We start from the raw sequence: 49,416 nt of genomic DNA, 5'->3' as shown, positions 1-49,416 counted from the left end.
TGGACGCGCGTTCGGGCGAAAGGAGATAAAGACAACAGGGAACTGATGGCGGCGAAACACCGTGACCAACTTCGAGGCGTTCTCGATCACACCGCCGATTGGATGAATGAAGGGATTCTTTGCCGTGCCCTGCTGTAGGTCGATGATAATAAGGGCTGTGTCGATCCCGATCGCGCGGAGGGTCATTTCAAACTCCCAATTGGGATAGCTTCGAGAATTATGAATTCAGGGCAAGCCGCGACTTGGCTACCATTGGAGGCTAACCGGTTTACCCAATTTGAGCGAGGGGTTTCTGTGGAAAACGGAGTTGGTACGCCGATCGTTATACGGGCGTAATTCAGTCTTTGATGACGTTTGTCATTTTGTCTCCTGCAGCGGACGAATTTCTGGCGTGCAAGGACTTTCCGAGGAAAATGCCGGATATTCGAGTGCCCTGTTGTTCTATAATACGGCGTTATCCAAGCGCCGCTTAACGCATGTCGACGGTTCTAATTCCGTCAAGGCGATGGGTTGATTTGGCCCATTCCAAGAATAAATCAGGCAAGATTCGCGACAGATCTCCTAGATCATGCGATTAGAGCACGCTGACGTTCTCTGCCTTCGAGTTTCCGGTTTTCCGATCTTGGCTCAACTCGAAGCTGACCTTCTCACCACAGATCACGCACTCTGACTGATACACTGTCAATGTCACGGTGCCCATATGAGCAATGCACGGATGGCAGAATTTACCCAATGTGCCTGAACGCGCCGACGCTGAGATTGATACGATCGGATCGAAAGAGGACGTTCCTGATCGCGGACAAGCCGGCGGGGCGGGCAGAGGAGAGCACCCGTAGCTGCACAGCCCAAATGACCATTGAAAACAACCAGGGGCGTCTTGGGGACGCAGCCCCGATTAAAGAGGAGGATTGAAATATGATGTCAGACGCTACTATTGGGATCGACCCGAAGATCAAGTTTACTCTGTACCGGCTTTCCGTATGGTCCGGTTTGCTTGTGGTTATCGGGAGTGTTCTCGCTTACACCGTTGTTTCGCCCTTGACGCCGCCGCCGCCGCCGAGCTGGGGCGCGAAACAAGTCTCAGAATTCCTCTTCGCGCACCGTACGAATATTCTCTGGAGCGTCGTGATCATGGGGTTCTTTGCCCCATTTTTCTACTTCTTTGCCGTAATTACAAGCCAGCAGATGGCCCGCATTGAAGGCGGCTGGGGGGTTTTATCGTTTCTTCAGCTCACCACGGCAGTCGTCGCGCCTACGGGCTGGATCTACCCCTTGGCAATGATTGCCACAGCAGTGTACCGACCGGATCGCGATCCCAATCTCGTGCTGATGTTTAACGATCTATACTGGCTGACTTATGTCGGCGTGGCCTTTATCTTCTCGATTAATATCGCGTCGATCGGCTTGGCCGCACTCTGGGATCGTCGGCAGAATCCGGTATTCACGAGGTGGTTCGGCTGGGCGAACATTGCCTTTGCCATCATCTTTGCACCCGGCATCTTCGTCTATCCATTCATGGACGGGCCATTTGCGTGGGATGGACTGTTTGCCAATATCATTCCATCGATCGCGTTCCTTTTTTGGAAGGCTATGATGATTACGATGTTGCTACGCGCGGTTAAGTCCGAGGAAAAGGAGGAGGCTGCTGCTCTAAAAGCAGCCACCCTGAAAGCAACCGCCTGAAAGGCACTGTAGCGTTAACCGGGCGCCGATGAAAATGTCGGATCTGGGGGCGATGACTAGATTGGCCAGTCATCGCCTTTATCGTCGCTGTTGATTTGCATTGAGAGCTGACCCGGCACTACATCACTTTAAAAACGGAACGTAAAATGGCACAAAAAAAGCCGGGCTAGGCCCGACTTTCGGTCACATCTCGGCTGGTGGATTGGGAATTAAAACTCGCTCCGAAACGAAGGAAATTCGCTCACCGCAAGCTCTTCCAGCATGTGGATCAGGTCAAGGTAACCGGGACAGGAAGTGCGAGCTAAGAACTCGACGGCGAGGCGTCCGAAGAGGATCGGCAACGTGCACTTTTGGGCCACCAATTCTTTTCTAGCAATTGTCCGAAGCACCTGTTTGACCGCTTGTTGACCTTTGGTAACGACCGCAAATCCTTCTTCCGCTGCAACAGCCCAATCATTTTCCTGGAATGTCTCCAGGCCGGGTTCGCAACCGTGTTTGATGGAGGCACCGAGCAATTCGGTAAAATGGATTGCCGCTTGAAGCGGCATCGTATCCAACCATGACTGCTCTTCCATTCGACCATGAAGGCGACGGATCAAATAGCGTTGCAAATTTGAGTTCGGGATGGATCGCACGTTGGCGGCCATGCCTTCGATCTCATTGGCTCGTAATCGCAACTGAGCTGAAAAGTCTACAGCCATCTGCCACCGTGCAGGGATACGATGCAAGGAAACCTCATGCACGGGGCAGCAACGAACCTGGTTATGGCCCTGGGCCGTGGCAACGCAGATGCAGGCAACAAGGTCCAAAGTGGGAAAATACGGTCATCGTCGGGACCTCAGCGATTGAATTGTGAGGCGATGAGCGACGTACCAGTATCCACCTTCGCGGCTGGCGTTTCAGCGGCTGCCTGGTGATCGGCCTTTTTCGGGGAGAGACCTGAATCCATTTCCTGGAGCAGGGCGATGAGGTTGACCTCGTGATTAAAGGAAGATGCGGCCCCTTCCGCGTCATCGACGAGATCGACGCGGTGAGGCAGCTTTCGTTCAAAGCGCTGGAAGTCTTCGTGCGTCACAATTGCACTCCCAAGCTCTGCCTCAGCACGGGCGAGGTCCGCTTGCTTAAAGACACATCGAAATTCAAGCCGCAGATCGTCGCGATGATAAACAAGATAAGCCGCGAACGAACAGGTTGTTCAAAACTCGATCCGGGTTCCGTAACACTATCTCCGTCGAAGAGTAAGCTGCGTGATCCAGTGTTCTTCGTAACCTGCGACCCTGTGGGGACTGCATTCAATGTCTGGCTCCGGCCAACAGATATCGGGAAGACTGTTGCTAATGTTGCACCGATAGGTAAGGGCGACACCACGCTGGCATGTGAAACTGAAGCAAAGGCTCAAGCCACCCATCCATCCACCGTCGATTTTTCTCATTTCCTGGACGTCGCCTATTCCGCACGGCCAGACGGCAGGGTGGCGCTGGACTCCTCATTCACCGCTAAAAATAGCTTTAACCTCGAACTGAAATATCGCATTCGGTGCCTTTTCGACGGAATGAAATTGATTGAAGCTACAGTGATCGAAGACAGAGGTTGAAAAAAGAAGACCGATATATCGAGGTTCGGGATATCAGAAATTAGAGGGGCGCAAGCCGGGCGGCATAGCAGCGACTGACAACGTGCAGCCCATTTTTTGTTGATCACGAATGACGGGATTAATCCGCCGTTCGCAGAGAACACAGGTGTCAGGAAGTAAACACTGTGATTGTCAATGTGAGCCATGCTCTACTGCGGTCGATGGGGATGCTTCTGCAGCAAATTAGCGGCAAGCGCGATGCTGTTGTATAAATTGGCCACGGATGGAAACAGGAGCCCCCAATGCGGCAAGCACCGGATGCCCAACTTGCCGCCGCAATCGCATCAATGACCATTGGCTGCGCCCCGGTCGCCGTTCGACGGTTCACGACCGGCTCAAGGCACTACGTTTTCGATCTTCAGTTTACTGACCGGCCCTCAGCCGTGGTCCGCATCGGCGATCCGTCCGCCCGAGCGGAGATGGCCGGAGCGGTTTATCTTTCGGAACTGTTGCGCCCTCGGGGTATGCCTCTTCCAGCAATTCTAGCCCAAGATCTAGACGGGGAGTTTCCTTGGCTTCTGCTGGAGCGCTTTCCCGGCACCGATCTGGGTACAGTCATCTCAATTCTCACGGACGCGCAGCTGGAAAAAATTGCTTCAAGAGTGGCTCATGCTCAGGCCATCGCAGGAGGGACCGCTTCCGTAGGACGATATGGTGTTGATTTCCACCGAGATCTGACCCTGGATTGATGGATATTTCCATCGAGAATTGACCCATGTTTGAATCTTGCCCTGCGTGTTTTCAGCGAGGGCTATGGAGTGATCGACATGGCGTTATTGAGCGTGATCCGACGCTGGTATTTTCGCGAACATTTATCGATTCGGGAGATTTGCCGCAGAACCGGCCTCTCCCGGAACACCATCCGCAAATATCTTCGATCCAACGGCGCGGAGCCGAAGTTCAAGATTCCGGCGAGGTCGAGCAAACTTGATCCGTTCGCTGACCGGTTGTCAGCCTGGCTGAAGACGGAAGCCAGCAAGTCCCGCAAGCAGAAGCGGACCTTGAAGCAGTTGCACGCCGACCTGTTGAGCCTCGGCTACGAAGGTTCTTATAATCGTGTGGCGGCATTTGCTCGGGAATGGCGGGCCGACCGGCAACGGGAACTGCAGACGTCGGGTCGCGGGACATTCGTACCGCTGACGTTCGAGCCCGGCGAGGCGTTCCAGTTCGACTGGTCGGAAGACTGGGCCATCATTGGCAACGAGCGCACCAAGCTGCAGGTGGCTCATACGAAGCTCAGCTATTCCAGAGCGTTCGTCGTCCGGGCCTATCTCCTGCAGACACACGAGATGCTGTTCGATGCGCATAACCACGCGTTCCGTGTCTTTGGCGGGGTGCCGCAGCGCGGCATCTACGACAACATGCGTACGGCGATTGATAAGGTCGGCCGTGGCAAGGAGCGTGATGTCAATGTCCGCTTCATGGCCATGGCCATGGCCAGCCACTACCTCTATGAACCCGAGTTCTGCAATCCGGCGTCGGGTTGGGAGAAGGGCCAGGTCGAGAAGAATGTTCAGGATGCGCGTCATCGGTTCTTTCAACCCATCCCACGCTTTCCGTCACTGGAAGCCCTGAACGAATGGCTGGAGCTTCGATGCAAGGAGTTTTGGCAGCAGACCTCGCATGGAAAGATGCGTGGCACCATCGCCGACCTATGGGCCGAGGAAACACAGGCTCTGATGCCAACATCCCGTCTCTTCGACGGCTTTGTCGAACATAGCAAGCGGGTTTCCCCGACCTGCCTGGTGCACTTGGATCGTAATCGCTACAGCGTTCCTGCATCTTTCGCCAATCGGCCTGTCAGCCTTCGGGTCTATCCGGATCGCATCGTTGTCGCTGTAGAAGGCCTGATCATCTGCGAACACCACCGCATTATCAGCCGCTCACATGACGGCCCGGGGCAAACGGTCTATGACTGGCGGCACTATCTGGCGGTCGTGCAGCGCAAGCCCGGTGCTCTTCGCAATGGCGCACCATTCGTCGAGCTTCCCGAAGCCTTCAGGACTCTGCAACAGCACCTGCTCAAGAAGCCGGGCGGGGATCGCGAGATGGTCGACATCCTTGCCCTTGTCCTTCAGCATGAAGAACAGGCCGTGCTCTCGGCCGTCGACATGGCTTTGAAGGCCGGGGTTCCGACGAAGACGCATGTGCTGAACCTGCTCCATCGCCTCGTCGACGGCAAATCCTTCACGCCGCCAACCGTCGATACGCCTCAGGCTTTGACGCTCACCAGCGAGCCGAAGGCCAATGTCGAACGTTACGACGCCTTGAGGAAGAGTACGGAGGTCCGCCATGCGTCATAACCCTGCCAACGGCGCCATCGTCATCATGCTTCGAAGCCTGAAGATGCACGGTATGGCACAGGCTGTCGGCGAACTCACCGAACAGGGATCGCCGGCATTCGAGGCCGCCATTCCGATCCTATCGCAACTCCTCAAGGCAGAGACGGCGGAGCGAGAGGTCAGATCAATGACCAATCAGCTTAAAGCTGCTCGCTTTCCGGCCTATCGTGATCTGAACGGCTTCGACTTCTCAAGCAGCGAGATCAACGAGGCACTCGTGCGCCAGCTCCATCGTTGCAACTTCCTCGATGAGGCGAACAACATCGTGCTCGTCGGCGGCCCCGGTACAGGCAAGACGCACATTGCCAGTGCCTTGGGTATCCAGGCCATCGAGCATCATCACAAGCGGGTCCGCTTCTTCTCGACGGTCGAGCTGGTCAATGCACTTGAGCAGGAGAAAACCCAAGGCCGCTCCGGTCAGATTGCCAACCGTCTCACGCGCGCTGATTTGGTGATCCTCGATGAGCTCGGATACTTGCCGTTCAGTGCATCAGGAGGAGCGCTCCTCTTCCATCTGCTGAGCAAACTCTATGAGCGCACCAGTGTCGTCATCACCACCAACCTCAGCTTCAGCGAATGGGCCAGCGTCTTCGGGGACGCCAAAATGACAACCGCGCTACTCGACCGCCTGACCCATCACTGTCACATCCTGGAAACCGGAAACGACAGCTTCCGCTTTAAGAACAGCTCGGCGCACGACGCCAAAACAACCAAGGGGAAAAATAGGAACTTGACCACAACACCAGACCCGAAACATACATAAGAGGCGGGTCAATTCTCCGCGGAAATCCAGGGTCAGATCTCGGTGGAAATCAACAGATATGGCTATGCCGCACGACCGGAGCAAGCGGCATATAGCGCGTGGTCGCAGGTGTTATTTGCCAATCTTGCCCGTTCGCGAGAGCGGATCGCATCTGCCGGACTGTTTGACGTTGGATTGGTTGATGCCGTGCAACACGAGGTCACCGCCCGACGCGGCGAAATTGACAGCATTGACGCCACACCCTTCCTGCATGATACGACGACAAAGAACGTGATTGTGACGGGCGAGGGCGCGTTCAGCGGTATTGTAGACGTGGATGATCTTTGCTTTGGCGACCCACGTTATCCAGCGGCTTTAACCCTGGCCGCGTTAATGGCATATGGTGGCCCTGCGAGCTACGTCTCTGCATGGCTTCGACACGCTGGACATGCCGACGACTGGCTTTTCCGGCTTTACACAAGTGTCCTCTTGTTGGACCTTATGGCGGAGCACGGCAACATTTTCAACGGCAACGAGACGCCATCGGACCCGGCTGTTCGGGCAACCATGCAGCTCGCGCTTGAATACAATCTCGATTTGGCTTGCAGAGTTCAGTCGTGAGCGATCCTCGCAATCTCACTGACGTCGGGTCAAACCTCGACGTTTTTACTGATGGCTCGTTCGATCCCATGTCTAAAACTGGTGGCTGGGCGTTTGCGGTTTTTCGCGGATCCGCTCAGGTCTTTGCGGCTTTTGGAGCTGAGACGCAAACGGCAAACAATGCAATGGAGCTTCTGGCGATCTTGAATGCATGCGAATGGCTCGCCGATAATTCGGCCGGGGAGGAGGCAGTCGTCCACACCGACTCCGCATATGCCGTTAACGGCTGCACCCGATGGCGGCACATCTGGCGCTCAAACAAATGGCGAAAGCGCATGCCGAACGGGCAGGGTCGCAGTCGATCTGTCCCGGATGCCGCGTATTGGCAAGCGCTTGACCTGCTGCTCAATCAGAACCCGAATATCAACATTGAGTGGTGCAAGGCGCATGTCGGTGTTGAGGGCAACGAAGTGGCGGATGGATTGGCACAGCGCGGGCGGTTGATCGGCGGTGGCTGATGCATTGCGGCTCCGTTATGCGGATAACGCCGACAGGAGGCTTGGCGGAACGCACGATGCAATGCCAATACTTTCACGGAGGTAGTTCATCGACCAGTCTCTGCTGATGACTGTGCACGATGGCGGTGAGGGTGCTCGTCAGGAATCTTCTTCCAATGGGGTGAGAAATGAATATTCCAAGCTATAGCAGGCGATATTTTGGTCAGCTGGGGATTTGGCGTTTTGGGGATTGGGCTATCAAGGCGTACGGAATTTCAGTTCCTGCTCCGGAAACAGACGGCCCCTTTCTCGACGGGTCTTTGATAGAGGAGGCGCGGGCCTATATCTCGCAAAACCTTGGAAGAATGGATGAAACGCCGCATTACTCTCTTGGTTTCGCCATTCTTCATCACGGTAGCGGTGCGAAGTCTCTTTTGACACAGTGGTGGGCCAACGAATGCGTTTGTCTGCAACACGTTGCTCAGTCCGAATATACCGGGCCGGTAAAGTTTAAGCCTGCGAATCGAGACCTCATGGCTTGTGCCTATGAACTTGTCGCCATTGATTTTGAGCGCCGCGCCTGGGTTTCGACGGTGATGTCCGGAAGATCCAAGGAAGATTACCTTGGTGACATGCTTCCAGATGGCCTTTACTAGCTGCTGAACTATTTGTTTTTCTGATTGTTGATGGACTGCTGCATATCCGCAGTGCCTGCTAAGGCCAGTCATGTTTGTTTGAATCGAAAATGGTGTCCTTGTAGCTGTGGGATTGACTGCACTTTCTGTCGAGACTGAGGTGGGACGGGCAGGTTCCCTACTGCGTTGGTGTCGACGCGATATCGAACTCCGACCGTCGCGCACGCCCGCCAGCGGCGGCCCCCGGGGCAATAGAGCGTTATGGATACAGTGATTATTTGGGCGGAGGCCTGGCTCAGGGCTCATAATTATCGTGTGTTTAACGGGCCGGAACTTGTAGGTGCCGTACCATGGTCAAAGATATACCGTTTCGCCACCAGTCGGGGAAACATCTACCTGAAATGGAGTGCGCCCGCTTACGCTCGCGAGGCGGCGTTGATGGCGCATCTAGCCGAACGCTTCCCAACCGCCATTCTCCCGGTCCTTGCCTGGAACGAGGCCATCGACGCATTCCTTATGCCCGATGGGGGTGTGCCACTGCGTGGCAAGCTCAAAGAATCCTATGATCAGCAGCTTGTCGGCATAATCCTCGGCCAATATGCCCGCATTCAGAGCGTCATATCTTCTGATGTAGATGTGCTTCTCGCCTTGGGCATTGACGACTGGCGCGTTGCGGTCTTTCCCAATCTTTATGATGAGCTGGTTTATGACGAAGGGCTGCTGGGGCGCGAAGGTCTGGAAGCAGCTGAGATCAAGCAGTTACAACGGAGCGGAGGCGACGTTCGCCGCCTATGCCGCGCCTTGGCAGAATTCAAAGTTCCGGAAACGCTTGAGCATTGCGATTTTCACGACAACAACGTTCTAGTGGCTGCAGAGGGCTTCCTTATCAACGACTGGGGCGATGCGGTCATCACCCATCCGTTCTTCTCGTTGGTCGGCTTTTTGGACAGTGCCGTTCGAAACCATGGAATGGATGTTGGTTCGCCGGTCTATACTGCTCTCAAGAACGCCTATTTCGAGGCCTGGCTTGACCTTGAAAGCGTGGAGCGACAAGAGCACGTTTTGGAAATCACGCGGGTTCTCCGTCCCATAGAATTTGCCTTCAATTTCAGGCGCGTCGCTAGAATGACAACCGCGCAGGAGTTCGAGCCTTACCGTGGTTATATTGGCGAAGCTCTGCGCCGGTTCCTTCTAAAAGATCGGTAGACCTGGCCACTGCCCAACGTGCCATTGGCTATCGCTAGCAGGATCTCTGAATGCTTTCATGAATACGTGTGATGGAATTGGGGGTAGTAGGCTACGCATCCTTGGCAGATCACATTGGTACTATCTACGATCTTCCAATGGATCGGCATCAGGGGCGGCTTCTGATCGAGACAACAGCTTTTGGACAAGCAGGAACATAGCTGCGGCCGCCAAGCTCGATAAAAATGCCCAGATTGGGAGAAGAAGATAATACTTCAACCCAAGCGCTGGCAAAGGCATTGAGTTAAAAGTAGCATGCCAGATTGTGCAGTAAATTAAGGCAACAAACGAATTTCTCGCCTTAAAATACACGTAGCTCGAAGCTACATGGAGAAACTTAACGAGAACTAGAAAATATGTTGCTAAAATATATGACCAGAATACGGACCCAATACCTAGATCGCCAAGATGCTGTCTGACCGCAGTAAAATATAAGCCAAATTCTAGTAGCGCGACCGGAAACAGCCCTAAAACAGGATAAGGTGAGCGCTTGAAAAACCAAACGATTAGAAACTTTATTATTTCTTCAAAGAAGGCGAGCAGCGTTGTCTGAAAGATGATTGCAAAGCCCAAAGACAAAGCTGCCCCTCCCGCTTCAACAAGCTTTGTTCGAGGGACTATCTGCCCCCGGAACTATCTCGACCGGTGTTGCCACTCGAACTGCCGCCACCGCCATAGTCACCCATAGCGTTATATTCGCTGTAGTCTGGAGCCCCACCGCCACCGACGGTTTTCCCAAGAAAGGAACCGCTCCATCCCGGATTGTTGCTGGGGTCTTTCGATGCGGCAATTTGGCCATCGAAACTGTATCCGTCCTTTACACCCACGCCCACACCTTGTGAGTACGAGTTCGATCCGGATGAACTTGAGGAACCACCCATAAAACTTCTCCTACTGTTGCGCATTAGGTTGAAATTTCATTATGTGATGCATCACTTATAATAATATCTGCGAAGGATGTTGTTTTAATCAACCCCAAAAGTGGCTTCCAATAGGAAAAACAATCATTGGATGAAACCCCAGCATCATTTTCATGGTTTACAAAAACCACCGGGAAATACACTGGACATATAATTGAGCTTTCAATCATCTCCATTGTGCTGCGCCTTCTAGGGCTTGTTCAACCTTTTGTATTTCAGGCGCTTATCGACAGAATTCTTCCGTTCCAACGGGAGGACAGCCTTTATATTGTTGTTGCTCTGCTCGTTGGCGTCGCGCTTTTTCAGAGTGCATTTAAATCCGTGTCGACATATCTCGGCGGTGATCTGGTTAATCAACTGACACGCGAGTTCAGCAGGCGCATTTACGAGCACGTGCTCCACCTGCCGCTGCGCACGTTGCAGAGATGGCAAGTGGGCGAGCTATTCGCACGCATGGGGGAAATCGAGACCATTCGCCGGTTTCTCACTGGAACCATTTCCGGTGTCGTCATCGATATCGTGTTTTCGTTTATCTATCTGGGCGCTCTTTTTTCGATCAGCCCATCCCTTACGCTGATCATAATTGTGATCCTGCCGACACAGATGGCAGCAATTGCCATGGTCGGTCCATTCTTGCGCTTCGTCTTGCCTGCCATTGGGATGTCCGTGTTCATATTCGCGCCAATAGAATACGTCGCCGCCCGGTTCGGCATCAGATGGGTAACCTGGATCGTTACCCCCTTGGTCGGCGCGGGCGTTCCCTGGCTATTCCAATTCATTGCTCCGAACCGGACTAATTTCCTCGCTGGCATCTCGCAACTGTGCTTTCTGTCCGGCGTGATGGGCGTTCTCTGGACAATATCATCTCTGACAGCTGCGTTCTTGCAACAGCCGCCTTTGCCAGACAAACGGCTATTCGATTAAATCCGAGCTAGTTATTTTGCGAAACTGGAATCGGCGCGGAGACGGGGGGTGACCCCGACCTTGACCAGATACGCCAAAAACAGACAGACTACCTTTCGTATCGATAGGCTCAGGATATGTCCCAGGCTCCCCTTTTGACCACAGAACGACTTAAGCTCCGCGCCCTTGTGCAGGACGACAAGCACTTTATCGTGGCACTGATATCAGATGAAAAGGTTCGCCAATTTTTGGGTGGGGTATCGCCGTTTGAACAACGGAAGGCCGCCGCTTCACATTACTTTGCCCATGACGTCGAGAAAACTGTCTGGATGGTGGAGACGGTCGTTGCTTCTCTGCAGGTCGGATTGATCTCGATCTCACGACATCAAGACGGCGAAGGAACCGAGCTTTCATATCAGTTTCATCCCGATACCTGGGGAAGTGGCTACGCCATTGAGGCTACAGCGGCAGTTAGGAATTACGTCATCAACTACCTTGGCCGTCGAGAATTGGTTGCTGAAACGCAGGAAGCCAATCATGCGTCGCGGCGACTGCTGGAAAAGCTGGGGATGAGGGAGCTACGAAGGTTAGAGCGCTTCGGAGCTGAACAAGTGATTTACATCCTATAATATCCTGTTCATGCTGGCCCGATGGATCGCTAAGACCTGGCTAGAAGACCAACTGCTGTCGTCCAAACGGCGGCGGTATGAAAAGGCAGTTGTTTATCCAAACCTCGCAAACGGGGCAGGCGGCCATCGCCTCTTTTGGAAAGCGCTAACGAGAGACATCGGTCCGCTCTTCATTGCGCTCGCCATGTTTGTACGGTAATTTTGTTCACTATGAAGACTATTGTTCTCAACATCGCCACGGCCTTCTTCGACGCCTAAAGGCCTTCCCTTTGCCTGAGGGAACCGAAGCAGGTGCATTGCACCTGGGTACGTTTTGCCAGCCCCGCCTTTGCGGGTTTTCTGCTGGCTGCGATTGAGGGAAAATTCCATGCCACTCGTAATTCTCACTGGCGCATCCGGAGCCGGGAAAACAACCATCGCCCACGCAATTGAACGCGTGCACAGCCAAGAGATTGACGTTTTTTATAAGGACCGCATTGGCGTTCCCTCTGTTCAGGAGATGGCTGACAAATTTGGCTCCGTCGAAGAATGGCAGAGAGCTGCCACTTTCGAATGGATGGCTCGATTATCGCCGCTCCTGACGGAAGGGCGACGCGTGCTCTTTGAGGGCCCAGTCTCGGCTTTCGTTTCTGGCAGAGGCTACCGAACGTGCGGGGATTATGTCCTACACCTGCATCCTCATCGATTGTGACGACGAGACACGGACCAAACGGCTTTCGATTGATCGCGGCCAACCTGAATTGGCAAGCGCGGATATGATGAATTGGGCCAGCTTCCTCAGGAATGAGGCATCGGCATATGGCTATGAAATTCTCGATACATCAAATCTGACGCTGGAACAGGGAGTTGAACGGATCGTTCGCGAATTGAGGCGGCAGCATGTTTGATCTCGAATCCTGCACCCAAAGCGCTCAAAACGGAAACCTTCAAGAATGGGTGCTTGACTATCTTGCTGCCGGTTATTGGGCGAACCTTGGCCTTCGCGACGGTTTATTGCTGCAAAAGAGATACTGGATAGGGCCTGTCTCGATAGAGCTTTCAAGGCTGGAGCGGTGTTGCGGACCTGAAGACGGGATGATCTACCACGTCCCCAATGAAGTCTGGAAAGAGCGGATCGATAGCATCGCTCTGGGTCTCGTTGATGCGAAAAGCTTGCCGCCCTTAATTGTCGAATGGCGAGATGGGCATTGGTGGGTTCTATTTCCAAAGACGCCGATCAACGAAACTGGCTTTGTCGCCGAAATTTATGATTGCGAGGGAAATCGCATCGCAGTTCAATCTACCTGAGCAAGATCGAGTCGCCGTGTTTTCAGATAGTCTGCAAGAGTTGAATTAACACGCTTTCATTTCGGCTCGGTTTCGGACCACAGCCGAGAGCCATCTGGGTGGTTCCCATGTCGGAAATAGAGCGAAAAAGGATAGCAAATCACGGCTGAGCGCCACGACCATTTTGCGGCGCGCGCTTCTTTGATGCTAAGATCTACGTTGTTTTCATCTCATAAGGCTGGCGCCTCCCGGGGGAACAACCATGACTCGCTGAGATGTCGGTCAATAGACAAATGAGTGCGCTCGCCAAAGGCACGATGGATATCGGCATGGTTTGCCCTCCACTCAGATGAGCGGCGGAAGGGTTCAGCGTCCGGTACAGAAATACTTGCGGCCGTCATATCCGACGAAAGTGCCTGTTCGAGAGTTAAACGAGCGGTAGCGGTTCTCGCAGTAATTGTACCAACGACCCGACCAGGGTTCGGGCGCGTTATAGGTCTGCATGGCGACCGGCCGTGGGCGGCGATATACGGGGTGCGGCGCATAATATTCGGGTGCCGGAGCGACGTATACTCGCTCCCTGTAGTATGACTGCGAAGCAACGGCCCCACCTACAATCATCCCGGTTGCAAGACCGATAGCGCCTAGAGCAACGGCGTCGCCGCGGTCGTAACCGTAGTCGTGACTGCCGCGATAATAGCGGTGTTGGCGCCAGTCATCGGCCTGGGCGGCTGTGGGCAGCATGGGGATGATTGTAGCAATGGTCACAAGGCTGAAGACGGTTACTTTGATGAGGTTTTTCATCGCTTTGATCCTGTGATGATCCGAAAAGGTGGCAGTTGCAAAATCATAACCTGCAGACTGAAGGAGTTGTGTTCCAATATATTCAGTATTGTTGCAGGATGAGGACGTGCCACAAAGATGGGGTCATCAGTCCGCCGGATGAGAAGCAATCTTTGCACGCCCCGCTCGTCGTGATGCCTCATTTGTGGAACCGGCAGCTGTTTCCAGCTGCCGGGATGATGTTGTTAAGGTGGGCCGAGCGGCGCACGTCACACCGGCGGCCCCGCACCCAATCCTCGTCGTTCCACGTCAGAAGCGGTCCGTCGTCATTCGCCGCGTCTCAAGGATTTCGCCCCGACGAGACACGATGACGAGGAGCCTTTCACCACGGCGGGAGGCTCTTACAAAGTATTGGCCGCGTTCCAATCTGACTTCCCGGACGCGATATCCGTGACGCTCAAGCATGCGGGTCACATCCCGCGTGCCAAACTGCTCTTGGCGTTCCTGGCGCCTCTCGAGCCGATCGCGAGCGTGTCGGTCCCGCTCTTGAAGTCGATGACCGCCCCCCTCATTATCTTCCAGATAGCGCGTGGGAGAGTTATCTCCGCGAGGGCGGTCTTGAGCCAGAGCGGGATAGATGGCACCAATCATCACCAGTGCCATGGATGCCAGCACAATCAAGTTTCTCTTCATTCTTGCCTCCTATCGAGCGGAACTTCCGCGAACCCGGATAGTCTCAAGCAACCACAACCCAAAGATGTCGTGCTGTGTTGAAACCCGAGAGTACTTTTCATCGAGACCAATGCCGCTGCTTGCCCTGCCTTGCGTACCGCCAGCTAGTTTGGCGATCGATTGCGTGAAAAACAGTGAACCGGTCAGGCAAAACTAGCCGCGCTGACATTGCTGTGTATTTCGTTTTATTACAAAAGTTTCAGAACCTTGGTCGCTTAGAGGCAAGCTATCTTGTGGCTCGTTGTCGATCAGGACGGTTATGTTCGCAGCGAGATCGTCCAGGTTCATTACGGCGCCAAGGCTGCCAAACGGTTGTTGATCAATCGGCTGAAGAAGCAAGGTTACGGCTGAAGCACATCATTCCCGACGAGCCGCGCTCACCCGCTAGGGCAAAGCGCGAAGCCGTAACCGGCGGAAGGTTCCGATTTCACAGATGCACATCTCACTCGATCGTTGATGAAACAAAGCGACATCGCCCAGGTGGGCAATGTGCCGACCCGGGCAATACTTCACAATTGCCTCTGCGACTGCCGGTACGGGCAGCGGATATTGGGCCGCCGCACGACCAAAGCAGGGCGAAAAGAACCAGAGCAATGTAGGAGGAACTTGATGCGACACGAGGGAGGGAAGTTAATGGCGCAGAATGTTGCCGATCGAATTTCGGAAGTCGGCCCTGAATTGGCGGAATTGGCCTGGGAGAACGAGCGTCTGGGAAAATTAAGCGACAGATCGGTAAAGATCATTCATTCGGCAGGTGTGATGCGAATTTTGCAACCATCCGAGCATGGCGGATTGGGCGGAACCCCCGCCGACTTCGTGGAGGCCGTGATGGCCATGGCCCGCTACGACGGTTCTGCGGGTTGGGTCTGCGGTGTGGTCGGTGTTCACCCGTGGGAAGTTGCGCTGTTCGACGCGACGCTGGGCCAAGACATCTGGGGAGAAAACCAGGACACCTGGATCGCCTCACCCTACACTCCGACCGGAATTGCCGAGCCTGTCGAGGGCGGCTACAAGTTGACGGGACGGTGGCAATTCTCTTCAGGTACGGACCATTCCGACTGGGTTTTCCTCGGTGCGCTGCTTGGCAATGGTAAAGGCGGGCCAGCCATGCCACCCCGGGCGATGCACCTCATTTTGCCGAGGGCGGATTATGACATCGTTGACGATTCCTGGGACGTAATCGGCCTTTTGGGAACGGGGAGCAAAGATGTCATCGTGAACGGCGCCTTCGTACCCACCTATCGCAGCATCTTCCATGAGGACGTCGCCTCCGGCGCGGCCGCCGAAAAGTCCGCGCTGAGCAATCCAATCTACAAACTTCCTTTTTCGGTCATTTTCCCCGTCGGCATCACTGGGGCGATCATCGGTATGGCGGAGGGTGCACTGGCCGCTCACGGCGCTTATCAACGGGATCGTGTCTCGGCAGCAGGCGTGAAGCTCCGCGACGATCCCTATTCGGCCTATTTCACCGGTGAGGCCGCTTCTGAAATTCACGCCTCCCGGGTGCAGCTTCTGAGCGGCATCAACTGGGCCTATGATCAGGTCATGGCCGGCAAGGAGATAACATTCGAAGATCGGTCCCGGATCCGGCGCAACCAAATCCGATGCGCGTGGCGGGCAGTCGCGGCAATCGACGCGATCTATGCACGCTCCGGCGGAAACGCCAGCCGGCGGACAAATCCGATCCAGCGCTTCTGGCGCGATGCCCATGTCGGACTGAACCACTTCATCCATGTGCCGGGACCGACCTATCACGCCAATGCGCTGACCCAGTATGGGCTGGAGCCACCCGAACCGTTACGTATGGGCATCTGAGATGGGGTCGTTCTCGTTGACGCAGCAGAGCGACGGAAAGAACGAAGTGGTCGCTCCCGATGAGCCTCCGGCCATCGACGGGCGACATTTCCGAACCGTTCTGGGCAGCTTCCCGACCGGGGTGGTGGCCGTCACCTCCCTGGAAGCGGAAGTCGAGCCGGTGGGAATGATCGTGGGGTCATTCACGTCCGTTTCGTTGGACCCACCGCTCGTCTCCTTTCTGGCGGACCGCTCTTCGGCGACGCAGGCGAGGATCCGAGCGACCGGACGGTTTTGCGCCAACGTGCTGGCCGCCGACCAGGAGCGGCTTTGCAGGAAGCTCGCGACCAAGGGGCCGGATAAATTCGACGGCATCGCCTGGGAAGCGTCGCCCCTGGGCAATCCCATTCTTACCGGCATCGTGTCGTGGATAGATTGCATGATAGGTGACGTGCTGGAGCTTGGCGACCACTATCTCATAGTCGGCCGGGTACACGAGTTACATACCGTGACGGACAAGACACCGCTTCTATTCCTGCGCGGCGCTTACGGCGATTATTTCTCAAACGCCGCACTTGTCCTTGAGCGGCTCATGGATTGGCCGTGAGCCCATTGCTCGCGGAATGACAAAAGCCGACCCGAGCTTGTCGGGTCGGTATTTTTCACCCAATGAACAAAGACCGACCTGCCCTACGTATTCTCTTTCTCGATTTGAAGCAGCTTGAGAAGTTCGACCTGCGAATGCGTCCCGGTCTTGGCATAGATAGCCTTGAGATGAGCCCGCACCGAGTTGATCTGAACGCCGAGTTGCGTGGCTATGTGGCGGGAGGTCTTTCCGTCCAGCAGCTTACCGGCGACGCCGGTCTCCGCCTGAGTCAAGCCATAGGCTTTGCGCAACCTTTCCGTCAGCAAACCTTTCGGCCGTGAGCTATCGGTTACCAGCAGCACGACTTTGTTTTCATGCGGACCTTCCCAGTCGAAGGCCATCGGGACGGGGTATGCTATGATGCTGCCGCACCGGTCGCTTGATTTATCACCATAGAATAACCGCCCGCCAACGCCGCTTTTCTTTGTGCGATTGACCATGCCCGGCAGCTCGGGCAGCCGGATCGCAGAGCCAGGAGCGAGCCTACCCTGTTCCATACGAAGTACGCCTCCGGCGTGCAGCATCTCATTCATGCTGCCATTGACATGTTCAACACGTCCGTCTTCTGTCAGAAGCGCGACACCGATCCCCTTCTGGTCAAAGCTGCGAATGATGTTTTCCGCTACGTTGGTGGCAAGCATCAAAGTGCCGGCAATTTCGAAACACAGAAGGAGATCATCACGAAGACAGGCCAGCAGTTCATGCTCGATCGGCCCAAGCTCGGGCTTCCTCGGCTGACTTGCGTGCACCAGAACTTTAGCCGTGCGGATGCTCAGCAGCATGCAGATACCCCCGCCCAAATCTAGATTCTGGCAGTAGCGCGAATAGAACTCTGAGCTACGAAACTTGTCATCAATCAAATTGCTGTCAATCCGGAACACCTCTCCCGATGGTGCCGACTGCCAAAATGGCCGCAGAGGATTGATATGCTGATACTTCTCCAGATATTCCCTTCCTGCCTCGAGGTCGGATCCGACACTACCCATTTGAACGGCCAAGCCGGACGGCGCTAAGACCGTAAGGCCGGCGATCTCGGTATCGAGCAAATTGGAGATCGATCGCGACCAGCTTTCCAATGGTTCCGGCTGCAGGGCCGCGCGATACAGTTCAAGTGTAATATCCCGCAGACGCGGTCTAGGCTCCAGATACCCCACTGATTCCTCCTCCTATCAGTAAACTCCCCCAAAAGCAGTATGGTTGACCACAAGACCGTCAAGTTGCAATAGTGTCAACACATGCTGACGGTATGATTCATTGTTTAAATTCGACTGATGAAAACGGCCGCTCCAAGATGAGCGGCCAGATGGTCATACCAATACTTTCATATGGGATCGTGAACGCCGCTCAGGCGGCACTTCGCAGTGCCGCCGCCTCTTTCCCTTCGAGACTTGACAACACACTGCAGGAAACAAAAGTTCCCTTTGCCATTTTCATTCTCCTCAGTGGTGGCCGCTCCTTCATTTTCAGAACGCGCCTGTTTTTGTTGTGCAATGCTTTCAAACCGCGACCATCGCACCCTTTTAGCCACCTGCATCGAGGCCCCGACACCTTGCGCCACGGTCTATAATTTTACGCTTAGTCGGATGAACACACCCGTGGACTTGGCCACGTTGCGGCCATAGACGCTCTGGATGCCCTTGATGGTGAGGTTGGCAGGATGATCGTTCATCATGAAATCGCGAGAAATGATCGGTCCAAATCCGATGACTTCCGAACGATTGCCGTTGTTGGGATGGACCACTCCGCCGATCGTGTCGTCCTCAAGCTGGGTATACGCCATCCCCGCCAGACCGTATTTCCATTGACCTTTCATCATGACCACCGCCCAGTCGAGGCTCAGCACGGAACCGGTTTGGTACTGCGTGTCCTTGTTCTCGGTATACATGTGATAGAAAAGCCGGCCGTTGAGCTGCACGGCGTCCCCGAATATATCCGGCAGAGGGCTTGGAGCCGTGTAGGTGAGCGCGATGTTCGGAGAGAAACCCCAGAAGTTGGCGCTGTTGTTGATAGGACTTACCTTGTCGTAGTTTCCGGTCGGAATCGTCAAACCCAAGCCGACGAGGACGGCTGTACCGAATGGCCTCTGAACATCATCCTGGGACTGTCTGAGGGCGGCATCGCTTGGAAAATACCGGCTCCACATCAGCACGTCAGAATAGATGTCCTTGACGCCGCTGGAGCAATTCTTAGCGTATTGGGCCACGCCGAAGCAGAGCCGTTCGTAGCCCGTGAAAAGCGTGGATGCTAGCTGGCCACCGTAGAATTTGCCTGGATAGGAGTAGAGTATTCCGACACCACCAAGGGTATCATTTCCTCTCGATCTTAATTGAGTGCCACCGTCATCATAGTAGTCGGAGAAGCCGACCGTGGCCCCGATGCCGGACACCCATAGCCCTTCGGGGGGGAGAAATGCCGCATTGATATCGGTACCCCCGATAGGTCCTGCTGCCGCGATCGATTCCGCGGCAATTGCCGCTGCGGATTGCAGCCCCATTGCAATGACGAACGCGCCGCACAGCGCTCCAGGCGAAAGTTTTGCCCCAGACATTCTGTATTTCCTCCCCTTTTCAACGAGTAGGGCGCCCCCTCTGGCGACCCCGTCATGGCATTTGTCAGCTACGTTCCGGCAAGCGTCTCCTCCCGCATGCCGGAACGGAAATGGTGTCAGCGTGTGTGGAATTCGGTCGATACGCGCTCAAACTCCGTTTTGCGCTCGATCTGCACCCAGTGGCCGCAATGCGAGAAGCTATGCAACTCGACCTCGGGCAGCAGCCGGTTCGCCAGATGGGCGTGATCGTAAGGCAGCATTCGGTCGTCACGCCCCCACAGCAGCAATGTCGGCGTTTTGATGGTCCCCGACCGGGTCCAAAGCGGCGGAACGCCCTGGCGCAGCGCGGGGTTGAACATCGCTCCGAATATTGCCTTCATCCGGGGGATGACACCCTCGGACAGCGCGTTTTTCATCCGCTCGTCGATCAGTTCGTCAGTAATCAGGCGATGGTCATAAACCATGGTCTTGACCCAGCCGATCATGCGCTCGCGCGTCGGATCGTCGAGGAACTCGAACAACCGCAGGAATCCCTCGCTCGGATCCGTGCCAAAGATCCCGACCGACAGCCCGCCGGAGCCGATCAGCGCCATCCGCCGCACCCGTTGGGGATGCAGCGCCGCCAGTTCGGCCACGACCGCTCCGCCCATCGAATTCCCGGTGAACAAAGCGGACTCTATCCCCAGATGGTCCATTAGATGGGCGATGCGGCGCGCGGCCAGCGTTGCGTAGAATTCATCGAGTTTCGGGAGTTCAGTTGCTCCAAAGCCCGGCATATCCGGCATAATGGTGCGGAAGCGTCTGGCAAAAACCGGCAGGTTGTACCGAAAGTTCGACCAGGCACTCACTCCCGGCCCCGAACCGTGCAGCAGGACGAGCGGCTCGCCCTCACCCGCCTCATGCCATGAAAAGGTAATTCCCCCGATCTCGGCCGTCCTGCGTGTTTCGTCATAGGTGTATTCGGTCGTCATTTGTATCCCTCCTTCCCGCAGTCCGGATCGCGGCGACCGCGATCCGGAAAGGCACTCCATTCCCGAAACAGATGACGGTATCAGGCGGCCGCGGCGCGGCGCCGCGGCAAGTCAAGTCCGGCCGATGACGTTGTTGTGACATAGGCGCTGGTCTGGGGATCCACATTGGGCAGATCGCCATACCAGGTCATGCCGTAAGGGCTATCGATCTTCCATTCCAGCGCTTGCCAGTCAGGCTCAAAGAACTCGCGACCACCCGAGTAGAGCTCGATCCGGTGGTTCGAGCCCGGGTCTCGGACGTAGAGATACATTGCCTGACCGATGCCGTGTTTGCCTGGACCTGCATCGATCTGGATGTCGAGGTCTCGCAACTGGTCCGCCGCCGTCAAGATGTCGTGGAAATTTTCGATCGAGAAGGCGACGTGATGGAATTGCGCGTCCTGTCCGTTGGGTGAGGCACCGATCGCGATATCATGCAGTTTCGAGTTCACCGACATCCATGAGGCGACGATGAAATCCGGGTTCTGCGGCAAGGTCAGGAATTCGCGCCGCCTGAAGCCCAGCCTTTCGCGCAGCCAGCCCTCGGCCTGAACGATGGTCGCAGGACCAGTCATAATGTTAAGATGGTCGAGACGCCGTACGCCGAACCCGCGACGACGCGAGCTGTTGCCCAAAAGATGAGAGCTTAGCCCCTCGACCGCCCTCGGCTTGTCGATGTCGTAATAAAGTTCGATCGGGTGGCCGCCGCCGGGCAGCAAAAAGCGGATCGCCTCGCCACGTCCGGTCTCGGTGCCGGCGGGGACCACCTTCACCTCGACGCCTTCGGCGGTGAACTGTTCATGGAACAGCTCCACATCCTGCGGCCGGGCGACGCGGAAGCTGTAAGTGTTGATTACCGCCTGATCCTGCTGGGTCAGCACCAGCGAGTGGTGGTCGAATTCCTGATAGCCGCGCAGATAGGCGACACCATCACTTTCGGCGGTTACTTCCATGCCAAACAGGTCGCGGAAGAACCACAGCGAGCGTTCGAGGTTCGGTGTCCCTATATTGATGCCGCCGGCATGGGCGATGCGGGGACCGGGGTCGTAGGTGTGAGTCATATTTGTCTCCTCCTGGTATGGTTCGATGTGGATGCGGCGCGGCGCACCCATGAAAAGGGCTCGGAGCTCAGTTGGATTGACCAATGAGGTTCAAGGCGATGTCCGTCAGCATGTCTTCCTGCCCTCCGACCAGCTTGCGCTTGCCGGCTTCGATCAGGATATCGCGGGCATCCACGCCATAGGTAGCCGCGGCGTTTTCCGCATGACGCAGGAAACTGCCGTACACACCGGCATAGCCAATAGTCAGGGTCTGGCGATCCACACGGACAGGGCGGTCCTGCAGTGGCCGGACCAGATCGTCCGCTGCGTCCTCCAGCGCGAAAAGATCGCAGCCGGTTTCCCAGCCCAGCAGATTAGCCACCGCAACAAACGGCTCGATAGGAGTGTTGCCGGCCGCGGCGCCATGACCGGCGAGCGATGCGTCGATCCTCCAAGCGCCTTCCTCAATGGCCGCAACCGAATTCGCGACCGCCAGCGAGAGGTTCTCGTGGCAATGGATGCCGATCTGGGTTTCGGGCTTCAGCACGTCCTTGTAGGCACGCACGCGGTCGCGCACCCCCTCGGTCGTCAGCCGTCCTGCAGAATCGGTGATATAGACGCAATGCGCACCGTAGGATTCCATGAGCCGCGCTTGGCTGGCCAGTTGAGCAGGCTCGCTCATGTGTGCCATCATCAGGAAGCCCGATACGTCCATGCCGAGGTTGCGGGCCTCTGCGATGTGCTGAGCGGCGACATCAGCCTCGGTGCAATGGGTGGCGACGCGGACTGAACGAACCCCCAGCTCATAGGCGCGGCGCAACTCGACAATGGTGCCGACGCCGGGCAGCAGCAGCGTGGTGATAACCGCCCGTTCCGCAGCCTCGACGGCGGCCTCGATCCACTCCCAATCCGTGTTCGAACCGGCACCATAGTTCAGGCTATTGCCGGCCAGGCCATCGCCATGACTGACCTCGATCGCGGCGACACCGGCCTTGTCGAGCGCCCGGACGATCTCCCCCAGTTTTTTCGGATCCAGACGATGGCGCAGCGCATGCATGCCATCGCGCAGGGTAACGTCCTGGACATAAAGTTTCTTGGTCATCACGCCACCTCTTTCGCGCGCACGGCTATCTGTTCAGCCACGCGCATTGCAGCCGAGGTCATGATGTCGAGATTGCCGGCATAGGCGGGCAGGTAATGCGCCGCACCTTCGACCTCCAGGAAAATAGTCACCTTGGTATCGACCGACCCCGAGCCCTCGGGCAGCAGGGTGGCGATCTCAGCCGGATCGACCGGAGTGAACTGCACTTCCTGCACAAGCCGGTAGCCCGGCACATAGATCGCAACCTCGGCCACCATGTCTTTGATGGACTTGCGGATCTTGTCCTGATCCGCGCCACCGACCAGGCAGTAGACTGTATCGCGCATGATGAGCGGAGGCTCCGCCGGGTTTAGGATGATGATCGCCTTTCCCCGTTTCGCTCCGCCGACTTGTTCGATGGCATGGGCGGTGGTTTCGGTGAACTCATCGATATTGGCCCGCGTTCCCGGTCCGGCCGATTTCGAGGACACGGAGGCCACGATCTCGGCATAGGGCACATCGGTCACGCGCGACACGGCCGCCACCATCGGAATAGTTGCCTGACCGCCGCAAGTAACCATATTGATGTTGGGTGCGCCGAGATGCTCGCCGAGATTCACCGGCGGAATGACGAACGGGCCGATGGCCGCAGGCGTCAGGTCTATCAGCCGCAGCCCGTAGGGCTCCAGACGTTTGGCATTGACGACGTGAGCCGAGGCGCTGGTCGCGTCCATCACAATGCCCACCTGCTTGAATTCGGGCATGGCGATAAGTCCTTCGACACCACCAGCGGTCGTCGCGACCCCCAACCGCGCCGCCCGCGCCAATCCGTCCGAGGCAGGATCGATCCCCACCATCGCCACCATGCCTAGATTCTCGGAGTGACGCAGGATCTTGATCATCAGATCCGTGCCGATGTTCCCCGAACCCACAATCGCGACACCAATGCGATCTGTCATTGTTCTCCCCCTTCTTCTTTTGAAAACCGCGCGATGATCGTTCCCAGGGGCTCAATCTTCGCTTCAAAGACATCACCGGGACGGACCGGCACCATCGGTCCGAGCGCGCCCGACAGCACGATATCGCCCGCGCGCAGCGGTGCACCGATCTCGATCGCGGTGCGGGCAAGCCAGGCAAGTGCATTCAGCGGATCATCCAGACAATCTCGCCCGGTCCCTTGTGAAACCACCTCACCATTTCGCAGCATGGTCATCACCACGTCTGCAGGCTGCACCGCGTCGAGCGCGACGCCTTGTGCTCCGATTACGAAGACACCCGACGAGGCATTGTCGGCCACTGTGTCAGTGATGCCGATGCGCCAGTCAGCAATCCGGCTATCGACGACTTCCAGGGAGGGAAACGCCTGCGCGACGGCGTCGCGCACGACAACCAGATCCGAAGCGTCCAAAATGTCCTTGGCGAGCAGAAAGGCGATCTCCGCTTCTGCCTTGGGCTGCAGCAAACGCGAAAACGGAATCTCCGCACCGTCCGCGAACTGCATGTCGTCAAAGAGCACGCCGAAGTCGGGACGATTCACCCCAATCTGCGCCTGGACTGCGCGCGAGGTCAGACCAATCTTGCGGCCGACAAGTCGTGCGCCCCCGGAGATCCGTCGTTCCGTGATGCGCCTCTGCACCTCATAGGCAGCATCGATGTCATCGGGACCAAGCAAATCGGCGACAGGTTCACACGGGGCGCTACGGGCGCTTGCCCGCTCCAGTCGCTCGACGGCCGCCGTCAGATTTTCAGGGGCGACCGTCAATTGCCGGCTCCCTTTGCGCCCGCTGGCGGTGCGGAGCGGGCGTTCAGCAACGCGTGTTCGACTGAATTCAAATCGCACATCATCAGTTTTCCTCCCTGCAAATGCCGGACCTTCCGATCCGGTTACAAAAAACTTCAACGGGCCTTCCTGGCACTGCAAAATTTCCGGGACGCGATTTCCTCTCATCGTGTCACGCGCAGCTGCCGGCCTAAATCGCGAACGGCATCTTGCGATCCGGACACTCATCAGTCCTCAGCGTCGGACCGTTTTTGCACCTTGGGTGATCACAGCAATGTGTGCATTACCCACCTGGATAATATCGGCGGCTCGTTTTGGGCCTCTGCGTGCTGCGAGGGCCAAGTTGGGCACGCCAAGTGCCAATCGCTGGAGTCCAATCGACGGAAAAATCATAGAAATGCGTAAAGCCCGGTGAGCGTACCCAGGAGCACGACGCAATAGGCCTCGAATGCTGCGCGCATCGCCAAGGGTGCGTGGCACAATTCCATGAAGTCCAGTCCGACAAACCGGACCTTGATCACCGCAAAAGCCAGAACGATGACGGCGATCAGCGTACTGTCTTCGCCCTCGATGCCCAGGATCGAACCAAGGATCGACAGTGCGACCAGGATTGCCCAGGTGAGTGCGACGCGGAAGGGAACAAGTTCTTTCAGCGCCATGGCTTACCCCAACAGATAGAGAAGCGGAAAAATGACGATCCAGAGAAGGTCGACGAGATGCCAGTAACAAACACAAGACTGGATTGTGGACAGGTTCTGGCCTGTTAATTCCCGCGGTTGCCTCGCCTTGGCGATCATGATTCCAAGGGTGACGAAGCCGATCAGCACATGGATCAGGTGCACGCCGGTGAGAATGAAGAAATAGGTGAAGTAAAGGTTCGAACCAGGACCGTTTCCTGCGGAAACCAAATGCGTGTACTCGACACATTTGAGTATCACGAAGGTTCCGCCGCAGAATAATGCTCCCCAAAGTGCCCGCACAGCGATCGGATTTGCGCGCCCGCGAACCGCACTCACCGCTATCACCACCAGAAGGGAGCTGATCAGAAGGATGATCGTGTTGATGACGCCGATCGTCACACCAAAAGATTGTCGCGAGGCCTGGAACAGCAAACGGTGATCGGCGCGTTCGACCAGATAAGAGGCGAAGAAGACAACGAAGATCGCCATATCACCAAACAGGAAAACCCAGAGGCCGGGCTCGCCGGGAATTTCTCTCTGCTGGAGCATATCTGACGATGGGCCTGCAACCGTATCAGACATCGGAATCACCCCTTTCAGGATAATCCTGCAAGGATGCCGCCATGTGCTGCGCGATCATTCCTTTACCCCCCCTCAGGTTCGCCCGCTGTCGTTTACCGGAGAACGACAAGCGGAACTCCCTCCGCTCCCAAAGTCGCGCCATTGTCGGCAATCGCTAGCCTGCGTTATGGAACGCCGGCTACGCATTGCCCATATGGTCAACGCTTCGATATTTTTTGAGGATGGTAAGACGCCGCATTTCCACCCACCACGCCACTAAAAGCGCGGTGCTGGCACAAAGTTATATGCGTTGAACAACGAAAGCGATGATCGAGGCGTGAGTTCAGCCCCGGCTTTAAAGCCGGCTTGTGCGGCCATGCACGCCCATCGCGCGCTCGGCATTTATCCTGATCTTATCCAGACCAGACAATAAGGCGCGTTCTTCTTGCTCGGAAATCCCGTCGAGAAGCGTTTCGAACAATGTCGGACCGCCGGAAACGATTGCATCGAAGACCGGACTTACGCCCTCAAGCAGGAAGACGCATAGGACCCTCTGATCGTCTTTGTCAGGCCTGCGTTCGATCCACCCCTTTGCCTCGAGGCGGTCGAACAACTTTCCAGCGGCCGATCTGCCCATCTGCATGACGCGCGCAAGATCAGACTGGCTTTGACCTTCGTTCAGCATGATGTGCATGATCGCCCACCATTGCGCCCGAGTGAGATTATGAGGCTCCATTACCTTGTCGAAATGCGTGCTGATCAGTCTCGAAAGCTCATGGATCGTGTAAAGCAGATCACCGTGCCGGAGCTGCGTTGCGTCGGGATTGAGACGGGTGACTAAATTCGAGTTGATGATTCTGCGTTCTGTCATGTCTTTGGCATTTATCAATCTTCGCTCTGTGGTCTGCCCTCTAATCTCCCATAAACACCTCGCCCTGACCACCCCTCGTGTCGGGCGACCACACGTTGCCGTGCACCGACACGGCTAGACCGGGAGCAATGCGCATCAACTCCGTGGCTGTGACGCCATCGTCTTCGGATAACAGCACGGTCAGCCCATTTACGTCGCCGATTTGCATGGGCATTCGGGAAAAATTGCGAGGGAATGAGGCGTTCATGGCCACTACGTGGCCGATCATGTCAGGACGCAGCAAGGCCAGCAACAAAGCGACCGTGCCGCCCTCGCCTTGCCCGAGAAGGTTCAGGCGCGAATGCCCATCAATGTCCCTCATATCATTGAGCAACCGGTCGAGTTGATAGAGTGCGTCGCCAAGCGTGGACAATTCCGGCTGGTGCAGAGGGCCGATGAACCAGAAGTTGCCCTTGGGCGGAGCAAGGCTGCCGCGCGTCTGGGTCCGGGCGCTTCGCACGGCAATGCGACGCGTGTCCGGTGCAAGCTGGGTTTCACCCAACATACGCGCGGCGGCAAGACTGCCATGGCGATCGTGAAGGATCAGCCACGGCTCTCCGGTCTCGGGTCCGTCGAAGGCTAGGTGGAGAAGACTATGGCGTTTCGCTGTCATGACCTCAGATCCCAGATGTCACAGAACGGTCCCGATATCTCTCCGACGGATCAACTGCGCCGCGCAGCATGCTCTCCCGCAATAAAGCCGAAGGTGATGGCAAGACCCAGCGTTCCTCCCGCCCCCCAGTAGGACTGCCCCGAGGGCGAGGCGCCCGCGTTGCCGGCGACATAAAGTCCGTCGATCGGCTGATCGTGGGTATCGAGCACCCGGGAATGCTCGTCATAGACCGCACCACCTTTGGTATCGAGCGTGCCGGCGGCAAGCGCGATGGCATAATACGGACCTTTGTCGGAAATCGGATGAAGCCAAGGGTTCGGCCCCTTCACCTCGAAGCCCTTCGGCGGCGCGAAGTACTGGTCAATCGGCGCTTCCCCGCGCAGGTAATCCGTGTCCTTGCCGGTCTCGGCAAAGCCTTTGAAACGGACGAGCGTTTCTTTCAGGCCGTCGAGGAAGTTGCCGTCCAGTCGAAAATGCCCGATCTGGTGTTCGTAGGAAGCGAGCTTTTCATCGATCTTTTTAGCCAGGTCTTCCAGTGTGTCCGCTGTAATGATGTAGGGCGGAACGAACTCGCCGGGTGGCGGTATCATTACGCCGCCGAAGCTGCGTGCATGATCGTCGAAGATCATAAATTGGAGGCGATTGACGTACTCGCCGCGCGCGGGATCCCAGACCAAGTGGGAGCGGGTGCGCTCATTGTAAGTGGTCTTCTCGTTGCAGGTGCGGCGGCCGAATTTGTTGACCATCACCATGCTGTCTCCGCCCAGGAAGAACACGCCGAAGGGAACGCTGTTGAACTCGAGCACTTCATCCAGCACTTCCTGCTGCAGCCAGGCTTCGTTCATATTGCCAAGCTGCGCGCCGAGATCGATGGCGATCTTGACGAAATCGCCCTGATTGGTCGGCACCGCGCAGCCGCCGAGAACCGGGATGCGCAGGTAAGTCTCGCGCATATCCGGATTCTGCGTAAAACCGCCGGAGCCGAAGATCACGCCCTTGCGCGCGCGTATGTTCAATTCGGTGCCGTCGAAGGTTCTCGCCACCACGCCGAGCACCTTGCGATTTTCGTCCACCACGGCCCTGACGACCGCGGTTTCCAGTGCGATCTGGGCGCCGCGGCCTTCGATGAAGGCCTGCAACTGGCCCACGAGGTCCGATCCAGCACCGGGCTCGCCCTTGCCATCAGCCGGATGCACCGAACGGCCGCGCGGCGCTTTGTTCTCGGGAAGGTTCGCGTAATAGTCGGGGATCGGCATATAGCCATAAGTGGGATAACGCACGGACTTCAGCGCCCCAATGTCCGAAAATTCCTGAAGCACCTTGCCGCCACGGTCGTACAGCACTTCCATCAGGCGGTAATTGTGGTCTGTCATGCCGAAGGTTGGGCTGTCAGGACGGTAGAGGTGCGGAAAGGCGCAGCGCGACATGTAACGGAGGGCATCCTCCTTGCGGTCTGCTATTCCGTCTGCAACCATGAAAGGGTTGTTGGGAATCCAATAGACGCCGCCGGATTTTATCGTGGTGCCCCCGACCAGTTCGGCCTTCTCAAGCACCTTGACACGGGCGCCATTGTGAACCGCCGCTGCCGCCGCTGCCAGCGCCGCTCCTCCAGAACCGACAACGACCACGTCGTATTCCTCGTTCCACGCCTGTGCGTTCGCGTCCGTGACCACAGTCGTGCCGATCGCGGCGCCTGCCGTCGCAATCGTCGCCGCCTTCATGAAATTGCGCCGCGATACCTGAGCCTTCAGCTCCGGCTGCTCGGATAAATCTGATTTCATAGAACGATCCTCCCTGAATCCTCTCCCCCCATCAACGCCGGGGATGCGTCGAACGGTAGGGGCATCTCCTCCGCCTGTCAATATTGTATCCTAAGATACATACTTGTTTCATAGGATACGTTCTGCTACTCACCGAGCATCGATGTCGAACATCGACAGGAGGATCAGGAAGGGGGAGTGCATGAGAGTTTTTCAAACGTTGACTTTCGCGGCGACATTGCTTGCCAGCGTAAGCACCGCGTGGGCCGAGACGCATGAGGTTCGCATGCTGAACCGGGGTGAGACCGGTGCCATGGTCTTCGAACCGGCGTTTCTACAGATCGCGCCGGGCGACAGCGTTCGTTTCGTCGCGGCCGAGCCAGGGCACAATGCGGAAAGCATCAAGGATCTGATCCCCGAGGGCGCGAAGCCTTTCAAGGGACGCGTCAACGAGGAGATCGAGGTCACTTTCGAGATCGAGGGTGCCTACGCTTACAAATGCGCTCCTCACTATTCGATGGGAATGGTCGGGCTGATCGTCGTGGGGAGGAATCCGGCTAACCTTGATGCATTCGCCAAGGCCAGGCTGCCTCCACTTGCGCTGGCACGGTACACCGACTGGCTTGCAAAGTTGCGACAATAGGTGCCGTCAAATCGGCAGGGGCGTCTCAAGCCATGTGTGTTCATGATCGGTATAAACTGTAGTCGGCAATGCTCTACAGGTTCGCTTGCGCGATCGATACCAAATCCCAAGGAGGAGGCATCGATCCGATTTCCGACCCTCTGAGGTGCTGTTCGTTTTCGGGCACTCGGACGAGACCTTTTAGTCCGCCTGCTCAATCTCAATCAAGGTTCCGAACAGATCTTTGGGGTGGGCAAAGAGCACAGGCGTACCGTGAGCACCGATTGATGGTTCGCCGCTTCCAAGGATGCGAATACCACCGGCCGTCATTGTTTTGCGCGCCTCCAATATATCCGGCACATCAAAAGAAAGATGATGGATTCCACCGGCCGGATTCTTCGCAAGAAACGGGGCGATCGGCGAATTTTCTCCGAGGGGGTAGAGCAGCTCGAGCTTGGTGTTCGGAAGTTGGATGAAAACGACCGTAACACCATGCTCCGGCAGATCCTGCGGCGGGGAAATGTCCGCGCCGAGCTTCTCGTAAACAGAAACTGCGGCTTTCAGATTCGGCACTGCGATGGCAACGTGATTTAGTGGTCCGAGCATTTTTTCAGCCTCACTGATTTCGCAATTTGCCTTGCATGAGATCGATCACGGCGCGCGCCGCTTCGAGGACGTTCGTACCCGGGCCGAAGACTGCAGACACGCCGTGTTGCAGCAGAAATTCGTAGTCTTGGCGGGGTATGACGCCGCCAACGATCACGACGACATTGTCAGCGCCGCGGGCCTTCAGGGCCTGGACCAACTGGGGCGCCAAGGTTTTATGGCCAGCGGCCAGAGAAGACATGCCGACAACGTGAACCTTGTTTTTCACGGCGATGTCGGCCGCTTCATCCGGCGTCTGAAACAATGGCCCGGCAAGGACCTCGAAGCCGATATCGCCGAAGGCGGATGCAATTATTTTTGCACCGCGATCGTGACCGTCTTGCCCGAGCTTGGCGACCATGATTTTCGGCGTCGCCGACAAAGCTTTCGCATACTCACCGAGGCGACCGACCAATGTCGTGTATTCCGGATCGTTCTCATAGGCGGCTCCGTAGACATCGGAAACCACTTCGGGGGTGGCGGAATGGTCGCCGAAGATGACGCGCAAGGCGTCCGAGATTTCACCAACGGTCGCGCGCGCGCGCGCGGCTTCGACCGCTGCCGCCAATAGATTTCCGTTACCGGTGCGGGCAACGTCGCTCAGCTCCGCCAGCGCCGCCTCAACCATCAATGGATTGCGGTGACGCCTCGTCTGCTCAATCCTATTGATCTGGGCGCGGCGAACGGCAGCATTGTCAATATCCAGAATATCCAGCTGATCTTCGCTATCGAGACGGTATTTGTTGACGCCGACGATGACCTCTTGACCGCGATCTATCGCTGCTTGCCGCCGCGTTGCCGCTTCCTCGATCATGCGCTTGGGCATGCCCGCGGCAACCGCTTTTGTCATGCCGCCAAGCGCCTCGACCTCTTCAATCAAGGCCCACGCCTTTTCGGCGAGATCGGCGGTGAGGCTCTCGACATAATAAGAGCCGGCAAGGGGATCGACCACATTGGTCACGCCGGTTTCATGTTGAAGGATGAGCTGCGTGTTGCGCGCGATCCGCGCGGAGAACTCGGTGGGAAGCGCGATGGCCTCATCGAGAGCGTTCGTATGCAGCGACTGCGTGCCGCCGAGCGCGGCGGACATTGCCTCGTAGGCCGTGCGAACGATGTTGTTATATGGGTCCTGTTCCTGCAGCGAAACGCCTGACGTCTGGCAATGCGTGCGCAACATCAAAGAGGACTGCTTTTTCGGATCGAATTCCGCCATGATCTTCGACCAGAGCAGGCGTGCTGCGCGCAGCTTGGCCGCTTCCATGAAAAAATTCATGCCGATGGCAAAGAAGAAGGACAGGCGGCCGGCAAAGTCGTCAACGTTCAGACCTTTGGCAAGCGCTGCCCGGACGTATTCGCGGCCATCCGCCAGCGTGAAGGCAAGCTCCTGAACAAGCGTTGAGCCGGCTTCCTGCATGTGGTAGCCGGAAATCGAGATCGAATTGAAACGTGGCATTTCCTTTGCCGTATATTCAATAATGTCGGCAATAATCCTCATCGATGGCTCTGGCGGATAGATATAGGTATTGCGGACCATGAACTCCTTCAGAATGTCGTTCTGAATGGTCCCGGAAAGCATAGCCCTCTCGACGCCCTGCTCCTCGCCCGCAACAATGAAATTTGCGAGGATGGGAACGACGGCGCCGTTCATCGTCATCGATACCGACATCTCGGCAAGCGGAATGCCGTCAAACAGGATCTTCATGTCCTCGACACTGTCGATCGCCACGCCTGCTTTACCGACATCGCCCTCAACCCGTGGGTGGTCGCTGTCGTAGCCACGGTGCGTTGCAAGATCGAAAGCGACGGACAGACCTTTCTGCCCGGCGGCGAGGTTACGCTTGTAAAAGGCATTCGATGCCTCAGCTGTCGAGAAGCCGGCATATTGCCGGATCGTCCAAGGGCGACCTGCGTACATCGTGGCGCGTGGGCCGCGCGTAAACGGCGCGAAGCCCGGCAGGGAATCCAGATGGCCGACGCTACGCAAATCCGCTTGCGTATAGAGCGGCTTGACGTCAATGCCCTCCGGCGTATGCCAGACAAGCCTGTCTGGAGATGCCTTCAATTCTCGTTCGGCCAGTGCTTCCCAATCCGCAAGGGTCTTATTAGTGGCCATCACTCGAACTCCATAATGATGTCGTCAACCGCGAGACTCTGTCCCGCGACAGCACTGACGCGCTTTACCGTCGCGCGCTTTTCGGCGCGCAAGGTGTTCTCCATCTTCATAGCCTCGACAGTCGCCAATGCTTGCCCGGCTTCCACCTGGTCACCCTCCTGGACCGCGACCGACGTGATGATGCCCGGCATCGGGCAAAGCAGCATCCTCGACGCGTCCACAGGCAATTTCACAGGCATTAAAGCCGCAAGCTTCGCAACCCTCGGCTCCCGAACGTGGGCAACCTCGTCGATTCCGCGCCAACGCAGGCGAATACCATTGCCTGATTTGGAGACTTTCACTCCCATTTCCTCACCATCCACGATGAAATGTGCGTGGCTCTGTCCCGGCTGCCAATTTCCATTGATCTCAAATACGGTGCCGTCGGAAAACCTCACAATGGATCCCGATGCCACGAGGTCAAATGTCACATCGAATGTATGGCTAGCCAGTACCGCCACCCAATCTCGGCCAATGATCCTTCGATGATTGCCGATCGTGCCCGAAATCCGGATGGCGCGACTTTGTGTGGCGTGATTGACCCAGGTTGCAACAACTGCAAGTTTTCGGGCGGCCACCAAGTCCGGTTCGACCCCGATGAAGCCTTCCGGGAATTCCTCTGTGATAAAAGCCGTGGTGATTTTGCCGGATCTGAATCGAGGATGTTGCATCACGGCCGAAAGGAAGGGGAGATTATGACCTATTCCTTCAACCTCGAAATCATCCAATGCGGCGCTCATGGCGTCGATCGCCGTCAGGCGGTCCTTTGCCCATGAGCAAAGCTTTGCGACCATTGGGTCGTAATATATCGAAATCTCGCCGCCCTCGAGGACACCGGTGTCATTGCGAACGACGACACCATCTGCCTTCGCGCCTTCCGCCGGTGGACGATAGCGTGACAGGCGACCAATGGAGGGCAGGAAATTCCGATAGGGATCTTCGGCATAAAGCCGGCTTTCAATCGCCCAGCCGGTCAGTTTGACGTCGGCCTGTCCAAAAGAAAGCTTCTCATCGTCAGCAACACGGATCATTTGCTCCACGAGATCAATGCCGGTGATCAGCTCTGTCACGGGATGTTCGACCTGCAGGCGGGTGTTCATCTCAAGAAAATAGAAATTGCGGTCGCCATCGACGATGAATTCGACAGTTCCGGCCGAGTGATATCCAACGGCCTTCGACAGCGCTACGGCTTGCTCGCCCATGGCCCGACGTGTCTCCTCGTCGAGAAATGGTGACGGGGCCTCCTCAATGACCTTCTGGTTCCGGCGCTGAATAGAGCATTCACGTTCGCCGAGATAAAGCACCGTTCCGTGCTTGTCGCCGAGCACCTGGATCTCGATGTGGCGCGGCTGCAGGACGAACTTCTCGATGAAAATCCGATCATCGCCGAAAGAGGAGCGCGCTTCGTTTTTCGACGCCTGAAAACCTTCGCGTGCTTCATCCTCGTTCCAGGCAATACGCATGCCCTTGCCGCCGCCTCCGGCGGACGCCTTGATCATCACGGGGTAGCCAATGGAGGAGGATATTCTCACGGCCTCGTCGGCGTCGGCAATCAGACCCATGTGACCAGGTACCGTCGAAACACCGGTTTCGGCCGCCAGCTTCTTCGAGGTGATCTTGTCGCCCATCGCCTGGATGGCGCCAACCGGCGGGCCGATAAAGGTGATGCCCTCCTTTTCGAGAGCTTCCGCAAAGGAGGGATTTTCAGACAGAAAGCCATAGCCGGGATGCACAGCGTCGGCGCCAGTTTTGCGGATGGCATCGATGATGCGCTCAATGACGATATAGGACTGACTGGATGGGGCGGCACCGATGTGAACAGCCTCATCCGCCATTTTTACATGCAGGGCGTTCGCGTCCGCGTCCGAATAAACGGCAACGGTCTTAATGCCGAGCTTTTTCGCCGACTTGATGATGCGGCAAGCTATTTCACCACGGTTTGCGATCAGAATTTTTTTAAACATTGGCTGTCCCGCGAGTGATGTGCTCTTGAATGGATGCGGACCATTCCATCGAAATGGCCTTTGGCGTCTCTGAAATCAGGTGAAAACCCAAGCTATGAAAGAACTTCGATGCGTCGGAACTCGGCAAGAACGTGGTCCGCAAACGCTGCTGTTGGATAGCGGCTTGCGACATGATGTTCGTCAGAACTCGACAACCGATCCCGCGATTCCGGAATTCCGGAACCAGGTAAAACTGGTCGATGTGGATGATGTTTTCCTTGGCCGACGTCGTAAGACAACCCACATCGGCATTATCAAACTGAATGATCTGGCAGTTGGATGGGAATTCGTCTCCCATTCCGGGTCTCGGCACGAAACGGCCCAAGGACGCCTCCGCAGACTTTCGGAGTGCTAGCTCCTCAAGCCACAAGATAAACCCTTCGTCGCCTGAAACGGCATCTCGCAATTGAACGGCGTTTTGCATGAAAACTCACAAGGGAATCGTATCGTGCTTGCGCCAACGCACTTCACTGCGTTTGTTGCGAAGCGAGGCGAAAGCGCGCGCGATGCGGCGACGTGACGAATGCGGCATGATCACTTCATCGATAAAGCCGCGCTCGGCAGCGACAAAGGGATTGGCGAAACGCTCTTCATATTCACGGGTCCGTTCAGCGATTTTTTCAGGATCGCCGAGTTCCGACCGATAAAGAATTTCGGTCGCGCCCTTCGCTCCCATGACAGCGATTTCGGCAGTTGGCCAGGCGTAGTTGACATCGGCGCCTATATGCTTAGAGGCCATCACATCATAGGCGCCGCCATAGGCCTTGCGAGTGATCAGGGTCACCATCGGAACGGTTGCCTGGCTATATGCGAAGAGCAGCTTGGCCCCATGCTTGATGACGCCGTCATACTCCTGCGATGTGCCAGGAAGAAAGCCCGGCACGTCCACCAGGGTCAAGATCGGGATGTTGAATGCGTCGCAGAAGCGAACGAAGCGGGCAGCCTTGCGCGCGGAATCAATATCGAGGCATCCAGCCAGCACCAACGGCTGGTTGGCGACGACACCGATGGTCTGGCCTTCGATCCGCGCAAAGCCGGTTATAATGTTCTTGGCAAACGCTTCCTGTATCTCGAAGAAATCACCCTCGTCAGCTATCGCCAGGATCAGTTCGCGCATGTCGTAAGGCTTGTTCGACGAGTCCGGGATGAGCGTATCGAGACGCTCCTCAATACGCGCGGGGTCGTCGAAAAATGGACGGAAAGGGGCCTGCTGCCCGTTGTTCAACGGCAGAAAGTCGAAAAGGAGCCGGATCTGCTCAAGTGCCTCGACGTCGTTCTCGAAAGCACCGTCAGCGACGGACGACTTTGTGGTGTGCGTTTTAGCCCCGCCGAGTTCTTCAGCCGTCACGACTTCATTTGTGACAGTCTTGACGACGTCCGGACCGGTCACGAACATGTAGGAGCTGTCGCGGACCATGAAAATGAAGTCGGTCATTGCTGGTGAATACACTGCTCCACCAGCGCACGGTCCCATGATGACAGATATCTGAGGGAGCACGCCTGAAGCTTCTACGTTGCGCTTGAAGACATCAGCATAGCCCGCAAGGGAGGCAACGCCTTCTTGAATGCGCGCACCGCCTGAATCATTCAGCCCTATGATCGGCGCACCGTTCCTAAGAGCCATATCCATGATCTTGCAGATCTTTTGAGCGTGGCTCTCCGATAAAGAGCCTCCAAGAACTGTGAAATCCTGGGAGAAGATATAGACTTGCCGTCCGTTGATCGTGCCCCAACCGGTGACAACACCATCTCCGGCGATCTTTTGACTTGCCATGCCGAAGTCGACCGCGCGGTGTGTGACATACATGTCGTATTCTTCGAACGAGCCCTCATCCAAGAGCACCTCAATACGTTCGCGTGCTGTCAACTTGCCCTTGCTGTGTTGGGCGTCTATGCGCTTTTGCCCGCCGCCGAGCCTTGCTTCTGCCCGGCGAGATTCAAGTTGTTCCAGCACGGTTCCCATAAAATTCTCCACGTCTCCACTAGCATTCGTTTCTAAAGGAGAGATGGGGTTCACAAAACACTTGAACGGGTGCATGTGTGTAAACTATAAATATGCAAATGTTATTTTGCAAAGTTGCGAACAAATGACAATTGGCAAGCTTTTCATCGGCCGAAAAGTTCGGGAATTGAGGGACGCGAACAAAGCAACCCAATCACAATTCGCCGAGCGCATTGGAATATCGACGAGCTATCTCAATCAGATCGAAAACAATCAGCGGCCTGTGTCCGCAACGGTCCTCGTCGCTCTCGCCGAAAAATTCCAGATCAACGTGAGCGAACTCTCTTCAGGCGAGGGAGATAGACTTCTGTCAGCGCTCACGGAGGCACTTACGGATCCTCTCTTTGAGAACCTTGCCGCGAGTGTCCAGGAACTCAAATTGATCACGCAGGGTGCGCCGAACCTGGCCCGCGCGTTAATCCGAGCTCATCAGGGGTTTAAACGCAACAGCGAGCAGTTGGTGAGCCTAAGCGACAGCCTGGGGCAATCGGCATCGCTGGCGGAAACCACGTCCTATGAAGAGGTCAGGGACTTCTTCCATTTCGTGGACAACTACATCCATTCCTTGGACATCGAAGCTGAGCGATTGGCCACTGAAATTGGACTAGGAGACACTGATGGCTATTCCGCCCTCACTCACTACCTGAAAACCAAATTCCGGATAGAGGTAAAGCGGTCGGAATTAGATAATGACGCCCTGCGATCGTTTGATCGTTCGGCTGGTATTCTCTACATCAACCGTTACGCACCAGCAGCCACGCGCGACTTCCAGATTGCCTTTCAGGTAGCCCAGCTCCATGCCAGCAACCTGATTGATCTTATCGCGCGAGACGCCAATTTCCGCACGGTCGAAGCGATGGAGATCTGCAAGATCGGTCTGCAGAATTATTTCGCCGGAGCTTTATTATTACCCTACGGCGATTTTCTGTCAGCTGCGAATACCCTGCGGCACGACCTTGATCTTCTCGCAGCCCGCTTCGGAGCGAGCTTAGAACAGGTTTGTCACAGATTGAGCACGCTGCAGCGTCCAGGAAACAAGGGCGTGCCAGTTTTTTTCGCGCGCATTGACCGGGCCGGCAATATCACGAAGAGACATAGCTCCACGAAGCTTCAGTTTGCGCGGTTTGGAGCCGCCTGTCCTTTGTGGAACGTACATGAAGCCTTCGAGGCGCAGGGACGGATTATTCGCCAGTTGGCAGAGACCCCGGATGGCGTTCGCTTTCTCTGCCTTGCCACACAGATTACGAAGGCCGGCGCGGGCTACCACAGTCCGCATCCCCGCTATGCGATCGCTTTCGGATGCGAGATTTCCTATGCACATGCCTTTGTCTATTCGGATGATCTCGATCTATCCGTAAAGGCCAATTTTGCGCCGATCGGAATATCATGCAGGATCTGCGAACGTTTGAAATGTCCGCAACGTGCGGTACCGCCATTGATGCGAAAACTTCACGTCGATCACGACAAGAGGACCGTGCTGCCATATACTATTGAGGAAGCCTGAATGCCTTCCGAAGTGCTATGCCCAGCCCAGTCTTATGGCCACCGCAATCGGATGCCAACTAGACGCCATTATCGACCAGCAATCCAGAGATTTCAGCCAAATTGTTGACCGTCCCTCAGTGAGCGGCTGACCCGCCGATAATCGAATACGGTATTACCATTCGGCTTGCCGGCCGATTTCCTGTGTCGGGCCTATTACGGAGGCGACCTGCCTTACAGCGTGCATCAGTAGCTGTATAATCGAGCGCTTTACGAATGCATTGGGATAGACATGGCGGCCAAATATCAACGGCTTGAGTCCCGCAAGCGATTCGCGGAAAACGGCTTATCGTCACGTCCGCATGCGTCAGCTTGGGTTCGCGCGCATGGGGAAATCGCAGCATCGTCTCGTTGACATAATATCATCGGTTTATGGCATATGGGACGCTAGCTGCCCCCATGACATCTGCATGGTTTGTCTACGGTTCAACGGTGAATGTACGGATGGCGCATGATGTCGTGCGCGATAGGAATGGGTCCGGCGCAATGTCGCGAGAAATTTGTGATCTGTTTGCGCGAGTTGGCCAATCGGCCGGTGTCCTCAACCGCGCGCAAGCCCGCGGGTTGTTGAGGTTTTGGTGCCACTGCAAACCAACTCACCAAGGCTTGCTGCTGACGCGAAAAGCGCACGATTGACGGATGAACGGAATAGGTTCTTTCAGAACAACCTGGTCACCCTTCGTCAGAAGATGTTGCAGCTGCTTGACAGATTTAGCGGTCTATAAGTCATTATGGTAATTAGGAAAACAAGCATGTCCTTGTGGCGAATGACGGTTATGTTCGCCATGATCATCGGCGCGACCCGCGGATTCGGTTTGGCTGTGGCGAAAACTTACGTTGCGGAATTGGCGATGGTTGCCAATTTCGGCCTTGATCCCGGGCAAGCAAAAAAGGCTACCGTCGAACTTGGAAACGACGCGATCGCCGTTAAGTTCGATGTCACCCAGAAGGACAACATCGAAGCAGCAGCGATGAGAGCGCTTCATCTTATTTCTGAAGCATAGGCAGTGTTTTCGAGATGCTTCGCACACTCGTTGGACGCGATGATCTGGATAATTGCAGCGATGTGTCGCCAAGTGTGTTCAGTGGTTTGCTTCAGTGCGATGCGCATCCAGTGTGCGATCTTTGGAAAGCCTGCTCGGGCGGATTGAAATCCAGTAGAGGGGACGGTACACAACACAGCCGCAGCTCGAAAAGCTTCGCTGTGTCTTGTGCTATCAAGCGTATGGCTTTGGAAGCCATACGCTTGCTCTAGGAAGCGAGTGCTTGGTTTGTGGGCTTTTCGGCACCTGTTTCAACTGGCAAGGACCTTCGCCGGATAGGTGAGCAACCCCTGGAATCCTACATCGTTGATCTTGGCGGCTCCTGCCAGCCCAAGGAGCGACCCAGGTCAGTCGTGTGGCATCCAGCAATGGACATCAACGCGACTAGTAGCAATGCAAAGCGGATCACAGCAATTCCCTTCATTTTATGGCTGCTGCGTCTGAAAAGAGTATCTGCGCGATGGGCGCGGCCTTTTCGTCAACGTGAAGATATCAATGTTCGAACCACGGGCAGACCTTGAACGAGGCAGTAACCGACGCAAATATTGAAGGGAAAGAAAAGTCCAGCAAGCAGCGCTGCTATCAGCGGGCTTTCATGTAGCGGAATATTGGCCTCATTCGCGGACACTGGGCTGCTAAGCCGCGATACTGGCGATCGCAGCTTCCGCGGACTTGATGCCGGCTGCGCGGCTCTCAGGGCCATACGCAGCGCCCTCGGCAACGATTACGTCAGGCTCGATGCCAATGAAACCGAAGATTGCCCTGAGGAAGGTTTCCGCGTGCTCATGCGGCGCCCAGGATGTGCCCGGCTGATAAACCGCGCCACGGGAGACAAGCAAGATCACACGTTTCTCGCCAACGAGACCGGCGGAACCCTCCGGGCCTAACTTAAACGTCGCATCGTTGATCACAATACGATCTATCCAAGCTTTAAGCTGGCTGGAAACTGTGAAGTTGTACAGGGGCGCGCCGATTACAATGGTGTCCGCAGCGAGGAACTCCGTCAGGATCGCAGCACTAAACGCTGCTCCCGCTGTGGAGTTTCCGGGTTTATCGGTTATCCGATAGTGATCAAGCGGTGCAGCCACCAAGTCACGATAGACGACGTGCGCGTCGGGGTGGACCTTCAAAATGTTGGAGATTGTCGACGCCGAAAGCTGGCGGCTGATCGAGTTTTCGCCTGTAATGCTGGAATCGATATGCAAAATATTCATGATCATTGATCCTTGGGGTGATCGGCCACGCCCGTTGGAGGTTCCCACCTCCGTCCGAAGGGCTGGCCTATTCGTTGCACTTCAGATTGAAATCCGAGCGGTCACTTTTTGGTCGCTTCCACGTCAATATCGACGCTGACGGTTGGTCCAAGCCCGTATTCAGCAGCTTTCTTCATCCCGAAGTCATCCACCAGGTCGAATGTGCCCGACGCGGAAAAGCCGGTTTTGATTGTGTTCTTGTCCCAGGGCAGCGGCATTTCACCGTTCCAGGTGACATCCAGTGTCACTGGCTTGGAGATGCCGCCGATTGTCAGGTTACCGATGAGCTTTCCAGTTTTCTCACCGGTTTTCTCAATCGTCGAGCTGGCGAAAGTAATGGTCGGAAACTCGCTGGCGTTTAAAAAATCGGGGCTTTGCAGATCAGCGTCCCGTTGTTCGAAGTTGGTTGATATGGCGGTCGCGGCCATTTCGACGTGAACGCTGCTCTTGCTCACATCCGTCTTGTCAAACACGATCGTGCCGGACACCGTCTTCAAAAGGCCGTGAGCGTTTGACCAGCCTGCATGACCGATCTTGAATGTGACCCAGGCGTGAGAAGGATCGATTTCGTAGGTATCTGCCGCCCTGGACGGCGTCACGAATGTCAACGCCATGGCTGCTGCAAGTCCAATTCCGATAATCTTCATTTTTTGGTCTCCGTTAAATCGGCTTGATTGCCGTGTTTTGCAGTCACTGTGAGTAGGAAAAGCTGGATACAGCCGCGGCACCGGCTGCAGGCACGAGTGCGAGGAGGCCGAGAGCAATGATCGCCAGCGCATGCGGTAGGCGCAGGACAGGCTTTGCGAAGTACGATGCAAGGACAGGGGTGACGAAACATGCCGCCGACAACAGCAAGCCGGCAACTGGAACCTTAGGTGCGAACAAAGCGGTCATTGCAAAATGCGGGATAAGGGCCAAGGCAAAGGCAAGGGTGCTCGCGTAGCCGAGATCATACAGTCCATCCTCGCGCCGCTTTCCGGCCAGGACAAAGACAATGTTTACGCCTCCGATGAGTGCCGCGACCGCGCCATTGGCCTGCGCCATACCCACGAAGGCGCTGAATGCTGCGACCAAGGCGGAGCTGATCATCGCCGCGAACGCCGCCGTCGGATAAGCGAGATGTGCCACCATCCCCGCCTGTGCAATTTTCCGGGCGGCCGCCGCGCTCGAGAGCAACACGATTACGCTAACCGCTATGGCTAGACCGACGCGCGACGGGTTGGTGAAGAGGACTCGCTGTCCCAGAAAAAGGATATCGAGCAGAGCGATCGTGCAGAGGCAGAGGAAAAGCCAAGTCCGGTGTCCGGAAAGGCGTGACGCTGCAATGGCGAATATTGCGCTGCCGGCGATGATCAGGAGGGGCAGTTTCTCCTTTGCCGCCACGGGCGGAAAGGATGGAAAACCTTCCAGAAAGCAATAGGTCGCAACAATCAGAGCCGGCAGAACCAGGCAGATTGACACGGTCTGTGCTTGCGGCTTTTTCAGCAGGAGCAAGCCAAGGGCGAGCCCTGTACCCAGAGGGAAGAAAACCGTTTTGAGTAAGATCAAACCTAACATCCGAATCCCGTCCAACGTTTAATCGGTACATCACCTGCGGTCGCCTGCCGCTGACGATGGCCCCCAGCTCGTTTCGGCGGTGAAAAGTGGCACGGCAAAACTATTGAAGATATCGAGATTGTTTTGAAGAACATGTTCAGATAATTTGATGGACATGGATTCGTTAACGATCGATCAATTGATGGTTTTCACAGCGGCCGTCGATCAGGGGAGCTTCTCCGGGGCCGCGCGGGCGCTCAATCGCGCCCAATCGGCGATCACATATTCGATACAGAAACTGGAGGATCAAATTGGAACGCCGCTGTTTGATCGAAATGACTATCGGCCGACGCTGACTACGCCTGGAAAGGCGCTTTTGCCACGCGCTCGGCGGATATTGGCGGACGTCAATGAGTTTCGGGGGCAAGCCAAAGCTATGGTGCGTGGCTTGGAAGCTGAGGTGCGGCTGGGACTTTCCGAACTGGTGCCCATCGCTCAATTGGCCCCACATTTGAAGGCATTCCGAGCCAGATTTCCGACGGTCGCACTCCGGATTGTGAGACAGTCCTTCGGAATGTCCGAGATGCTGATTGAGGGCACGTTGGACATCGGGCTGCTTGTCGATCTCGAATTGCCGAGCGTTCTTGATCGAACACATCATTCAGCAATCAATCTCATTGCCGTCGCAGCACCAGATCATGCCCTTGCTCGAGCTGTGGGGTCAATCACAAGCGATATGCTGCGCGAAGAATTGCAGATCGTATTGACCGACCCGCGCCAGGGCTCGACAAGTCCGGACTACGGGATTGCGGCGCTCGATAGTTGGCGGGTTACGGATTTAGCCACCAAGCACACTTTGCTGCGCGAGGGCCTGGGGTGGGGCAGCATGCCCGAACCGCTAGTGTCTGCGGATATCGCGGCGGGCCGGCTGGTCGTACTGCCGGTCGAGCGCTGGGACGGAAGCGACCATTTGCCCCGTTTTGACATCGTTGCTGCCCATTATCGTCAACGTCCGCCTGGGCCGGCTGGTACGGAACTCCTTGCGGCGTTGGGTCAGGGGGTTTTGCAACCAACTTAGGCGGCGATCCAAGTGATCAGACCAGCCACGTCGAGCGGCTCTTTGAGCTCCCGTATCATTTCAGTATTTCAAGGAGGAGCCCGGCGCTCGATATGAACGCCGCTGCTGCACGTGAAAGCGATGGCTCCTCGCCGATTTCGTGGTTCAAGTCGAAGCCTTACACAGACATCTGCAAACGCAGCATGAGTGTCTGGACCCTAAAGCTCACGGTAATCATGCCGCGTTCCCAGCGGTCAAGCGCAACCGGATGTTCCACGGGTCGAACGTGACCGGGCCTTGCTCATCGTCGTGAGGTGGTTTGCCCGCATCCGACAGACGTGACGCCATTGCAGTCAGGTTCTGCTGATCCCGCACCAGCAGCTCGACCTCCACCAGGCCAGTCGTACCTGGACGCCGGGCAGCAGCTCCCGAGCTTTGCCAGATATTGCCAGCAATCTGGTGATGGTAACCGCCTGTGCTGTAAAAGCGGGCAGTCGGCACTGCCGCGTTGATTTTGAACCCCAGAAGCTGTCCGTAGAACGAATCCGCGGAGCCAAGATCACCAACTTGAAGATGAACATGGCCAATCGTGCCGCCAGGCGGCATTCCATTCCAGCTAAGATTCGTCGACCGTGACAACTCGCCCAAAGCGAGTGGGCCGGAACCCATCTGAATAACTTCCTGGATCCGAGTCCACGACGAACTTGGTCGGTCAGCGTAGATTTCGACACCGTTGCCTTCCGGGTCCAACATATAGATGGCCTCGCTGACAAGATGATCTGATGCACCGTCCAGGCGCACTCCTAGGCGCAGAGCATGACGCAGCCAAGCGCTCAGGTCGCTGCGAGAGGGGAGCAGAAAAGCGACGTGATAGAGGCCAGCGCTCCGCGATGAATTGATCGCCGCTTCGGGGTCGTGCTGCAGGGAAATGAGGACGCGATTCTCTAGGCCAAAGTGGAGCGTGCGTCCGTCCTGGATGATCTGCTCCAGACCCACCACGTCGCGATAGAAGCGGGTGGCGCGATCCAGATCCCTGACTGCAAGGGTTATGCTACCAATTCTGATTGGGGCGTTTACAGCGGTGTTATCGCGTGTCGGATTGGCCAGATTTTCTACCGAGGTCACGGTAACTCTCCTTAGATTGGGTCGTCTTGTTCAGCGCCTAGGCGCGATGGGCGCCTTCGTCGAACGTCCCCAGAAGATGAAGGCAACGAGGCCTAACAGCAGCGCATTCAACGGCAGAACTGCAAATTCACCCCGGTAGCTATGAAAGCCGGATGCCAGAATTTGGAGCACGATGCAGCACAAGGCGGCGATAACGGTCAGACGCGGCAGGATTCGCGTCAATGACGGTAGGATGAGACCAAGGCCGCCGGCCAGATCGATGAGCCCGATCACGCGCACGAACCCCGATGATAGTTCGCCGGTCCAAGGCATGATTGCCGAGAGCTCCGATATTGGCGTCATTATCTTCATCACGCCGGACGTACAGAACAGACCAGCCGCAGCGATTTGGGACACCCAGATACCGAGGCGCACTGACTTCCCCGCTGGCATTTTGGGATGGAGGGGTTCTCTAGGTGGGCTGATCGACATCGCTGGCTCCATAAGGTGGACACGCATAAGTAATGGCAGGTAACACTACAAAAGAAATTGTGATTGTTTTGATAATCTCCATCGATCCAATTGATGGAGATTAATGCTTATGGTGCGGACGCGCGAGTGCACGTACTGGATCGGCGCTAAGGCCGTTGACCGGTTCCAAGCAAGATCAATTGGTTGATCGGCAATACGCCTCAATCGCCCGGTTTCGGATTGAATGCCTCCTTTGCGCCCTTGGGCGACGTTACTTTCACCGTCCTTCCCCCATTTTCGGTCGGGAAAAATCGCATGTATACCGATACTTTTAAGCGGAAATAGTTCTATGTATAATTATTGCAACATAAAAGTATCAAATGTATGGCGAAAACTTAATTTGCAATACTCGAAGTTTCATTTTTGAATTCCTCTAAATACTTCAATATATTTGAGAATTTTGTTCTAGATATAGGTGACGTCGTTAAAATATTCGGGTGAAATGTGTGATTATCCCCGAAAATACGCATTCTTAATTGTATATACGCTATGGTTCTCTCTGTTGTGGCTTGGGAAATTGGATTTCCCATTCGCGTTGAGAACGGGAGAGGACTTTCATGAAACTCAAAGGGCTGAAGAGGCCATCGATCAGAACATCGCTCATAGCCATATTTTCGGCCCTCGCGATCATTGTGGTGGCTTTCGCATATACGTCGGTCAACGGTCTCACAGATTTGCATGAAGGCTCAGTGGAGATAACGCGGAGCTCGCTGCCCAGCATCCTTGCTGCAAAGGACATCAAGTCCGATATGCAGGCGATCCAGGCGGCTTATTTTACCTATATCACTGCCTCGAAACCGAACATTATGCAGGCCGCAGAGGAGAGCGTGAAGAAGCTTCAGGGGATCGCCAAGGATGAAGTCGTGCGTGCCCAACAGCTTAGACCCAACGCTCGGGAAACGGAACTGCTTGCGATCATCGACAAGAGCCTGACCGAGTTCACCCAAAAAGGCGAAGGTGTCTTCACGCTTGCCAAGATGAGCCAATATGATGAGGCAACCGGCGTTCTGACCGGCATGATGGAAGCGAGTGAGCCGGCTTTTGCGGCCATGGATGAACTCGTGGCAATTGCTACGCAGAATGCCGAAGCGGCCGTTGCTTCGGCCGACAACACGTATGACAAGACACGCTTTACTGCCTTTGCCGTCATCGGACTGGTGCTTGCACTGGTGCTTGGGTCTTCGATCTATGCCTTGATCAGCATAGCCAAACCGATCAAGGCTATTACCGCATCGATGACCAAGCTCGCCGTCGGCGACATTGAGAGCGCAATTCCCTATGCGGATCGGACTGACGAAATAGGCCAGATGGCCGACGCCGTCGAAGTCTTTCGGCAGGCTGCGATCACCAACGGGCGGCTCGAATTGGAAGCCGAAAGAAATCGTGAGATTGCAGAGTTTGATCGCAAGCGATTGACGGAAGAGGCTGATGCGGCGGCGGATAGGCGTCTTCGAGACGCTACTTCGGCGTTGGCTGATGGATTGACTCGTCTAGCTGCTGGTGATCTCAGTTTCCAGCTTCTCGAACCTATGTCACCAGATTTCGAGGCGCTTCGGCGTGACCTCAATTCTGCGGTGCTTCAATTGAGAGACACGTTGACGTCTGTCTCGATTGCCGCCGGCGCAATGAATGACGGCTCACGCGAAATCAGCGTCAGCACAGACAATCTCTCACGCAGAACGGAACAGCAGGCGGCTTCGTTGGAAGAGACCGCCGCAGCCCTCGACGAAATCACAGCCAATGTCGCGAACTCCTCCAAGCGTGCAGAAGAAGCGCGCGCCATCGTTAGCGAGGCAACCGCCAGTGCAACACGCTCGGCCAAGATTGTCGCTGATGCCGTGGAAGCCATGCGGCGCATAGCGAACTCTTCGTCGCAGATCGGCAACATCATTGGGGTCATTGACGAAATCGCCTTCCAAACCAATCTTCTGGCGCTCAACGCCGGTGTCGAAGCGGCGCGCGCGGGCGAAGCCGGCAAAGGGTTTGCTGTTGTAGCCCAAGAGGTGCGAGAACTGGCTCAGCGATCCGCAAAGGCAGCCAAGGAGATCAAGGAACTCATTCGTAAGTCGGGCGAGGAAGTCGAGAGCGGTGTCTTGCTGGTTCACGCAACTGGCGACGCGCTGAATGCGATCGAAGGTCACGTGAGCGAAATCAATCACCGTGTTCTTTCCATCGCGACGTCAGCCAGCGAACAGGCCATGGGTCTCGGCGAGGTCAATGCCGCGGTCAACCAGATGGATCAAGTCACGCAGCAAAACGCCGGGATGGTCGAGGAAACCAGTGCAGCAAGCGCGATACTTGCGAGTGAGGCGACGCATCTGCATGAGTTGGTCTCGCAATTCAATTTGGGCCAGGCGGAAGCAGCGGACGGTCAGCAGTTTGGCAGACCGGCTGTCGTCCTGCAGGGAATGAAGCCTGGGGAGAGGCTCGTCGCATAGGATTCATACCTTTTAAAATCAGAAAAATGAGGATGAACGCTGAAACCAATCGTTCATCCTCAGGAATGATCGATGCCCTCCGGTTCGGGGTCATTTTTCTCACCATGAACAGCGTCGCTGCCGATCGGTTCTCCGATGGCACGCAAATCGGCAGTGTGACTGCAATCCTAAATTTTGGAGGTGCTCAGACGCGCGCGCATGTGACAGATCCGGCGGTGTCACGATGTGCATAGCATCAGCAGCTGATCGCCCTGCATGTAACGCACTTCTCTGCCGTGGTTTGCCTGGATGCAGTACATCTATACTCACTGGGTAACGACGGAAACGTGTTTTGCGTGAGCAGCCTTCCTGTAGGCGGAAGGGCTTTTTCCGACATGACGGAGAAAGGAGCGGTTAAAGTTGGACAAGTTGGTATAGCCGACTTCATAGCAAATATCGATGACAGCCTTGTCACTCTCCGACAACAGTCTGCAAGCTCGTCCTATGCGCAGGCTCACGACATAATCGGTAAAGCTACGGCCCGTGTTCTTAATGAAGAACCGGCTGAATCTATTCGTTGCCATATTGGCGACAGCAGCAACGTCGGGGAGCTGGATCTTTTCTGTAAAGTGAGTGTTAATGTGGAGAATGGCGCGCTGCATGGTGTTCAGTGTGAGGGCATCGACGTTCGGCGCGAATTCAGGTGAAGATAGAACTTCGCACTCCTTAGAATCTGCCAGCAATTCCAGGACACGCAGGAAGCGGATCAATCTTTCCAATCCGTCGAATTTGCCAATAGTCTCCAGCAGGTGAGCCGCGCGCTGCGCTGTTGCTCCCGAGAACCTCAATCCCCGCTGAGCTGTCGTCAGAAGGGAGTTAAGCCGTTTTATTTCGGGTAGATGCTGGCTTGCTTGCCGCAGTTTGTCCGGATCGAACTGGACGACAAGATCCCGTCCTGGAATCTTGTCGTCCTTACCGATATGCGAGACCCAATCATGCGGCAGGTTGCTGCCGATCACGGTGAGGTCACCAGGTCCGAAGTCGCCGATATAATCACCGACATAGGCTGTACCGGAGGACTTGCGGATGAGATGGATCTCGAACTCGGGATGAAAATTCCAGAGCGAACGCACCCAGGGGTAGTCGTCGATCCGCCAAACGAAGGTATCATGCTCAGTCGTCAGGATTTGCTCGAATTTCGGCGCCAGCTGAGGTGCGACCTTCCGCGGAGCGCGGTGCTGGACCGATCTGGTTGGGCTGCTCATCCTGTTGGTTCCAATTGTTCTGATCACAATGAACCTGACCTTTGCGATTGATAGCTGCTAGCTCATCCAATTGCCACCATCGACATTGTATGTCTGGGCGACAATGTAGTCGGCTTCCTTGGACGCAAGGAAAATTGCCATTCCGGTCAAATCTTCCGCAGTTCCCATTCGGCCGAACGGCACGGCCTTGCCGACCAGTCGTTTCTTTTCGCCAAGCGGGCGATTTTCGTAATTTGCAAATTTTAAATCCACACCGTCCCAATGTTCGCCGTCGACGACGCCAGGGGCGATGGCATTGACATTGATCCCATGCTTGATGAGATCAAGGCCGGCCGATTGGGTCAGCGAAATGACAGCGGCCTTCGTCGCGCAATAGACCGCAACCAGAGCCTCGCCGCGACGCCCCGCCTGGCTTGCCATGTTGATGATCTTGCCACCCTTGCCATGCGCAATCATGGATTTCGCCGCAGCCTGCAGCGTGAACAGCGTGCCGGAGACGTTGATGGCGAAAAGCGTATCGAAACTCTTCTGGGTAATCTGAACGATTGGCGCGAGATCAAAAAGCGCTGCATTGTTGATCAGAATGTCGATGCCGCCAGTCTTCTCATCGACAGTGGCGATCGCGGTATCGATGGAGGCTTGATCGGTGACGTCCATCTTCACGAAGTAGGCCTTGGGGCCGAGCTCCTCGGCGGTTTTCTTCGCACGCTCAAGATCAATGTCGGCGATTGCGACCGTCGCGCCTTCGCGAAGATAAGCCTCGGCGAAAGCGCGACCGATGCCGCGTGCCGAACCGGTGATCAAGGCTGATTTTCCTTCAAGTCGCGTCATTGGATTGCCGTTCCTTTCTCGTTGAATTTATGAATTCGGTTTTTGTCTGGCGTCATGTAGACGGTATCACCGGCGCGAGCCGGGAAATCGCCGGTTCCGCGCGCGGTGATGGCGCCGATGCCATCGGCCTCGATGTGCAGGAAGGTGTCGGAGCCGAGGTGTTCGGCATGGTTCACCCGGCCCTGCCAGTCTCCGCTTTCGGTCGACAGCAGCACATGTTCCGGACGAACGCCGATGGTGTCGGCGCCGAGGTTTTGCGCATAGGCGCCCGTGACGAAGTTCATCTTCGGCGAGCCGATGAAGCCGGCGACGAAGAGATTGCGTGGGCTCTTGTAGAGCTCCAGCGGCGAGCCGACCTGCTCGATATTGCCGCGGTTCAA

The 49,416-nt window shown here is 56.0% G+C and carries 49 protein-coding genes and 1 pseudogene; 19 read left to right on the top strand and 31 right to left on the bottom strand.

Annotated features, from left to right (window positions below):
• Both RRH01S_RS32380 and RRH01S_RS34120 read right to left on the bottom strand, forming a co-directional pair.
• Nucleotides 1-186, bottom strand: a 186-nt coding sequence (locus tag RRH01S_RS32380; protein WP_042477499.1) for an isochorismatase family protein, incomplete at its 3' end; no start/stop codon positions are given.
• A 388-nt stretch (nucleotides 187-574) separates the two neighbouring features.
• A pseudogene (locus RRH01S_RS34120) lies at nucleotides 575-652 on the bottom strand (cold-shock protein); the annotation flags it as partial.
• A gap of 263 nt (nucleotides 653-915) precedes the next feature.
• On the opposite strand from RRH01S_RS34120, the gene RRH01S_RS32370 reads away from it, so the two are divergent.
• Entirely contained in the window at nucleotides 916-1,683 is a 768-nt protein-coding gene (locus RRH01S_RS32370) for a hypothetical protein (protein ID WP_202034185.1), read from the top strand.
• Between the two features lie 209 nt (nucleotides 1,684-1,892).
• Here the strand turns inward: RRH01S_RS32370 and RRH01S_RS32365 are convergent, their stop codons facing one another.
• Together RRH01S_RS32365 and RRH01S_RS32360 are read right to left on the bottom strand one after the other, a co-directional pair.
• Nucleotides 1,893-2,384 carry a hypothetical protein gene (locus RRH01S_RS32365; protein ID WP_042477492.1) on the bottom strand — a complete coding sequence of 164 codons (492 nt, stop codon included), beginning with the start codon at nucleotides 2,382-2,384 and terminating at the stop codon, nucleotides 1,893-1,895.
• 137 nt (nucleotides 2,385-2,521) lie between these two features.
• Nucleotides 2,522-2,758 (bottom strand): hypothetical protein, encoded by a 237-nt coding sequence (locus RRH01S_RS32360; protein ID WP_042477488.1) that lies wholly within the window; start codon nucleotides 2,756-2,758, stop codon nucleotides 2,522-2,524.
• Nucleotides 2,759-2,800: 42 nt separating this feature from the next.
• On the opposite strand from RRH01S_RS32360, the gene RRH01S_RS33320 reads away from it, so the two are divergent.
• The 8 genes from RRH01S_RS33320 (at nucleotide 2,801) to RRH01S_RS32320 (ending at nucleotide 9,338) form a co-directional block, all read left to right on the top strand.
• Complete coding sequence (locus RRH01S_RS33320) at nucleotides 2,801-3,277, top strand: hypothetical protein (protein WP_131597922.1); 477 nt, start codon at nucleotides 2,801-2,803, stop codon at nucleotides 3,275-3,277.
• Nucleotides 3,278-3,558: 281 nt separating this feature from the next.
• Entirely contained in the window at nucleotides 3,559-4,005 is a 447-nt protein-coding gene (locus RRH01S_RS32350; RefSeq protein ID WP_042477485.1) for a phosphotransferase, read from the top strand.
• A 78-nt stretch (nucleotides 4,006-4,083) separates the two neighbouring features.
• Nucleotides 4,084-5,619: an IS21 family transposase gene (gene istA, locus RRH01S_RS32345; RefSeq protein ID WP_042477531.1), complete on the top strand. Its 1,536-nt coding sequence runs from the start codon at nucleotides 4,084-4,086 to the stop codon at nucleotides 5,617-5,619.
• Complete coding sequence (gene istB / locus RRH01S_RS32340) at nucleotides 5,609-6,421, top strand: IS21-like element helper ATPase IstB (protein WP_042477483.1); 813 nt, start codon at nucleotides 5,609-5,611, stop codon at nucleotides 6,419-6,421. The genes istA and istB overlap by 11 nt, the downstream gene beginning before the upstream one ends.
• 42 nt (nucleotides 6,422-6,463) lie before the next feature.
• Nucleotides 6,464-7,021, top strand: coding sequence for a phosphotransferase (locus RRH01S_RS32335; protein WP_042477481.1), 558 nt, complete (start codon nucleotides 6,464-6,466; stop codon nucleotides 7,019-7,021).
• Nucleotides 7,018-7,518 (top strand): ribonuclease H family protein, encoded by a 501-nt coding sequence (locus RRH01S_RS32330; RefSeq protein ID WP_052365434.1) that lies wholly within the window; start codon nucleotides 7,018-7,020, stop codon nucleotides 7,516-7,518. The genes RRH01S_RS32335 and RRH01S_RS32330 overlap by 4 nt, the downstream gene beginning before the upstream one ends.
• 167 nt (nucleotides 7,519-7,685) lie before the next feature.
• Nucleotides 7,686-8,153: a hypothetical protein gene (locus tag RRH01S_RS33315; RefSeq protein WP_052365433.1), complete on the top strand. Its 468-nt coding sequence runs from the start codon at nucleotides 7,686-7,688 to the stop codon at nucleotides 8,151-8,153.
• Between the two features lie 240 nt (nucleotides 8,154-8,393).
• The gene (locus RRH01S_RS32320; protein WP_080705529.1) at nucleotides 8,394-9,338 is read left to right on the top strand and encodes an aminoglycoside phosphotransferase family protein; all 945 of its coding nucleotides are present in this window, start codon (nucleotides 8,394-8,396) and stop codon (nucleotides 9,336-9,338) included.
• 120 nt (nucleotides 9,339-9,458) lie between these two features.
• Here the strand turns inward: RRH01S_RS32320 and RRH01S_RS32315 are convergent, their stop codons facing one another.
• Nucleotides 9,459-9,956, bottom strand: coding sequence for a hypothetical protein (locus tag RRH01S_RS32315; RefSeq protein WP_042477473.1), 498 nt, complete (start codon nucleotides 9,954-9,956; stop codon nucleotides 9,459-9,461).
• A gap of 428 nt (nucleotides 9,957-10,384) precedes the next feature.
• Here RRH01S_RS32315 and RRH01S_RS32310 point away from each other — a divergent pair, with 428 nt between their 5' ends.
• The 3 genes from RRH01S_RS32310 (at nucleotide 10,385) to RRH01S_RS35065 (ending at nucleotide 13,116) form a co-directional block, all read left to right on the top strand.
• Complete coding sequence (locus RRH01S_RS32310) at nucleotides 10,385-11,221, top strand: ABC transporter transmembrane domain-containing protein (RefSeq protein WP_052365432.1); 837 nt, start codon at nucleotides 10,385-10,387, stop codon at nucleotides 11,219-11,221.
• A 116-nt stretch (nucleotides 11,222-11,337) separates the two neighbouring features.
• The gene (locus tag RRH01S_RS32305) at nucleotides 11,338-11,829 is read left to right on the top strand and encodes a GNAT family N-acetyltransferase (protein WP_042477470.1); all 492 of its coding nucleotides are present in this window, start codon (nucleotides 11,338-11,340) and stop codon (nucleotides 11,827-11,829) included.
• An 879-nt stretch (nucleotides 11,830-12,708) separates the two neighbouring features.
• Nucleotides 12,709-13,116, top strand: a complete 408-nt coding sequence (locus RRH01S_RS35065) for a hypothetical protein (protein ID WP_052365429.1) — start codon at nucleotides 12,709-12,711, stop codon at nucleotides 13,114-13,116.
• Between the two features lie 345 nt (nucleotides 13,117-13,461).
• Here the strand turns inward: RRH01S_RS35065 and RRH01S_RS32285 are convergent, their stop codons facing one another.
• Nucleotides 13,462-13,899, bottom strand: a complete 438-nt coding sequence (locus RRH01S_RS32285; RefSeq protein ID WP_042477465.1) for a BA14K family protein — start codon at nucleotides 13,897-13,899, stop codon at nucleotides 13,462-13,464.
• A gap of 1,344 nt (nucleotides 13,900-15,243) precedes the next feature.
• Here RRH01S_RS32285 and RRH01S_RS32275 point away from each other — a divergent pair.
• Nucleotides 15,244-16,425 carry an acyl-CoA dehydrogenase family protein gene (locus tag RRH01S_RS32275; protein WP_042477463.1) on the top strand — a complete coding sequence of 394 codons (1,182 nt, stop codon included), beginning with the start codon at nucleotides 15,244-15,246 and terminating at the stop codon, nucleotides 16,423-16,425.
• Between the two features lie 16 nt (nucleotides 16,426-16,441).
• The gene (locus RRH01S_RS32270) at nucleotides 16,442-17,011 is read left to right on the top strand and encodes a flavin reductase family protein (protein WP_202034179.1); all 570 of its coding nucleotides are present in this window, start codon (nucleotides 16,442-16,444) and stop codon (nucleotides 17,009-17,011) included.
• 83 nt (nucleotides 17,012-17,094) lie between these two features.
• On the opposite strand, the gene RRH01S_RS32265 is transcribed toward RRH01S_RS32270, so the two are convergent.
• The 12 genes from RRH01S_RS32265 to RRH01S_RS32210 all read right to left on the bottom strand — a co-directional run bounded on the left by RRH01S_RS32265 (nucleotide 17,095) and on the right by RRH01S_RS32210 (nucleotide 29,054).
• Entirely contained in the window at nucleotides 17,095-18,204 is a 1,110-nt protein-coding gene (locus tag RRH01S_RS32265) for a helix-turn-helix transcriptional regulator (protein WP_131597920.1), read from the bottom strand.
• A gap of 407 nt (nucleotides 18,205-18,611) precedes the next feature.
• Nucleotides 18,612-19,598 carry a SphA family protein gene (locus tag RRH01S_RS32260; protein WP_042477456.1) on the bottom strand — a complete coding sequence of 329 codons (987 nt, stop codon included), beginning with the start codon at nucleotides 19,596-19,598 and terminating at the stop codon, nucleotides 18,612-18,614.
• A 116-nt stretch (nucleotides 19,599-19,714) separates the two neighbouring features.
• Entirely contained in the window at nucleotides 19,715-20,569 is an 855-nt protein-coding gene (locus tag RRH01S_RS32255; RefSeq protein ID WP_042477453.1) for an alpha/beta fold hydrolase, read from the bottom strand.
• A gap of 80 nt (nucleotides 20,570-20,649) precedes the next feature.
• Nucleotides 20,650-21,720, bottom strand: a complete 1,071-nt coding sequence (locus tag RRH01S_RS32250; protein ID WP_234711808.1) for a VOC family protein — start codon at nucleotides 21,718-21,720, stop codon at nucleotides 20,650-20,652.
• A 16-nt stretch (nucleotides 21,721-21,736) separates the two neighbouring features.
• Nucleotides 21,737-22,750 carry a 4-hydroxy-2-oxovalerate aldolase gene (dmpG, locus tag RRH01S_RS32245; RefSeq protein ID WP_042477450.1) on the bottom strand — a complete coding sequence of 338 codons (1,014 nt, stop codon included), beginning with the start codon at nucleotides 22,748-22,750 and terminating at the stop codon, nucleotides 21,737-21,739.
• The gene (locus RRH01S_RS32240; protein ID WP_042477447.1) at nucleotides 22,750-23,688 is read right to left on the bottom strand and encodes an acetaldehyde dehydrogenase (acetylating); all 939 of its coding nucleotides are present in this window, start codon (nucleotides 23,686-23,688) and stop codon (nucleotides 22,750-22,752) included. The genes dmpG and RRH01S_RS32240 overlap by 1 nt, the downstream gene beginning before the upstream one ends.
• Nucleotides 23,685-24,629: a 2-keto-4-pentenoate hydratase gene (locus RRH01S_RS32235; RefSeq protein WP_234711807.1), complete on the bottom strand. Its 945-nt coding sequence runs from the start codon at nucleotides 24,627-24,629 to the stop codon at nucleotides 23,685-23,687. The genes RRH01S_RS32240 and RRH01S_RS32235 overlap by 4 nt, the downstream gene beginning before the upstream one ends.
• Before the next feature lie 269 nt (nucleotides 24,630-24,898).
• Nucleotides 24,899-25,168, bottom strand: a complete 270-nt coding sequence (locus RRH01S_RS32230) for a cytochrome C oxidase subunit IV family protein (protein WP_042477440.1) — start codon at nucleotides 25,166-25,168, stop codon at nucleotides 24,899-24,901.
• 3 nt (nucleotides 25,169-25,171) lie between these two features.
• Complete coding sequence (locus RRH01S_RS32225; RefSeq protein WP_052365425.1) at nucleotides 25,172-25,771, bottom strand: cytochrome c oxidase subunit 3; 600 nt, start codon at nucleotides 25,769-25,771, stop codon at nucleotides 25,172-25,174.
• Between the two features lie 334 nt (nucleotides 25,772-26,105).
• A complete protein-coding gene (locus RRH01S_RS33310) occupies nucleotides 26,106-26,621 on the bottom strand; it encodes a MarR family winged helix-turn-helix transcriptional regulator (RefSeq protein ID WP_131597918.1) in 516 nt (171 codons plus the stop codon).
• A 40-nt stretch (nucleotides 26,622-26,661) separates the two neighbouring features.
• On the bottom strand, nucleotides 26,662-27,273 hold the full coding sequence (locus RRH01S_RS32215) for an alpha/beta hydrolase (RefSeq protein ID WP_042477436.1): 612 nt from the start codon (nucleotides 27,271-27,273) through the stop codon (nucleotides 26,662-26,664).
• A 50-nt stretch (nucleotides 27,274-27,323) separates the two neighbouring features.
• A complete protein-coding gene (locus RRH01S_RS32210; RefSeq protein WP_042477433.1) occupies nucleotides 27,324-29,054 on the bottom strand; it encodes an FAD-binding protein in 1,731 nt (576 codons plus the stop codon).
• 181 nt (nucleotides 29,055-29,235) lie between these two features.
• Here RRH01S_RS32210 and RRH01S_RS32205 point away from each other — a divergent pair, with 181 nt between their 5' ends.
• Complete coding sequence (locus tag RRH01S_RS32205) at nucleotides 29,236-29,676, top strand: pseudoazurin (protein WP_042477511.1); 441 nt, start codon at nucleotides 29,236-29,238, stop codon at nucleotides 29,674-29,676.
• A 180-nt stretch (nucleotides 29,677-29,856) separates the two neighbouring features.
• On the opposite strand, the gene mce is transcribed toward RRH01S_RS32205, so the two are convergent.
• Genes mce through RRH01S_RS32180 form a run of 5 tightly spaced genes read right to left on the bottom strand, consistent with a single transcriptional unit; the run spans nucleotide 29,857 to nucleotide 36,418 of the window.
• Nucleotides 29,857-30,261, bottom strand: coding sequence for a methylmalonyl-CoA epimerase (gene mce, locus RRH01S_RS32200; protein ID WP_042477431.1), 405 nt, complete (start codon nucleotides 30,259-30,261; stop codon nucleotides 29,857-29,859).
• 10 nt (nucleotides 30,262-30,271) lie between these two features.
• The gene (gene scpA / locus RRH01S_RS32195; RefSeq protein WP_042477429.1) at nucleotides 30,272-32,413 is read right to left on the bottom strand and encodes a methylmalonyl-CoA mutase; all 2,142 of its coding nucleotides are present in this window, start codon (nucleotides 32,411-32,413) and stop codon (nucleotides 30,272-30,274) included.
• Nucleotides 32,413-34,416 carry an acetyl-CoA carboxylase biotin carboxylase subunit gene (locus RRH01S_RS32190; RefSeq protein ID WP_042477426.1) on the bottom strand — a complete coding sequence of 668 codons (2,004 nt, stop codon included), beginning with the start codon at nucleotides 34,414-34,416 and terminating at the stop codon, nucleotides 32,413-32,415. Before RRH01S_RS32190 ends, scpA begins: the two co-directional genes overlap by 1 nt.
• Entirely contained in the window at nucleotides 34,409-34,879 is a 471-nt protein-coding gene (locus tag RRH01S_RS32185; RefSeq protein WP_042477423.1) for a GNAT family N-acetyltransferase, read from the bottom strand. Before RRH01S_RS32185 ends, RRH01S_RS32190 begins: the two co-directional genes overlap by 8 nt.
• Before the next feature lie 6 nt (nucleotides 34,880-34,885).
• The gene (locus tag RRH01S_RS32180; RefSeq protein ID WP_042477422.1) at nucleotides 34,886-36,418 is read right to left on the bottom strand and encodes an acyl-CoA carboxylase subunit beta; all 1,533 of its coding nucleotides are present in this window, start codon (nucleotides 36,416-36,418) and stop codon (nucleotides 34,886-34,888) included.
• Between the two features lie 124 nt (nucleotides 36,419-36,542).
• Between RRH01S_RS32180 and RRH01S_RS32175 the strand changes: the two genes are divergently transcribed.
• Both RRH01S_RS32175 and RRH01S_RS32170 read left to right on the top strand, forming a co-directional pair.
• Nucleotides 36,543-37,961 (top strand): helix-turn-helix domain-containing protein, encoded by a 1,419-nt coding sequence (locus RRH01S_RS32175; RefSeq protein ID WP_042477507.1) that lies wholly within the window; start codon nucleotides 36,543-36,545, stop codon nucleotides 37,959-37,961.
• Nucleotides 37,962-38,751: 790 nt separating this feature from the next.
• Complete coding sequence (locus tag RRH01S_RS32170; RefSeq protein WP_161600019.1) at nucleotides 38,752-39,003, top strand: SDR family NAD(P)-dependent oxidoreductase; 252 nt, start codon at nucleotides 38,752-38,754, stop codon at nucleotides 39,001-39,003.
• 674 nt (nucleotides 39,004-39,677) lie between these two features.
• Here the strand turns inward: RRH01S_RS32170 and RRH01S_RS32165 are convergent.
• The 3 genes from RRH01S_RS32165 to RRH01S_RS32155 form a co-directional block, all read right to left on the bottom strand.
• Nucleotides 39,678-40,256, bottom strand: a complete 579-nt coding sequence (locus RRH01S_RS32165) for an FMN-dependent NADH-azoreductase (protein WP_042477505.1) — start codon at nucleotides 40,254-40,256, stop codon at nucleotides 39,678-39,680.
• Between the two features lie 101 nt (nucleotides 40,257-40,357).
• Entirely contained in the window at nucleotides 40,358-40,942 is a 585-nt protein-coding gene (locus RRH01S_RS32160; RefSeq protein ID WP_042477417.1) for a YceI family protein, read from the bottom strand.
• Between the two features lie 43 nt (nucleotides 40,943-40,985).
• Nucleotides 40,986-41,852, bottom strand: a complete 867-nt coding sequence (locus tag RRH01S_RS32155) for a hypothetical protein (RefSeq protein WP_131597916.1) — start codon at nucleotides 41,850-41,852, stop codon at nucleotides 40,986-40,988.
• A 148-nt stretch (nucleotides 41,853-42,000) separates the two neighbouring features.
• Here RRH01S_RS32155 and RRH01S_RS32150 point away from each other — a divergent pair, with 148 nt between their 5' ends.
• Nucleotides 42,001-42,909: a LysR family transcriptional regulator gene (locus RRH01S_RS32150; RefSeq protein ID WP_042477410.1), complete on the top strand. Its 909-nt coding sequence runs from the start codon at nucleotides 42,001-42,003 to the stop codon at nucleotides 42,907-42,909.
• Nucleotides 42,910-43,122: 213 nt separating this feature from the next.
• On the opposite strand, the gene RRH01S_RS32145 is transcribed toward RRH01S_RS32150, so the two are convergent.
• Both RRH01S_RS32145 and RRH01S_RS32140 read right to left on the bottom strand, forming a co-directional pair.
• Nucleotides 43,123-44,013 (bottom strand): VOC family protein, encoded by an 891-nt coding sequence (locus RRH01S_RS32145; protein WP_042477408.1) that lies wholly within the window; start codon nucleotides 44,011-44,013, stop codon nucleotides 43,123-43,125.
• Between the two features lie 30 nt (nucleotides 44,014-44,043).
• Nucleotides 44,044-44,445 (bottom strand): DoxX family protein, encoded by a 402-nt coding sequence (locus RRH01S_RS32140; protein WP_309546803.1) that lies wholly within the window; start codon nucleotides 44,443-44,445, stop codon nucleotides 44,044-44,046.
• 635 nt (nucleotides 44,446-45,080) lie between these two features.
• On the opposite strand from RRH01S_RS32140, the gene RRH01S_RS32135 reads away from it, so the two are divergent.
• Entirely contained in the window at nucleotides 45,081-46,961 is a 1,881-nt protein-coding gene (locus tag RRH01S_RS32135; protein ID WP_052365414.1) for a methyl-accepting chemotaxis protein, read from the top strand.
• Between the two features lie 305 nt (nucleotides 46,962-47,266).
• Here RRH01S_RS32135 and RRH01S_RS32130 read toward each other — a convergent pair whose 3' ends face one another.
• From RRH01S_RS32130 to RRH01S_RS32120, 3 genes are all read right to left on the bottom strand, one after another.
• Entirely contained in the window at nucleotides 47,267-48,205 is a 939-nt protein-coding gene (locus RRH01S_RS32130) for an AraC family transcriptional regulator (RefSeq protein WP_042477403.1), read from the bottom strand.
• Between the two features lie 57 nt (nucleotides 48,206-48,262).
• Nucleotides 48,263-49,036: an L-iditol 2-dehydrogenase gene (locus RRH01S_RS32125; protein ID WP_042477401.1), complete on the bottom strand. Its 774-nt coding sequence runs from the start codon at nucleotides 49,034-49,036 to the stop codon at nucleotides 48,263-48,265.
• Nucleotides 49,033-49,416 (bottom strand): TOBE domain-containing protein (locus tag RRH01S_RS32120; protein ID WP_042477398.1); only part of this gene is annotated, 384 nt, incomplete at its 5' end. The genes RRH01S_RS32120 and RRH01S_RS32125, both read right to left, overlap by 4 nt.

It is taken from the genome of Rhizobium rhizogenes NBRC 13257 (assembly GCF_000696095.1).
GTDB classification, from domain to species: Bacteria; Pseudomonadota; Alphaproteobacteria; order Rhizobiales; family Rhizobiaceae; genus Rhizobium; species Rhizobium rhizogenes.
The sequence above is the reverse complement of the archived record's forward strand: the minus strand, read 5'-3'. Positions and strand labels throughout refer to the sequence as shown.

Coding starts and splice junctions, on each gene's coding strand:
- RRH01S_RS32320 (WP_080705529.1), top strand. CDS start 8,394: ATGGATACAGTGATTATTTGGGCGGAGGCCTGGCTCAGGGCTCATAAT.
- scpA (WP_042477429.1), bottom strand. CDS start 32,413: ATGGCCACTAATAAGACCCTTGCGGATTGGGAAGCACTGGCCGAACGA.
- RRH01S_RS32150 (WP_042477410.1), top strand. CDS start 42,001: ATGGACATGGATTCGTTAACGATCGATCAATTGATGGTTTTCACAGCG.
- istB (WP_042477483.1), top strand. CDS start 5,609: ATGCGTCATAACCCTGCCAACGGCGCCATCGTCATCATGCTTCGAAGC.
- RRH01S_RS32275 (WP_042477463.1), top strand. CDS start 15,244: ATGGCGCAGAATGTTGCCGATCGAATTTCGGAAGTCGGCCCTGAATTG.
- RRH01S_RS32170 (WP_161600019.1), top strand. CDS start 38,752: ATGTCCTTGTGGCGAATGACGGTTATGTTCGCCATGATCATCGGCGCG.
- RRH01S_RS32165 (WP_042477505.1), bottom strand. CDS start 40,256: ATGAATATTTTGCATATCGATTCCAGCATTACAGGCGAAAACTCGATC.
- RRH01S_RS32210 (WP_042477433.1), bottom strand. CDS start 29,054: ATGAAATCAGATTTATCCGAGCAGCCGGAGCTGAAGGCTCAGGTATCG.
- RRH01S_RS32285 (WP_042477465.1), bottom strand. CDS start 13,899: ATGAAAAACCTCATCAAAGTAACCGTCTTCAGCCTTGTGACCATTGCT.
- RRH01S_RS32135 (WP_052365414.1), top strand. CDS start 45,081: ATGAAACTCAAAGGGCTGAAGAGGCCATCGATCAGAACATCGCTCATA.
- RRH01S_RS32190 (WP_042477426.1), bottom strand. CDS start 34,416: ATGTTTAAAAAAATTCTGATCGCAAACCGTGGTGAAATAGCTTGCCGC.
- dmpG (WP_042477450.1), bottom strand. CDS start 22,750: ATGACCAAGAAACTTTATGTCCAGGACGTTACCCTGCGCGATGGCATG.
- RRH01S_RS32155 (WP_131597916.1), bottom strand. CDS start 41,852: ATGTTAGGTTTGATCTTACTCAAAACGGTTTTCTTCCCTCTGGGTACA.
- RRH01S_RS32240 (WP_042477447.1), bottom strand. CDS start 23,688: ATGACAGATCGCATTGGTGTCGCGATTGTGGGTTCGGGGAACATCGGC.
- mce (WP_042477431.1), bottom strand. CDS start 30,261: ATGCTCGGACCACTAAATCACGTTGCCATCGCAGTGCCGAATCTGAAA.
- RRH01S_RS32140 (WP_309546803.1), bottom strand. CDS start 44,445: ATGCCAGCGGGGAAGTCAGTGCGCCTCGGTATCTGGGTGTCCCAAATC.
- RRH01S_RS32255 (WP_042477453.1), bottom strand. CDS start 20,569: ATGACGACCGAATACACCTATGACGAAACACGCAGGACGGCCGAGATC.
- RRH01S_RS33310 (WP_131597918.1), bottom strand. CDS start 26,621: ATGACAGAACGCAGAATCATCAACTCGAATTTAGTCACCCGTCTCAAT.
- istA (WP_042477531.1), top strand. CDS start 4,084: ATGGCGTTATTGAGCGTGATCCGACGCTGGTATTTTCGCGAACATTTA.
- RRH01S_RS32175 (WP_042477507.1), top strand. CDS start 36,543: ATGACAATTGGCAAGCTTTTCATCGGCCGAAAAGTTCGGGAATTGAGG.
- RRH01S_RS32130 (WP_042477403.1), bottom strand. CDS start 48,205: ATGAGCAGCCCAACCAGATCGGTCCAGCACCGCGCTCCGCGGAAGGTC.
- RRH01S_RS32160 (WP_042477417.1), bottom strand. CDS start 40,942: ATGAAGATTATCGGAATTGGACTTGCAGCAGCCATGGCGTTGACATTC.
- RRH01S_RS32185 (WP_042477423.1), bottom strand. CDS start 34,879: ATGCAAAACGCCGTTCAATTGCGAGATGCCGTTTCAGGCGACGAAGGG.
- RRH01S_RS35065 (WP_052365429.1), top strand. CDS start 12,709: ATGTTTGATCTCGAATCCTGCACCCAAAGCGCTCAAAACGGAAACCTT.
- RRH01S_RS32260 (WP_042477456.1), bottom strand. CDS start 19,598: ATGTCTGGGGCAAAACTTTCGCCTGGAGCGCTGTGCGGCGCGTTCGTC.
- RRH01S_RS32250 (WP_234711808.1), bottom strand. CDS start 21,720: ATGGGTGCGCCGCGCCGCATCCACATCGAACCATACCAGGAGGAGACA.
- RRH01S_RS32215 (WP_042477436.1), bottom strand. CDS start 27,273: ATGACAGCGAAACGCCATAGTCTTCTCCACCTAGCCTTCGACGGACCC.
- RRH01S_RS32205 (WP_042477511.1), top strand. CDS start 29,236: ATGAGAGTTTTTCAAACGTTGACTTTCGCGGCGACATTGCTTGCCAGC.
- RRH01S_RS32365 (WP_042477492.1), bottom strand. CDS start 2,384: ATGGCTGTAGACTTTTCAGCTCAGTTGCGATTACGAGCCAATGAGATC.
- RRH01S_RS32305 (WP_042477470.1), top strand. CDS start 11,338: ATGTCCCAGGCTCCCCTTTTGACCACAGAACGACTTAAGCTCCGCGCC.
- RRH01S_RS32230 (WP_042477440.1), bottom strand. CDS start 25,168: ATGGCGCTGAAAGAACTTGTTCCCTTCCGCGTCGCACTCACCTGGGCA.
- RRH01S_RS32225 (WP_052365425.1), bottom strand. CDS start 25,771: ATGTCTGATACGGTTGCAGGCCCATCGTCAGATATGCTCCAGCAGAGA.
- RRH01S_RS33315 (WP_052365433.1), top strand. CDS start 7,686: ATGAATATTCCAAGCTATAGCAGGCGATATTTTGGTCAGCTGGGGATT.
- RRH01S_RS32350 (WP_042477485.1), top strand. CDS start 3,559: ATGCGGCAAGCACCGGATGCCCAACTTGCCGCCGCAATCGCATCAATG.
- RRH01S_RS32370 (WP_202034185.1), top strand. CDS start 916: ATGATGTCAGACGCTACTATTGGGATCGACCCGAAGATCAAGTTTACT.
- RRH01S_RS32125 (WP_042477401.1), bottom strand. CDS start 49,036: ATGACGCGACTTGAAGGAAAATCAGCCTTGATCACCGGTTCGGCACGC.
- RRH01S_RS32180 (WP_042477422.1), bottom strand. CDS start 36,418: ATGGGAACCGTGCTGGAACAACTTGAATCTCGCCGGGCAGAAGCAAGG.